This window comes from Methanoregula sp., from assembly GCF_003170075.1.
GTDB lineage: Archaea > Halobacteriota > Methanomicrobia > Methanomicrobiales > Methanospirillaceae > Methanoregula.
Map to the genome: position 1 here is coordinate 1 of NZ_PMZU01000026.1, position 55,773 is coordinate 55,773.

The 55,773-nt window shown below is 56.0% G+C and carries 61 protein-coding genes and 2 tRNA genes (1 of these 63 only partly in view); 54 read left to right on the forward strand and 9 right to left on the reverse strand.

Features of this window, described 5'->3' with window-relative positions:
- Positions 1–241 precede the first annotated feature (241 nt).
- The gene (locus QZN75_RS02535) at positions 242–1,207 is read right to left on the reverse strand and encodes a phosphoribulokinase (protein ID WP_292424323.1); all 966 of its coding nucleotides are present in this window, start codon (positions 1,205–1,207) and stop codon (positions 242–244) included.
- Between the two features lie 154 nt (positions 1,208–1,361).
- Here QZN75_RS02535 and QZN75_RS02540 point away from each other — a divergent pair, with 154 nt between their 5' ends.
- On the forward strand, positions 1,362–1,595 hold the full coding sequence (locus QZN75_RS02540) for a helix-turn-helix transcriptional regulator (protein ID WP_292424325.1): 234 nt from the start codon (positions 1,362–1,364) through the stop codon (positions 1,593–1,595).
- A 12-nt stretch (positions 1,596–1,607) separates the two neighbouring features.
- Here QZN75_RS02540 and QZN75_RS02545 read toward each other — a convergent pair whose 3' ends face one another.
- Together QZN75_RS02545 and QZN75_RS02550 are read right to left on the reverse strand one after the other, a co-directional pair.
- Positions 1,608–3,917, reverse strand: a complete 2,310-nt coding sequence (locus tag QZN75_RS02545; protein ID WP_292424327.1) for a DEAD/DEAH box helicase — start codon at positions 3,915–3,917, stop codon at positions 1,608–1,610.
- Entirely contained in the window at positions 3,904–4,989 is a 1,086-nt protein-coding gene (locus tag QZN75_RS02550; protein ID WP_292424329.1) for a ribonuclease H-like domain-containing protein, read from the reverse strand. Before QZN75_RS02550 ends, QZN75_RS02545 begins: the two co-directional genes overlap by 14 nt.
- 212 nt (positions 4,990–5,201) lie before the next feature.
- On the opposite strand from QZN75_RS02550, the gene QZN75_RS02555 reads away from it, so the two are divergent.
- Complete coding sequence (locus QZN75_RS02555; protein WP_292424331.1) at positions 5,202–5,978, forward strand: TIGR01458 family HAD-type hydrolase; 777 nt, start codon at positions 5,202–5,204, stop codon at positions 5,976–5,978.
- Between the two features lie 12 nt (positions 5,979–5,990).
- Positions 5,991–7,097: a hypothetical protein gene (locus QZN75_RS02560; RefSeq protein WP_292424334.1), complete on the forward strand. Its 1,107-nt coding sequence runs from the start codon at positions 5,991–5,993 to the stop codon at positions 7,095–7,097.
- A 32-nt stretch (positions 7,098–7,129) separates the two neighbouring features.
- Here the strand turns inward: QZN75_RS02560 and QZN75_RS02565 are convergent, their stop codons facing one another.
- Positions 7,130–8,146: a site-specific DNA-methyltransferase gene (locus tag QZN75_RS02565; RefSeq protein ID WP_292424336.1), complete on the reverse strand. Its 1,017-nt coding sequence runs from the start codon at positions 8,144–8,146 to the stop codon at positions 7,130–7,132.
- Between the two features lie 74 nt (positions 8,147–8,220).
- Between QZN75_RS02565 and QZN75_RS02570 the strand changes: the two genes are divergently transcribed.
- The 22 genes from QZN75_RS02570 to QZN75_RS02675 all read left to right on the forward strand — a co-directional run bounded on the left by QZN75_RS02570 (position 8,221) and on the right by QZN75_RS02675 (position 28,411).
- Positions 8,221–8,952: an ABC transporter ATP-binding protein gene (locus QZN75_RS02570; RefSeq protein ID WP_292424338.1), complete on the forward strand. Its 732-nt coding sequence runs from the start codon at positions 8,221–8,223 to the stop codon at positions 8,950–8,952.
- Positions 8,937–10,052, forward strand: a complete 1,116-nt coding sequence (locus tag QZN75_RS02575; RefSeq protein ID WP_292424341.1) for a SufD family Fe-S cluster assembly protein — start codon at positions 8,937–8,939, stop codon at positions 10,050–10,052. The genes QZN75_RS02570 and QZN75_RS02575 overlap by 16 nt, the downstream gene beginning before the upstream one ends.
- Positions 10,053–10,067: 15 nt before the next feature.
- Positions 10,068–10,721, forward strand: a complete 654-nt coding sequence (locus QZN75_RS02580) for a protein-L-isoaspartate(D-aspartate) O-methyltransferase (protein ID WP_292424344.1) — start codon at positions 10,068–10,070, stop codon at positions 10,719–10,721.
- The gene (locus QZN75_RS02585) at positions 10,669–11,343 is read left to right on the forward strand and encodes a cyclase family protein (RefSeq protein WP_366652789.1); all 675 of its coding nucleotides are present in this window, start codon (positions 10,669–10,671) and stop codon (positions 11,341–11,343) included. Before QZN75_RS02580 ends, QZN75_RS02585 begins: the two co-directional genes overlap by 53 nt.
- Positions 11,343–11,981: a hypothetical protein gene (locus QZN75_RS02590; RefSeq protein WP_292424347.1), complete on the forward strand. Its 639-nt coding sequence runs from the start codon at positions 11,343–11,345 to the stop codon at positions 11,979–11,981. The genes QZN75_RS02585 and QZN75_RS02590 overlap by 1 nt, the downstream gene beginning before the upstream one ends.
- Before the next feature lie 44 nt (positions 11,982–12,025).
- Positions 12,026–13,276: a phosphopentomutase/phosphoglucosamine mutase gene (locus QZN75_RS02595; protein WP_292424351.1), complete on the forward strand. Its 1,251-nt coding sequence runs from the start codon at positions 12,026–12,028 to the stop codon at positions 13,274–13,276.
- 23 nt (positions 13,277–13,299) lie between these two features.
- A complete protein-coding gene (gene glmU / locus QZN75_RS02600) occupies positions 13,300–14,499 on the forward strand; it encodes a bifunctional sugar-1-phosphate nucleotidylyltransferase/acetyltransferase (RefSeq protein ID WP_292424354.1) in 1,200 nt (399 codons plus the stop codon).
- An 11-nt stretch (positions 14,500–14,510) separates the two neighbouring features.
- Complete coding sequence (glmU, locus tag QZN75_RS02605) at positions 14,511–15,665, forward strand: bifunctional sugar-1-phosphate nucleotidylyltransferase/acetyltransferase (protein ID WP_292424357.1); 1,155 nt, start codon at positions 14,511–14,513, stop codon at positions 15,663–15,665.
- 1 nt (position 15,666) lies between these two features.
- Entirely contained in the window at positions 15,667–17,409 is a 1,743-nt protein-coding gene (gene glmS / locus QZN75_RS02610; protein ID WP_292424360.1) for a glutamine--fructose-6-phosphate transaminase (isomerizing), read from the forward strand.
- A gap of 250 nt (positions 17,410–17,659) precedes the next feature.
- Positions 17,660–18,772, forward strand: coding sequence for a glycosyltransferase (locus QZN75_RS02615; protein ID WP_292424364.1), 1,113 nt, complete (start codon positions 17,660–17,662; stop codon positions 18,770–18,772).
- Between the two features lie 437 nt (positions 18,773–19,209).
- Positions 19,210–21,807: an oligosaccharyl transferase, archaeosortase A system-associated gene (locus tag QZN75_RS02620; protein WP_292424367.1), complete on the forward strand. Its 2,598-nt coding sequence runs from the start codon at positions 19,210–19,212 to the stop codon at positions 21,805–21,807.
- Between the two features lie 249 nt (positions 21,808–22,056).
- On the forward strand, positions 22,057–22,350 hold the full coding sequence (locus tag QZN75_RS02625) for a DUF2098 domain-containing protein (RefSeq protein ID WP_292424370.1): 294 nt from the start codon (positions 22,057–22,059) through the stop codon (positions 22,348–22,350).
- 152 nt (positions 22,351–22,502) lie between these two features.
- The gene (locus QZN75_RS02630) at positions 22,503–23,738 is read left to right on the forward strand and encodes a translation initiation factor IF-2 subunit gamma (RefSeq protein ID WP_292424374.1); all 1,236 of its coding nucleotides are present in this window, start codon (positions 22,503–22,505) and stop codon (positions 23,736–23,738) included.
- A gap of 8 nt (positions 23,739–23,746) precedes the next feature.
- The gene (locus QZN75_RS02635; protein ID WP_292424524.1) at positions 23,747–24,115 is read left to right on the forward strand and encodes a PIN domain-containing protein; all 369 of its coding nucleotides are present in this window, start codon (positions 23,747–23,749) and stop codon (positions 24,113–24,115) included.
- Positions 24,116–24,122: 7 nt separating this feature from the next.
- Positions 24,123–24,764: a DNA-directed RNA polymerase gene (locus QZN75_RS02640; RefSeq protein WP_292424376.1), complete on the forward strand. Its 642-nt coding sequence runs from the start codon at positions 24,123–24,125 to the stop codon at positions 24,762–24,764.
- The gene (gene spt4, locus QZN75_RS02645; RefSeq protein WP_292424378.1) at positions 24,748–24,954 is read left to right on the forward strand and encodes a transcription elongation factor subunit Spt4; all 207 of its coding nucleotides are present in this window, start codon (positions 24,748–24,750) and stop codon (positions 24,952–24,954) included. The genes QZN75_RS02640 and spt4 overlap by 17 nt, the downstream gene beginning before the upstream one ends.
- 1 nt (position 24,955) lies before the next feature.
- A complete protein-coding gene (locus QZN75_RS02650; protein WP_292424381.1) occupies positions 24,956–25,447 on the forward strand; it encodes a GTP-dependent dephospho-CoA kinase family protein in 492 nt (163 codons plus the stop codon).
- A 115-nt stretch (positions 25,448–25,562) separates the two neighbouring features.
- Positions 25,563–25,862 carry a 30S ribosomal protein S24e gene (locus tag QZN75_RS02655; RefSeq protein WP_292424384.1) on the forward strand — a complete coding sequence of 100 codons (300 nt, stop codon included), beginning with the start codon at positions 25,563–25,565 and terminating at the stop codon, positions 25,860–25,862.
- 2 nt (positions 25,863–25,864) lie between these two features.
- A complete protein-coding gene (locus QZN75_RS02660) occupies positions 25,865–26,047 on the forward strand; it encodes a 30S ribosomal protein S27ae (RefSeq protein ID WP_292424386.1) in 183 nt (60 codons plus the stop codon).
- A gap of 6 nt (positions 26,048–26,053) precedes the next feature.
- On the forward strand, positions 26,054–27,637 hold the full coding sequence (locus QZN75_RS02665; RefSeq protein WP_292424387.1) for a bifunctional N(6)-L-threonylcarbamoyladenine synthase/serine/threonine protein kinase: 1,584 nt from the start codon (positions 26,054–26,056) through the stop codon (positions 27,635–27,637).
- Positions 27,634–28,242, forward strand: a complete 609-nt coding sequence (rdgB, locus tag QZN75_RS02670) for an RdgB/HAM1 family non-canonical purine NTP pyrophosphatase (RefSeq protein ID WP_292424389.1) — start codon at positions 27,634–27,636, stop codon at positions 28,240–28,242. The genes QZN75_RS02665 and rdgB overlap by 4 nt, the downstream gene beginning before the upstream one ends.
- A 22-nt stretch (positions 28,243–28,264) precedes the next feature.
- Positions 28,265–28,411 (forward strand): 50S ribosomal protein L40e, encoded by a 147-nt coding sequence (locus QZN75_RS02675; protein WP_292424392.1) that lies wholly within the window; start codon positions 28,265–28,267, stop codon positions 28,409–28,411.
- A gap of 51 nt (positions 28,412–28,462) precedes the next feature.
- Here QZN75_RS02675 and QZN75_RS02680 read toward each other — a convergent pair whose 3' ends face one another.
- The gene (locus QZN75_RS02680) at positions 28,463–29,113 is read right to left on the reverse strand and encodes a putative phosphothreonine lyase domain-containg protein (RefSeq protein ID WP_292424394.1); all 651 of its coding nucleotides are present in this window, start codon (positions 29,111–29,113) and stop codon (positions 28,463–28,465) included.
- A 187-nt stretch (positions 29,114–29,300) separates the two neighbouring features.
- Here QZN75_RS02680 and htpX point away from each other — a divergent pair, with 187 nt between their 5' ends.
- The 3 genes from htpX (at position 29,301) to QZN75_RS02695 (ending at position 30,450) form a co-directional block, all read left to right on the forward strand.
- The gene (gene htpX / locus QZN75_RS02685; protein ID WP_292424396.1) at positions 29,301–30,191 is read left to right on the forward strand and encodes a zinc metalloprotease HtpX; all 891 of its coding nucleotides are present in this window, start codon (positions 29,301–29,303) and stop codon (positions 30,189–30,191) included.
- Positions 30,192–30,302: 111 nt separating this feature from the next.
- Positions 30,303–30,373 (forward strand) — tRNA-Gly (locus tag QZN75_RS02690).
- Positions 30,374–30,376: 3 nt separating this feature from the next.
- Positions 30,377–30,450 (forward strand) — tRNA-Val (locus QZN75_RS02695).
- A gap of 860 nt (positions 30,451–31,310) precedes the next feature.
- Here the strand turns inward: QZN75_RS02695 and QZN75_RS02700 are convergent.
- Together QZN75_RS02700 and QZN75_RS02705 are read right to left on the reverse strand one after the other, a co-directional pair.
- Positions 31,311–31,526, reverse strand: coding sequence for a hypothetical protein (locus QZN75_RS02700; RefSeq protein ID WP_292424398.1), 216 nt, complete (start codon positions 31,524–31,526; stop codon positions 31,311–31,313).
- Positions 31,527–32,146: 620 nt separating this feature from the next.
- Positions 32,147–32,959, reverse strand: a complete 813-nt coding sequence (locus tag QZN75_RS02705; RefSeq protein ID WP_292424399.1) for a methyltransferase domain-containing protein — start codon at positions 32,957–32,959, stop codon at positions 32,147–32,149.
- 135 nt (positions 32,960–33,094) lie between these two features.
- Between QZN75_RS02705 and QZN75_RS02710 the strand changes: the two genes are divergently transcribed.
- The 3 genes from QZN75_RS02710 to QZN75_RS02720 all read left to right on the forward strand — a co-directional run bounded on the left by QZN75_RS02710 (position 33,095) and on the right by QZN75_RS02720 (position 34,833).
- Entirely contained in the window at positions 33,095–34,222 is a 1,128-nt protein-coding gene (locus tag QZN75_RS02710) for a TIGR04084 family radical SAM/SPASM domain-containing protein (protein ID WP_292424402.1), read from the forward strand.
- A gap of 102 nt (positions 34,223–34,324) precedes the next feature.
- Positions 34,325–34,492 (forward strand): CxxC-x17-CxxC domain-containing protein, encoded by a 168-nt coding sequence (locus QZN75_RS02715; protein WP_292424405.1) that lies wholly within the window; start codon positions 34,325–34,327, stop codon positions 34,490–34,492.
- Positions 34,493–34,599: 107 nt separating this feature from the next.
- Positions 34,600–34,833, forward strand: coding sequence for a hypothetical protein (locus QZN75_RS02720; protein ID WP_292424408.1), 234 nt, complete (start codon positions 34,600–34,602; stop codon positions 34,831–34,833).
- Between the two features lie 21 nt (positions 34,834–34,854).
- Here the strand turns inward: QZN75_RS02720 and QZN75_RS02725 are convergent, their stop codons facing one another.
- Positions 34,855–35,463, reverse strand: a complete 609-nt coding sequence (locus QZN75_RS02725) for a hypothetical protein (RefSeq protein WP_292424410.1) — start codon at positions 35,461–35,463, stop codon at positions 34,855–34,857.
- Positions 35,464–35,579: 116 nt separating this feature from the next.
- Between QZN75_RS02725 and QZN75_RS02730 the strand changes: the two genes are divergently transcribed.
- The 23 genes from QZN75_RS02730 (at position 35,580) to QZN75_RS02840 (ending at position 55,367) form a co-directional block, all read left to right on the forward strand.
- Positions 35,580–35,951, forward strand: a complete 372-nt coding sequence (locus QZN75_RS02730; RefSeq protein WP_292424412.1) for a hypothetical protein — start codon at positions 35,580–35,582, stop codon at positions 35,949–35,951.
- A 367-nt stretch (positions 35,952–36,318) separates the two neighbouring features.
- Positions 36,319–37,857, forward strand: coding sequence for an anthranilate synthase component I (trpE, locus tag QZN75_RS02735; RefSeq protein ID WP_292424414.1), 1,539 nt, complete (start codon positions 36,319–36,321; stop codon positions 37,855–37,857).
- Positions 37,854–38,447 (forward strand): aminodeoxychorismate/anthranilate synthase component II, encoded by a 594-nt coding sequence (locus tag QZN75_RS02740; protein ID WP_292424416.1) that lies wholly within the window; start codon positions 37,854–37,856, stop codon positions 38,445–38,447. Before trpE ends, QZN75_RS02740 begins: the two co-directional genes overlap by 4 nt.
- A complete protein-coding gene (trpD, locus tag QZN75_RS02745) occupies positions 38,444–39,463 on the forward strand; it encodes an anthranilate phosphoribosyltransferase (RefSeq protein ID WP_292424419.1) in 1,020 nt (339 codons plus the stop codon). Before QZN75_RS02740 ends, trpD begins: the two co-directional genes overlap by 4 nt.
- Complete coding sequence (locus QZN75_RS02750) at positions 39,460–40,215, forward strand: indole-3-glycerol-phosphate synthase (RefSeq protein WP_292424422.1); 756 nt, start codon at positions 39,460–39,462, stop codon at positions 40,213–40,215. Before trpD ends, QZN75_RS02750 begins: the two co-directional genes overlap by 4 nt.
- The gene (locus QZN75_RS02755; protein WP_292424424.1) at positions 40,206–40,784 is read left to right on the forward strand and encodes a phosphoribosylanthranilate isomerase; all 579 of its coding nucleotides are present in this window, start codon (positions 40,206–40,208) and stop codon (positions 40,782–40,784) included. Before QZN75_RS02750 ends, QZN75_RS02755 begins: the two co-directional genes overlap by 10 nt.
- Position 40,785: 1 nt before the next feature.
- On the forward strand, positions 40,786–41,958 hold the full coding sequence (trpB, locus tag QZN75_RS02760; RefSeq protein ID WP_292424426.1) for a tryptophan synthase subunit beta: 1,173 nt from the start codon (positions 40,786–40,788) through the stop codon (positions 41,956–41,958).
- On the forward strand, positions 41,958–42,752 hold the full coding sequence (trpA, locus tag QZN75_RS02765) for a tryptophan synthase subunit alpha (RefSeq protein WP_292424429.1): 795 nt from the start codon (positions 41,958–41,960) through the stop codon (positions 42,750–42,752). The genes trpB and trpA overlap by 1 nt, the downstream gene beginning before the upstream one ends.
- An 86-nt stretch (positions 42,753–42,838) precedes the next feature.
- The gene (locus QZN75_RS02770) at positions 42,839–43,354 is read left to right on the forward strand and encodes a DUF333 domain-containing protein (RefSeq protein WP_292424432.1); all 516 of its coding nucleotides are present in this window, start codon (positions 42,839–42,841) and stop codon (positions 43,352–43,354) included.
- Between the two features lie 160 nt (positions 43,355–43,514).
- A complete protein-coding gene (locus tag QZN75_RS02775) occupies positions 43,515–44,231 on the forward strand; it encodes an energy-coupling factor ABC transporter permease (protein ID WP_292424435.1) in 717 nt (238 codons plus the stop codon).
- Between the two features lie 2 nt (positions 44,232–44,233).
- Positions 44,234–44,542 carry an energy-coupling factor ABC transporter substrate-binding protein gene (locus QZN75_RS02780; RefSeq protein ID WP_292424438.1) on the forward strand — a complete coding sequence of 103 codons (309 nt, stop codon included), beginning with the start codon at positions 44,234–44,236 and terminating at the stop codon, positions 44,540–44,542.
- Positions 44,543–44,548: 6 nt separating this feature from the next.
- The gene (gene cbiQ, locus QZN75_RS02785; protein ID WP_292424439.1) at positions 44,549–45,343 is read left to right on the forward strand and encodes a cobalt ECF transporter T component CbiQ; all 795 of its coding nucleotides are present in this window, start codon (positions 44,549–44,551) and stop codon (positions 45,341–45,343) included.
- Positions 45,340–46,572, forward strand: coding sequence for an energy-coupling factor ABC transporter ATP-binding protein (locus QZN75_RS02790; RefSeq protein WP_292424442.1), 1,233 nt, complete (start codon positions 45,340–45,342; stop codon positions 46,570–46,572). Before cbiQ ends, QZN75_RS02790 begins: the two co-directional genes overlap by 4 nt.
- Positions 46,573–47,003: 431 nt before the next feature.
- The gene (locus tag QZN75_RS02795) at positions 47,004–47,546 is read left to right on the forward strand and encodes a methyltransferase domain-containing protein (RefSeq protein WP_292424444.1); all 543 of its coding nucleotides are present in this window, start codon (positions 47,004–47,006) and stop codon (positions 47,544–47,546) included.
- On the forward strand, positions 47,537–48,142 hold the full coding sequence (locus QZN75_RS02800) for a cobalt-factor II C(20)-methyltransferase (RefSeq protein WP_292424446.1): 606 nt from the start codon (positions 47,537–47,539) through the stop codon (positions 48,140–48,142). Before QZN75_RS02795 ends, QZN75_RS02800 begins: the two co-directional genes overlap by 10 nt.
- A gap of 1 nt (position 48,143) precedes the next feature.
- On the forward strand, positions 48,144–48,887 hold the full coding sequence (locus QZN75_RS02805) for a cobalt-precorrin-4/precorrin-4 C(11)-methyltransferase (protein WP_292424447.1): 744 nt from the start codon (positions 48,144–48,146) through the stop codon (positions 48,885–48,887).
- On the forward strand, positions 48,884–49,756 hold the full coding sequence (cbiG, locus tag QZN75_RS02810) for a cobalt-precorrin 5A hydrolase (protein WP_292424448.1): 873 nt from the start codon (positions 48,884–48,886) through the stop codon (positions 49,754–49,756). The genes QZN75_RS02805 and cbiG overlap by 4 nt, the downstream gene beginning before the upstream one ends.
- Positions 49,740–50,528 carry a precorrin-3B C(17)-methyltransferase gene (gene cobJ / locus QZN75_RS02815; RefSeq protein WP_292424449.1) on the forward strand — a complete coding sequence of 263 codons (789 nt, stop codon included), beginning with the start codon at positions 49,740–49,742 and terminating at the stop codon, positions 50,526–50,528. The genes cbiG and cobJ overlap by 17 nt, the downstream gene beginning before the upstream one ends.
- Entirely contained in the window at positions 50,476–51,141 is a 666-nt protein-coding gene (locus tag QZN75_RS02820; protein ID WP_292424450.1) for a precorrin-8X methylmutase, read from the forward strand. Before cobJ ends, QZN75_RS02820 begins: the two co-directional genes overlap by 53 nt.
- Entirely contained in the window at positions 51,138–52,142 is a 1,005-nt protein-coding gene (locus QZN75_RS02825; RefSeq protein ID WP_292424451.1) for a cobalt-precorrin-5B (C(1))-methyltransferase, read from the forward strand. The genes QZN75_RS02820 and QZN75_RS02825 overlap by 4 nt, the downstream gene beginning before the upstream one ends.
- Positions 52,139–52,348, forward strand: a complete 210-nt coding sequence (locus tag QZN75_RS02830; RefSeq protein WP_292424452.1) for a hypothetical protein — start codon at positions 52,139–52,141, stop codon at positions 52,346–52,348. Before QZN75_RS02825 ends, QZN75_RS02830 begins: the two co-directional genes overlap by 4 nt.
- Positions 52,349–52,367: 19 nt before the next feature.
- Positions 52,368–53,708 (forward strand): cobyrinate a,c-diamide synthase, encoded by a 1,341-nt coding sequence (locus tag QZN75_RS02835; RefSeq protein ID WP_292424455.1) that lies wholly within the window; start codon positions 52,368–52,370, stop codon positions 53,706–53,708.
- A gap of 369 nt (positions 53,709–54,077) precedes the next feature.
- On the forward strand, positions 54,078–55,367 hold the full coding sequence (locus QZN75_RS02840) for a GntP family permease (protein ID WP_292424458.1): 1,290 nt from the start codon (positions 54,078–54,080) through the stop codon (positions 55,365–55,367).
- Between the two features lie 26 nt (positions 55,368–55,393).
- Here the strand turns inward: QZN75_RS02840 and QZN75_RS02845 are convergent, their stop codons facing one another.
- Positions 55,394–55,773, reverse strand: partial view of a helix-turn-helix transcriptional regulator gene (locus QZN75_RS02845; protein WP_292424461.1) — the 3' portion only. Its footprint extends 7 nt past the window's final position; only the last 380 of its 387 coding nucleotides appear in the window; its start codon lies off the right edge, out of view — the gene reads right to left on this strand; it ends in the stop codon at positions 55,394–55,396.

Sequence of the window (55,773 nt, forward strand, 5' to 3'; positions counted from 1 at the left end):
TCCGGGCCCCTTCGGGGCACGGCAGGGCAAGGTAGTTTTTCATGTCTGTTTTAGTCACTGACCCGCCGCGGGGGCGCCCCTTCGGGGGCGGCGGAACTCATCGTTATATGATAGGAATAACCTCATTCTCATATTTTCTGAACGATTTTTTTTGATAAACCATTGTTAGAAGATCCGGGTATAAGGGGAAAACCGAATCTTTTAGGGTAAATCGCAAGGGACAAAACAGAGACGGGGATTATTAACTGCGATCCTGCAAAAAAATCCGCCGGTGGATGATCCGCCACGAGAGGATGAGCTGGACAAGATCGGTCGCGGTGACCGTGGTGCGGTTTTCGAAGATCGCAATCGGGTGGACACTGGTCTGCTGCTCGATGCTTTTTTCCAGTTTCCGTACGGTTTCGTAGTTCATCTCGCCGTCAAAGGTGAGCGCCCGCATCCGGGCACAGGCCACGTTCTCTGTCGAGAACTCGATCATAAAGTCGTGGTCGTGGAATGAGAGGAGCGAGTACAGGTCGATATTGAGATCGACGTCTGCTACCACCTGGTTCATCCGGTGTTGGAGGAGGGAGATCCGGTAAACATTTTCAGATTCTCCCTTCTCTTTCCCGTACCGGGAATACCCGATGCGGATGACCGCATCCGCGAGGCACCGCTGCGGGGCGATAAACGTCTCGTAGTCCTTCTCGCGCCGGGCGATCTCCCCGGTGACTTCGGCTGATGAATATCCGCGCCGCCCGGTATCCCGCTGCCGCTTCCACGCGTACTTGACTTCAGGATCCGGGTCGACAAAGACGGAGAAGTCAAGGAGTTCCCGGAGCTTTGGCGTATAGAGGGTGTGGAGCCCTTCGAGAATTATAATCTTCTTCGATGCAAACGGCACCGGAGGATCGAACGTACCGGTCGCGTGGTTGTAAACCGGTTTTTGGATCGCGTAACCACCTTTGAGCCGCTCCACGTCCGTTTCAAGCTGCGCGAGGTTGTTCGCATCCGGGTGGAGCGGGGTAATATCGAGGCGCTTTCGCTCCTCCCGGTCGTACCGGTGGTAATCGTCGAGCGTGATGGTGGCGACAAGGTCAGGACCGAAGATCTGACGGATGGCGTTCGTGAATGTCGTCTTCCCGGACCCGCTGTCACCGGCGACGCCGATCACAAAGACGAGCGGCGACCGGGCGATGATCTCCTTGAAATGGGGAATACGCGGCATGCGTAACGGTACCTGCGACGCCATCTGTCTTTAAGATCGCGTGCAGGATATACCCCGGTTCTGGTATTGGGCCACTTCTTTTATGTTAGAAATAAGTAACATTAATACAGGGTTAATGTTAGAAATAGATAACATACGTGGAGCGTGAACCTGTATGCAGACAGAGATCAAAGAATACCGGGCCCGCTATTCCCTGACGCAGGACGACCTCGCAAAAAAAGTGGGCGTGCGGCGCGAGACGATCGTCTTTCTCGAACAGGGAAAGTATAACCCTTCGCTCCGGCTCGCCCACGACATTGCAAAGGCCCTGCACGCAACGATCGGCGACCTGTTCATCTTCGGGGACGATGAGCCGGAACCGGAGAGACGGGTCGTGCTCGTGGACTAAGCCGGTACGGTGTTACGGGGCGGCAGGTTCCGGCCCGGCCATGCTCCCGATACTATCGCATTTTTCCGGCACCCGGGACAGTTCGCAGAGAATTTTTATGGTCGCTTCCTTGTCGAGCGGGACGTTGTCGTTGCCGCACTTCGGGGAATAGATGCAGGACGGGCAGCCTTTTTTGCATGGGCAGTCGCGCACCAGTTCGTACGCGCTCAAAAAGAGTGCGGGAAGAAGTCCGAACGCCTTCTCCGCAAGGCCGATACCCCCTTCGTACCCGTCGTACACGAAAATTGTCGGTTCGCCATTTTCACCAAATGCCGGCGTGGAGAGTCCTCCGATATCCCACCGGTCGCACATGACATGGAGGGGCATGAGCGCGATAAGCGCATGCTCAGCGCCGTGCAGCCCGCCGGCAAGATCGAGACCGGCAGCGGAGACAGCTGCTGCGACAGGGTCCGGCAGGATGAGCCAGAAGGCTTTTGTCCGGAAGGTAAGCGGCGGGAGCGAGAGCGGTTCGACACCGAGGATCGTATCGCCCTTCTTGATCTTGTAACCGGTAAACTGCTCGGTCACTTCGACATCCCCAAACGCGCATTTCACGCGGTTTACGTCCCGGATCTCCAGCGTTTCGATGACGCGGAGGTCCACCTCTTTTAACGGCTGCGTGTAATAATCAACGTCCGTCTCGGTCACACGGACCGTGTGAGTTTCAAGGTCCATCTCGTTTACCACGTACGTCTCACCCTGGTGGAGCATGATCGCCCCCTTGTGCGCCTCGCGGTAGGCCTGCGCCCGATCCATCGTCTCAAGCAACCGGCCGTGGCACATGATCCGGAAACTCTCGGCCGCCATGCCATCGAGCCTCACCGCATCGGCAGCCCGGCCCCGTCCGGCGTACACCCACCCACGCGGCGTCTTTGTAATCAGGTTGCTTGCGGCCAGCTCCGCAAGCAGGGGCGCAAACGATTCGCCGAAAAACCCGGCATCGGCCTCTTCGCGTATTGGCAGCTCCGCCGCGGCGCAGAGCAGGTGCCCCGAGACGATGTAGGGGTTTTCGGTATCGATGATCGCGTGCTCGTGCGAGCGGGAGAAGAACGCATCCGGGTGGTGCATGAAGTACTGGTCAAGGGGGTTTGCCTGCGCCACGAGCACCGCGAGTGACTCCCCGCCTTTCCGCCCGGCACGCCCGGCCTGCTGCCGGGTCGACATCATCGTGCCCGGATAACCATCGATGATCACCGCATCGAGCGAGCCGATATCGATCCCAAGTTCGAGCGCGTTTGTCGAGACCACGCCCCGGATCTCCCCGTTTTTGAGCTGCCGCTCGATCGTGCGCCGCTCCTCGGGCAGGTAGCCGGCCCGGTACGCGGAGATGCTCTCTGCAAGCCGTGAGGAACTGCGCCGGGCATCCTCCCGGGTCCAGATGGTGACAAGCTCTGCCATCTTCCGCGAGCCGGTAAAGCACAGCGTCTGGAGGTCCCCTTTCACGCAGGAGAGCAGGAGATCTTTTGTCTCCTGGTGGGCGGAGCGTTCACCGATCCCGTCGTAGAAGGGATTGTAGAGGACAAAGTGCCGGGTCCCGTGCGGGGAGCCATCGGTGTCGACCAGAATAAAGGGACGACCCACAAGCCGCCCGGCAAATTCCTCCGGGTTTGCAAGGGTCGCAGTCGAGAGGACGAACTGCGGGTCGGAGCCATAGGAGTGTGCGACCCGCAGGAGACGCCGGATCAACAGCGCGATCTGGGAGCCGAAGACCCCCCGGTACCGGTGGGCCTCGTCAATCACGATAAATTTCAGGTGTGAAAAAAACGGGCTCCACTTCGCGTGCCACGAGAGGACCTGGTGGAGCTCGTGGGGGTTGGAGATGACGATCCGGGCGTTCTCCCGAATGGCTGCCCGTTTCGACTGCGGCGTGTCGCCATCGTAGATCGCCGGTTTTGCCGGGATGCCGGTGAACTTTTCCATCGCCTTGAGGGTGGCGAACTGGTCGTTTGAAAGGGCTTTTGTGGGATACAGGTAGAGCGCCCGGGCGTCGGGGACCGCAGCGAGGCCGGCAAACACGGGGATGTTGAACGCGAGGGTCTTGCCGCTTGCCGTGGGCGTGGTGATGATCACGTTTTTTCCGGAACGGAGAGCATTGATCGCCTCGCACTGGTGGGAGTACAGCCGGATGCCGCTGTGAGTGAGATATGCGTCAAGAGCCCCGGGAAGCGGCTTGTCCAGCGTGCCGTACCGGGCCGGCTCCGGGTCCGAGACCTGGTGGCAGGTGACCCGGCTGCGGTATACCGGGTTTGTCTCCAGAAGCCGGACCACGTCAGCGACAGCCACAGGTCTCCCCCAGCAGGTAGAAGAAGAGAAGCGCAAGCGAGACCACGTCCTGCCGGTTGTGGTCGACGATCGGGACAAGGGGGCCGCAGTTCTTTGTTTTCAGGTAGGTCTCGTAGAACTCCGGCACCATCTGGCCGGGGACATCATCGGTCCGGGCGACCCCAAGGACCTCTGATTCAAGCGCGGAGAGCCGGCATGAGGGAACCTGCCCTTTCCACCGGCGCCTCGAGAAGTGCAGCACATCGAAATGCGGGATCCGGGAGATCGTGCCAAGACCGTAGTAGGCCAGCCGGTCCTGCACATAGGGGAGATCGAATGCCTTCCCGTTGAAGGTCACGAGTGCCGGGCTGCGGCCTGAGAACTGCTCCACGGTTGCGGTGAGGGCAGCCGCCTCCTCGCAGATATCGCGCAACAGGTACTGGCGGACGACAAGATGTCCCACTTCTATGGTGCCGACGCCAAAGAGGATGATCGGCCGGGAAAAGAGCCCGAGCGTCTCGATATCGAGAAATACGTAATCTTCCGGCTCAAACGAACCGGCCGTCCCGAGGGCAAACGGATGGGACTTTGCATGCCGGCTGCCGACAAGGTCCATGACATCGTTTGGATCCGCACGGGTCAGCCGTTCGAGCACCTGCCGGGCCGCAGACCGGAACTTCGGGTGCTCTGCAAGATCCGCAATCGTCCGGTAGCCCCGGGCTTTAAGGCGCCGCTCCGACAGATCGCCCACCCCGTGCACGAGCGTGAGATCACAAAACATTTCCTGTGCAAGACGTGCCGTATCGATGGTGGTTGCGGGCAGGGTGTGGCGGCTCTCAAGCGCGACGCAGGAACCGCCTCCATTCAGGATTTCCTTTCCGGGGAAAAGGGTATCAAATTCAACACCGTCGTACCGGGAGACAAGCTCGCCAAGCAGGGCACGGGCCCTGTCGTATTCCGATGAGAAGACGCAGCTGCCGGCAAGACCCGCTCCAAAGACGTTCCCGTCGCGGACAACGTCGTACTCCCGCAGGGCGTCCATCCGCTGCTGCCAGAGCGCCCCGATCCTGCTTTCTGCCTGCATGGCGGCCATCTGTAATAAGGAAATCCGGGGACCGGACGGTTAAAGGCCGGCCGTGGAGGGTGAAAGTAATGCGAACCCTCATCATGCTGCCACGCGCACCATTTTTTAATGATCACGATCCCCCGGCACGGGGAACACGAACCGGCGGAGAACCGGCAGCGCTGCAGCGCGATGATGAACGCGTTCTGCACCGGCTGGAAGATCTAAACGGAGGAAACCGGATGGACATGAGGGACGTAAAAGGATTTCTTATTGACCTTGACGGCGTGCTCTACACCGGCGACATCCCCCTTCCCGGAGCCCGGAAAGCAATGGAATTCCTCACAGAGCGAGGCTACCCGTTCCGGTGCGTATCCAACTCGACGCGGAAGTGCCGGGCGACCATCGCAGCGAGGCTCAAAAAACTGGGGTTCGGCATTCCCAAACGCGCGATCTTCACCCCGACGCTTGCGGCAGTCCGGTACATGCAGGAGACCGGGAAACACCGGGCATACCTCCTTACGACCGGGGATGTGGACCGGGACTTTGCCGGAACCTGCACCGATGACGGTTCGACAAACGTGGACTACGTAATTGTGGGGGACGCAGGTGACAAGATGACCTACGCCAGTATGAACCACGCCTTCCGCTGCCTGATGGAAGGGGCTGACCTCATCGCACTCGAAAAAGACCGGTACTGGATGGCCCCCGATGGCATCTCGCTCTCGGCAGGGCCGTTTGTTGCGGCACTGGAGTCTGCAACCGGCAAGACCGCAACGGTCGTGGGAAAACCCTCAAAGGCATTCTTCGATCTCGCCCTCCGGGATATGGGGCTTGCCGCTGACGGGGTTGTGATGATCGGGGACGACATCCTGGCTGACATCGGAGGGGCACAGGCCGCCGGGATGCGGGGCATCCTCGTCCGGACCGGTAAATTCCGGGAGGAAGCGCTGGAAGCAGCCTTGATAAAACCCGCCGCAGTTATAAACTCTGTTGGAGATATCGGCACTATCCTGTAACAGGAAAGGACCATGTACCGCGCCGTAAAACCCCTTGCCGTCATTATTATCGTGCTGCTGGCCGTAGCCCTCGCAACCGGTTACCTGTACACCAGACAATCGATGGTTGTTCCGCATATTGTCCCTGGAGCGGAGCAGTCTGCCCCGATCATGGCCACCCATACGTTCTCCTTTGAGAAGAGCCGGATCACTATCTCGGTGCCGGTCGATGCCGCGGTATACAACGGTGCAAAATCGACCGATAAGTCGGTCTCGATCTATGGGAATGTCTCGGAGAGCATATGGGTTGCAGCGAGTTACCTCGAGATGGTCAACGATTCCGCACAGGATCCGATGTACGCAGACCTTACCGCCCAGTTTCGGAAGATCCGGGACGACCAGGGGCTTACGAGCGACGAATACCTTGAACTGATGGCGGCATACACTCAGTCACTCACCTACGAGACCACGCCCGACAACCCGGCGAAATACCCGGTCGAGACCGTGGTTGACGGGGCCGGTGATTGCGATGACAAGAGCCTGCTCCTTGCCGGGCTCCTCTCCCGCGAGGGATACAAGGTCGCGCTTCTCTTATTTTCCCCGGAGGCGCACATGGCGCTTGGCATCGGTTCTGTCGATTCGCTGTACAGGGACACCGGGTATGCCTTCCTTGAGACGACCAATCTCTCCTACGTGGGTGTACCGCCCGATGAATTTGAAGGAGGAAAGGTTCTCACATCAGAACCGCTGATCATCCCGGTCGGGAGCGGCACCACCATATACAGCAGCGGCGCGGAGACCTCGTACATCCACGATATTTCCATCCTGTCAGAGCAGGAGGCGCTGGGGATGGAAACGCAGATCAAACCGCTCGCTGCCGATCTGACCACAAAGGAAGATCAGATCGCCCTGCTTGAATCGCAGATGCAGGCCCTGCGGAGTTCAGGAAACATCGGAGCCTACAACGCGCAGGTCTCGTCCCACAACACACTCGTCGCGACCTATAACGCCGAACTTGCCACATACCGGCAGCATGTCGCCCACTACGACACTTATGCAAATGTCCACAATTATATCATCTCGCACGCGTACGACCGGAAAGGCACGTATGACTGGGTGAAAGCAAATGCGCCAGCGTGAATGGGATTTGCCGGCATCTTAAAAATCAGACTTCACTCGTCCCGTTCAGGAAGAGAGCGCGGGCGATAATCCCCCACTGCCTGCAACCGCCGGGTCGCCGTATCGCAGTACTGCCGGGAGATATCAATCCCGATAAACCGGCGCCCGAGTTTTGCGGCGACAAGCGTGGTCGTTCCCGCACCGTTGAACGGGTCGAGCACGATATCGTTTTTGTACGAGAAAAGTTTCATGAGCCGGCGGGGCAGTTCCTCGGGAAACATCGCGGGGTGATCGAACTCTTTCATGTGATGCTCGGGAGGGATCTTCCAGCGACCGATCACCCATTCCTTGAACTCGTCTGAGGTGATGTCGATGTCCTCGCGACGGCCAGTCTTCTTGTGGGTTTCCTTGTCAAAGACCTCGACAAACTCCCACGTGTACTTGATGTAGGGCATGGACGGCGATTTCCAGCTCCCCCACGAGGTGTACTTCGCATTGTAGTTGTTCTTCTCCCACAGGAACTCCGCCTTCCAGAGCAGGCCAAGGCCGGCCAGCTGCCGGGAGATGATATGGTGGGTCGGGACGTAGTCGGAGAAGAGCGGCTGGACATTGACGGCTATCCTGCCCCCGGGTCTGAGCACCCGGAAACACTCCCTCCAGACGGCGTTGAGAGTGGCGAAATATTCGTTCCACTCGTGGGTGTCGTCGTGCGGGTCCTGTGCGTATGCGTGGCCGAAGTTGTACGGTGGCGAGGTGATGACAAGGTCGACACTTTCTGAGGAAAGTCCGGCAAGGACCTTTACCGCGTCACCGCAGATGATTTGGTTGACGTACGGTTCGATCTCCGGGGTTTCCCGGGAATCCAATGACGCTTTTGCATCCTTTGAGCCCTTCCGGATACGGGCCTTTCCCGCCTTATCCCTGACTTTTTCCTGCCGCACCAGACCACGCTGCCTCAGGATACCGGTGTGCCGGCTAAGATAAAGAACACGTACGTCGTTTATCCGGGTCTCCTGCCGCGTCAGTTCATCCGTTCCTTCCAGACCCGGATGACAAGGGGGTAATCCCACACCTCCCCCCTTATTCATGGTACGGTGAAAAGCGTTTAATGCAGACATCGACATACACTGATGCGGTTAATCGTATGCTGGACATCGAAGACCTTCATGTGAATATCGGTGATAAGGAGGTGCTGCACGACATCAACCTCCACATCGATGCCGGGGAGACCCACGTGCTCATGGGCCCCAACGGCTCCGGAAAGACCACGCTCTTAATGACGCTGATGGGATTTTCAAACTATACGATCACCAGAGGGAAGATCACCTACAACGGAGTGGACGTGACCGCGATGCATGCCGATGAACGGTCCAAGCGCGGGATGGGGATGCTCTTCCAGCGCCCGCCCACCATATCGGGGCTCAAACTGGGCAAGCTCCTTACCGCTATTTCGCACGATAAGACCGTGGATATCCCGGAACTGGCCAAATCGGTGCATATGGGCGGATTCCTTGAACGGGATATCAACAAGGGATTCTCGGGCGGGGAGATCAAAAGGAGCGAAGTGCTCCAGCTGATGATCCAGAACCCGGACTTCGTGATGCTCGATGAACCGGAGAGCGGGGTCGATCTCGAGAACATCTCGCTCATCGGAACCGTCATCGGATCACTGCTCGAAAAGGAGAAACGGATCGGAAAGAGATCAAAAAGTGGCCTTGTGATCACCCACACGGGGTTCATCCTTGATTATATCGACGCGGACAAAGGGCACGTGATGTGCGACGGTATGATCAAGTGCCACGGGAATCCCCGCGAGATCTTAAAGGACATCAAGCAACGCGGCTATAAGGAGTGTCTGGAATGTCGCCAGAGCTGAGTGCGCCGGGCATATCAAAGGAGGACCAGGAACGACTCGTCCAGTCGGGGATCAACCTCTCCATGGAGAACCGCTGCGGCAGTTACCTCCAGATGAACCAGGATGTCGTCCATGCCGAGTGCCATCAGGAAGGCATCGAGGTCCTCTCATACAAGAAAGCGATGGAAAAATATAACTGGCTCAAGGAATACAACTGGAAGGCCGTCGACAAGGATAAAGACGAGATTACGAAGTACGTGGCGGCCCAAAACGATCCCAAAGGTTATGTAATTATCGCCCACAAAGGCTCGAACAATATCCTCCCGATCCAGGCCTGCCTCTATCTCGGGCGGGAGACGATCCAGCATGTCCACAATATTATCATCGCCGAGGAGGGCGCTGAGCTCCATATTATTTCGGGATGCACAAGTGGCGGACATGTTGGCCAAGGCGCGGCACATTACGGTGTTTCAGAGTTTTACATCAAGAAAAACGCGAAGATCAGTTTCACTATGATCCACACGTGGACAGAGAATATCGAGGTCTTCCCACGCAGTGCGTCTATCGTGGAGGAGAACGGGGTGTTCCTGTCAAACTATGTCTGTATGCAGCCAGTCAAGAAGGTCCAGATGTACCCCACGGCAACCCTGAAAGGCGAGAACTCGGTCGCACGGTTCTCCACGATCACTATCGCGTCCCCTACGTCATACATCGATACCGGGTCGAGGGCGATCCTTGAGGGGAAAGGCTCAAGTGCGGAACTTATCACCCGTGCGATCACAAAAGGCGGGACCATCATCTCGCGGGGCCAGATCATCGGGAAAACCGCTGGGACGCGGGGACATCTCGAATGTAAAGGGCTGATCCTCAAAGACGGAATCATCTACGCGATCCCCGAAATTGACGGAAGGGTGGTCGGTACCGAGCTCTCCCATGAAGCAGCCGTGGGCAAGCTTGCGCAGGAAGAGATCGAGTACCTGATGGCCCGTGGGCTCTCCGAGGACGAAGCGACCGCGACGATCATCCGGGGGTTCCTTGACATCAAGATCGCCGGTCTACCCGACGCACTCCAGAAACAGATCGATGCCACTATCGATGTTGCAGAAAAAGCAGGGTTCTAGATTTAAGAATAACCCATGACTCCGCCGTACCAGAGATCGGACGAGCGCCGCAGGATGGTGGATCAGCAGATCGAGGCCCGGGGCCTCCGTGACCCCTTCGTCCTTGCCGCGATGCGGGATGTGCCCCGACACCTTTTTGTCCCCCAACCCTATGACCGGGATGCGTACGCGGATGCCCCCCTGCCCATCGGCAACGGGCAGACCATCTCCCAGCCGTATATCGTGGCACTCATGACCGTCCTGATCCGCCCGGCGTCCACGGACACCGTGCTCGAAATCGGGGCGGGGAGCGGGTACCAGGCGGCGATACTCTCGGAGCTTGTACGAAAGGTGATAACGATCGAACGTATCGAAGAGGTGGCGGCGCTTGCACGGGCCAACCTTGCGGCAGTCCGTGCAGACAACGTGGAGATCGTTCTCGGGGACGGGACACTCGGGTATCCTCCGGGCGCACCGTACAACGGCATTATTATCACTGCCGCAACACCGGAAATACCCGGCCCTCTCAAGGAGCAGCTCGCAGAAGGGGGCAGGCTGGTCGCCCCGGTAGGAGATCGCATCCTCCAGGAACTGGTCGCGCTCGAACGGCACGGGAACCGGTTCACAGAGGAGCACCATGGCGGCGTCCGGTTTGTACCGCTCATCGGCAGACACGGTTGGGAGGATTGATTATGCCATGAAAATTATCGACATCACACGCACGCTTTCGGATAAAACCGTCTCGTACCCCGGCGATACACCCCCGCAGTTTTCCCAGAGGGATGCGGGGATGTACCTGATCAGCGACCTGCATATGAACAGCCATTCCGGGACCCACATTGATGCTCCGGTCCATTACTTAAAAACCGGGGATACCGTCGACACCATCCCGCTCGATCACCTGATCGGCCCGTGCCGGGTGCTGGATGTGAGCCGTGCCGGCAGTACGATCACGGCAGCAGACCTCATCGGCAGGCTCGGTAGCTCGAAGCGTATCCTCTTAAAAACGATGTTTTCTGGGGAAGACCGGTTCCGGGAGAATTACCCGCACCTGTCCCTTGATGCGGCAGAGCTGCTCAGCACAAACGGCATTCTCTCTATCGGGATCGACTCGTTCTCGATCGAGGCGTTTGTCTGCGACGGATCGGTACACCGGGAATTGCTCGGCAACGGGTGTATTATCATCGAACTCCTTGACCTTTCCGGGGTAAACGAAGGGGAGTACGAGATGGCGGCGTTGCCGCTGCGACTGGCCGGACTTGACGGTGCACCCGCCCGGGTCGTGCTCATGCAAAAGGAGGAGATAGCATAATGGATATCATCACGGATTCGGTAACCAGGCTCGAAGAGATCATCCACCACAGCGGCTGCGAGGAGACGGGGGTCCATCTCGATGTCGATCCCACTGCAAAAACCTGCGAGTACGAGCGGGGCGCCTGCATGGTCGCCTCGTTCGGGGGGCGCAGCGCGGAATTTGTCACGGACGATCCGATCCGGGCAATGACAAAGATCTCCTTTATGTTCGGGGCGTCACTTGAAACTCCGAGAGTCCGCAGTGCCGCGTGCGCCATCATCAATGTCGCCACCGGGTTTTTCTGCCTCTCCCGGGTGCTGCATGCCTGTCCGAAGGCCTCACACGCTCCCTGCCTGCGTGAACTGACGGAAAAACTCGAACGGCACCGTGTATTTTGTATCGGAAAGATACCGGTACTGGAACGGGCACAGGGTTTGGAAGTGACCACGAATATTGATAAAGCGGATATCATCCTTGTCAACAACGAAGGAATTATTGCACCGGAGACCGGGGACTTGGTGGCAGCATGGGGCAAGAGAAAACAGATTATCTTCCTCGGGCCATCCACCGCCGGGGTCTCCCGCATCCAGCAGCAGGAACACTGGTGCCCGTACGGGAAGCAGACGCCGGATTTCATCCCGGCTCCGTCACAGTAAAAAAAGGCTATAACTCTTTTTATACAAAACGCCCACCATGATTCATGCTTTTTGGATCATCGGGCATCCGTCAGCGGTTTGACCGGTCGCTGGTGGAGACCGCGCTTGCGGTCGGTGCTGTCATGGGGGAACGGTTCCCTGATTGCATTGTAGGAACCGACACACGGACCACAAGCCCGGTGCTTGCCCGGACCATACTTGCAGGAATACTCGGGGCTGGAGGACACGCACGCTTCACCGGGATCGCCCCCACACCCTCCGTCGCATACAGCGCCCGCACCGTGACGGCCGGGTGCATGATCACCGCCTCCCACAACCCCGAGGAGTACAACGGGATCAAACTGTTCAACCCGGATGGCTCCTCGTTCACGCAGGCCCAGCAGAAAGAGATAGAGGAATCCTTGAAAGAACCGCACTGGGCAGACTGGCGCCACCAGGGGAAAGAATGTTCCTTTGACGCGCTCACGCCCCATAAAAAAGCGATCCTGGACGCAGTCTCCATCGATCCCGGCCTTTCGGTCGTCGTTGACTGCGGGAACGGCGCCGGTTCCGTGCTGACGCCCGGCCTTTTAACAGATGCCGGGGTAAAACCGGTCTGCCTCAACTGCAATCCAGCCGGGCATTTTGCCCGTCCCTCGGAGCCTCTCAAAGAATATATGGGATACGTGGGAGAGATGGTAAAAAAGACGGGAGCAGGCTGTGCTGTCGTCCACGATGGCGATGCCGACCGCATGATGGCGTTTGACAATAAGGGCCGGTATATTGACGGCGATCACCTGCTCATGCTCTTTGCCGAACATCTTAGCGCAAAAAAGGTGGTCACAACCAGTGACGCCTCTATGATCATCGAGGAGATTGCAGAGGTTCACCGCACTCCCGTGGGAGACGCATTTGTGTCCGAAGAACTGCTTTCGTGGGGAGATTTCGGGGGAGAGCCGAGCGGTGCCTGGATATTCCCGCACCACTCGTACTGCCCCGACGGTCCCTTTGCCGCAGCCCTGTTCTGCGAGATCGCGTCGGGCTGTGATGTCGCTCGCAGGCTGGATGCCATGCCGGCCTACCCGATCCTCCGCGAATCGATCCAGAACGAGAGGGCACGCGAGGTAGTCACCGGTCTTGGCGCAGCAAACCCGACCGACGGCATCCGCGTTGCACGGGAAAACGGGTGGTATCTCATACGGGCGAGCGGGACCGAACCCAAGATCCGGATTACCGCTGAAGGCACCACGCTCCCGGGAGCAAAGGAGATGCTGGAACAGGCAAAAACCCTCATACGGCAGGGGAAAACTGCTTAAATATTGCAGGATGAGCTGTATCTATGGAATGCGTTGTGCTGGCGGCCGGTGAGGGAAAACGCATGCGTCCCCTCACCGCCCGGCGCCCGAAAGTGATGCTCCCGGTTGCAAACCGCCCGATGATGGAGCATCTCGTGCTGGCGGCCCGGGATGCCGGCATAACGGAATTTGTCTTTGTGGTCGGGTACGGGGAGCGTGAAGTCCGGGGTCACTTCGGGAACGGGTCGCGCTTCGGGATCCATATCTCGTATGCCCCGCAGCGCCAGCAGATAGGCACTGCCGATGCGCTCCGTTCCGCACAGGATCTCGTTACCGGGCCGTTCCTTGCCATGAACGGGGACATGATCCTCACGGGTGCCGATATTGCCCGTATGATCCGGACCCCGGCACCCTGCATGAGCACGAGTACGACTGATCATCCGGGGGATTTCGGCGTTGTCCTCGTGGAGAACGGTCTGGTCATGGCCCTTGAGGAGAAGTCAAAACAGCTCAAATCCAACATCATAAACGCCGGTGCGTACCTGTTTACCCAGGAGATTTTTGACCTGCTGGCACGGGTCGGACTCTCGTCACGCGGTGAACTCGAACTGACTGATGCCCTCAATATCCTTATTGGCGAACACCGGCTTCGGGCCGTTCCTCTCTCGACATGGATGGACCTTGGCTATCCCTGGGATTTACTCGATGCTAACGCGGCCCTCATGACATCGCTTGTATCGGAAAATCACGGAACCGTGGAGGAGGGGGTGCACCTTTCCGGTCCGGTAGTTATCGGCAAGGATACGGTGGTAAAATCGGGAACCTGCATCGAGGGTCCCTGCATCATCGGGAACAACTGCCGGATCGGTCCCCACGCGTACATCCGGGGAGCAACCAGCATCGGCGACGATTGCCATATAGGACACTGCACGGAACTCAAAAATTCCATCGTGATGGCAGGGACAAAGATCCCCCACTTCAACTATGTAGGGGATTCGGTCATCGGGAGCGGGTGCAACTTCGGTGCCGGGACAAAGATTGCAAACCTCCGGCACGACCATGCCCCGGTCAGGGTCAGCGGAAAGGATACCCGGCACACCAAATTTGGTGCTGTTATCGGGGACGACGTGAAGTTTGGGATCAACTGTTCGGTCAACGTCGGTTCGGTGATCGGCAGTAATGCGGCTTTCGCGCCCGGTTCGTACATTAAAGGGAATTTTGGAGAGAACTCAACTATCCAGTAGGGAGAGAAATCATGCAGGCAGTCATTCTGGCAGCAGGAGAGGGAAAACGGGTCCGCCCGCTCACGTGGAGCCGGCCAAAAGCAATGATCCCGGTGGCAAACCGCCCCATCATCGCGTATACGATCGATGCGCTCGTAAAAAACGGCATCCGCAACATTATCGTTGTTGTCGGGTACCGTAAGGAGCAGGTGACACGGTTCTTAAACCAGCTCGACCTGCCCATTGAGGTCGTCGTCCAGGAAAAGCAACTCGGGACAGCCCATGCACTCCAGCAGGCAGAATCCCGTATCTCCGGGGATTTCCTGCTCCTGCCCGGAGACAATTATATCGACGCACAATCGGTGGCAAAGATCAAGGATGTCAAAAATGCCATTCTCATAAAAGAACACCCCAGCCCCTCCAATTTCGGCGTAGTGACCATTCGGGATGGACTGGTGGACAGTATCGTGGAAAAACCAGACCATGCGCCCAGTTTCCTCGTAAGTACCGGGATATACTCGTTAAACAAAGACTTTTTCCGGTACGTCCGGGGGGATAAGATCACAGATGCCATTTCGTGCATGATAAAAGCCGGTATCAGCATCAACGCCGTCACCGCTGACGACTGGCAGAACGCGATCTACCCGTGGGATCTGCTCATGATGAACCAGCGTCTTCTCAAACATCTCCCTGCGGCTCGGGAAGGTACCTCCAGCCGCCATGCCACGATCCACGGGCCGGTCCACATCGGGACAGGCACGACCATTGGTCCGAATACGGTGATCTCAGGCCCGGTCATCATCGGGAGCGACTGCATGATCGGGCCGAACTGCTGTATCCAGCCCAACACAAGTATCGGGTCCCGGGTAAGTATAGAACCGCTGAGCCTGATCGGGAACGCGATCGTTATGGATGACTCAACAATATCCTCGCACTCCCGCATTGTGGACTCCGTTATTGGAGAACGCTGCACGCTTGCCGATCATACCTCAACAGGTACGGCAGGTGGTATTCTGGAGATTGAGGGGGTTCCGACCCGCGCTGAGTTCGGCGCTATTCTGGGAGACAATGTAAAAAGCGGTTCGTTTGCCCGGTTCCGGAACTGCATCATCGGGAACAATGTCACCCTGGAAGGAAACCGGGATGTGTGCTCCCGGATCATCCCGGACAGTTCCCTGGTGATATGACGTGTGCGGGATTATCGGTTACATTGGCAGGCGGCAGGCGGAACCCCTGATCCTCGAAGGGTTAAAAAAACTCGAATACCGGGGGTATGACTCGTTCGGGATTGCGACACTGGGAAGCCACATCGAGATCGAAAAGCACAAAGGCCGGATCTCCGAATACGCCGGTGGGATCCAGCTGCACGGCACCACCGGCATCGGTCACACCCGGTGGGCAACGCATGGTATTCCAAATGACGTAAATGCACATCCGCACACGGACTGCAACAACCAGATCGCTATAGTCCACAACGGGATCATTGAAAATTATGCAGAACTAAAAAAAGAGCTGGCTGCAAAGGGACACATCTTCCGGTCAGAGACCGATACGGAAGTCGTGGTTCATCTTATCGAGGAACAGTACGCAAAAACACCGGATCTGCTGTCTGCAGTCCGGGGCGCACTCCCATATCTTGTAGGTTCGTACGCCCTCCTGGTTATTGCATCCGGGGCAGACTGCCTGATCGCGGCACGGAACGGCAGTCCGCTGGTGCTGGGGATTGGCGATAAAGAATATTTCGCCGCATCGGATATGACACCCGTATTGGAGTACACGGAGCGTGCCATCTTCCTCGAAGACGGGGATATTGCCTGCATGACCAGGAACAGTGTGGACATTTATCAGGGTGCCAGACCGGTGAGCCGCCCGGTGGAACTGATCGACTGGTCACCCGAAGAAGTCAAGAAAGGCGGGTTTGCCCACTACATGCTCAAGGAGATCTATGAACAACCTCAGGCATTCTTCAACACCCTGCGGGCAATCGACAAAAGTTCCCTCCCGGAATTTGTCTGTCAGTCTCCTTTTGTAACCATTGTTGCCTGTGGTTCATCGTACCATGCTGGCCTTATCTTCAAGTACCTGCTCGAACAGTCCTGCGGGGTACCTGCACGCGTGGATTTTGCCTCGGAATTCAGGTATTTCCTACCGCCCGCGGACGGTCTCGTGATCGGGATTACCCAGTCGGGAGAGACCGCGGATACGCTGACTGCACTCAGGAAGGCACGGATACATAACTGCCGGACCCTTGCCATAACTAATGTGCTCGGCAGTTCTGCAAGCAGGGTTGCTGACGCTACGCTCTTTATGCGTGCAGGCCCTGAGATCAGCGTCGCCGCCACCAAATCGTTTGTCGCCCAGCTGGCAGTTCTCATGCAGATCATTGATGCACGCTCGGAGGGCATGTACGAGGATATTCTCCTGCATGCGCACCAGGCAATCGAAGAGATCCTCCTGATGGATCTCTCGGCTGCTGTTGAGAACTGCAAAGGTGCACAGAGTATCTTTTACATAGGGCGGGGGCCATTTTATCCCGTCGCGCTGGAAGGTGCCCTCAAGATGAAGGAGATCTCCTACATCCATGCAGAAGGGTATGCGGCAGGGGAGTTAAAACACGGACCCTTTGCTCTCCTTTCACCGGAAACACCGGTCATTGCCATCTGCATGCCCGGAGAGACGTACGGGGTGATGGTCTCCAATATCAAGGAGATAAAGGCCCGGGGGGCGCCGGTCATCGCGCTTGGGAGCGAAGGAGATCAGGAACTGCCAGATATCGTCGACCGGTTCATCCCCCTGCCAAAGACACACCCCTTCGTCGAGGTGCTCACGAGCCTCGTGGTACTCCAGATTCTTGCATACCGGACCGCAGTGGCGCTGGAGAGGGACATTGACAAACCAAGAAATCTTGCAAAGAGCGTGACGGTAGAATGATCGAATACGGGATCAACAAAACGGGAGAAGGCCTGCAGGTATTTGAACCGGGACGCTGCACTTTAGATCTTCCGGTCACGTACTCTTCTCTAAAAAATTGGATTTCCATACCACAAAATATTAGATTTTTAGAAAAAAATTCGCTCAGGTCGGGCTGTTCGAGGCAAGAATAATGAAGGATACCTGCAGATCGAAACAGGGCTTAACCCAGGCTAACGTATAAATTCATACCGAAAAAAACTCTATGAGAATGTTCTTAATAGTCGGATTCATACTTCTTATCGTCGCACTTATCCCCTATATCATTTATTTATCCGGTATCTCGTTTGGTAAAAAACCCACCGACGCTGGTTTTCCCAAAGAATACCCCCATATCAGTATGATAATGTCAGCTTACAACGAAGAACGGGTAATCGGGGATCGGGTTGTGAATCTGATGCAGTGCCACTACCCTCGGGATTCCTATGAAATTCTATTTATTGATGACTGTTCGAGCGATAACACTCTTTCCCGCGCAAAAACCTGTTTGGAAGAATCAGGACTAGAGTTCAGGATCATTGCAAATACCCAGCGATTAGGAACCAACCGCTCATATAACCATGCGATAAAACTTGCGCAATACCCGATTATTATTACAACAGATGCTGATGTTTTTTTTGAGCCGGATGCGCTCAATTATCTCATAGGAAGACTTGTAAGTGATCCAAACATTGCCGCAGTTACCGGTGAACTCCGCCCATTCTTAAACGAGGATAATACCACAAAACTTGAATGTGCTTACCGATCTTATTATGGCCGCATGTGTGACTGGGAAAGTGCTGTAGATTCAACCTATAATTTCAATGGTGCTCTCGTGGCATTTCGCACGAATCTGATCCGGAGAATTGATGATAAACGGGGATCTGATGATGCCAACACAGCATTCGAAGCAATCCGGAAAGGGTATCGGGCGGTTTATGAAAGGCGGGCGGTGGTTTTTGAGGATATACCTCATAGTTTCGGGATACAGTACCGTCAGAAAATCCGACGGGCCAAACGATTGATCGAAGCCACTCAGGCAAACCTGGACCTCCTGGGCATGAACCGGCCATTCACTCGGTTTTTCTATCCGTTGCGCCTTTTCATGTATCTTTTCACCCCGATTCTCTTTTTTATATCCCTTTTCCTGATAACTATGGGGCTCTATTATGCAAGTCCGGTTATCCTGCTCGGATTGATTAGTCTTACTTTGATAATAGGAGGGGTCTGGAGGCAAAATCTTTTTAATGCGTTTATAGTGAACCAGTTTTATCTTGTAGTTGGCCTGTTGAATATGGGGAAAGATACACGGATATGGGATAGTACTTCAAAAAAAGGGAATTAATCTGCGGTTCTCTTTCTTGAAATAGTATCTCGATCCTTCATCTATGGACGAAATGGGATCGACCCTCATTTATCCGGGGTCGGTCTTGTCCGCAAGGGAATCGACCCATTGCGACAAAAACGGACGTGCAATTGTGGTGGAACATTCACAATTTCCGTCTGATAGGATGAAGGATGATTATGTACTGCCCGGTACCCGATGTCTCCCGCATCGGGGGCCCGAACCTCTTTGTCTACAGGACACGGGACGAGTTTATCGCACAGGTCAAAACCCTGATGGATAACCCTGCAACATTCCATATCACCCTTGAAAATTACGTTGGAAAGAGAATCCCGTCAGTTCGCGAATACTCTCGGGAATCTGCGGTAGTTTTTTTGCACATCCAAATTTATTAATGCTCCCGAAAACGACCTAATAATCAAGGAAAGATTGGTTATATGGTACATCTGGATTTTATGAATCGCCGGAACCTATTCATTGCCGGCATAGTTGCATTCTTTGTCATTGTTTCCCTGTGGATTCGACTGCTTCCCATGCTTCTTTCGGGGGGTCATACCGACATCCTCCTGATGGTGGGCAGCGACGACCCGCTCTACAACCTGCGCCAGGTCGAGCAGCTTCTTGCCAATCATTTCACGTACACCTGGTTTGACCCGATGACCCTGTATCCTGTTGGAAGTACGGTCTACTGGGGCCCGCTCTTTATCTATATCTCCGGGTTTGCCTGCCTGATCGCAGGTGCAGTAACCCGCCCCGAGATCATCGGTATCTGTCTTCTTGTACCGCCGATCATGGCAGCCGTAACAGTCGTTCTGATGTATTATGTCGGCAAAATCTGCGGGGACTGGAAGACCGGCCTTCTGGCATCCGGTTTTACCGCGGTGGTATCAGGTCAGTTTTTTTACCGGTCGCTGTACGGCTATTTCGATCATCATATCGGAGAAGTACTTTTTTCAACACTCTTCTGCCTGATCTATATATATATCCTGTTTTCAGAAAGAGAGGCTAAAATCGATCTGAAAAACTTCTCAACCTGGAAAAAGACCGCACTTTTGTCGGGTCTTGCCGGCATTGCATACCTCCTCGGCCTGTTTCTGATGCCGACGATAATCGTGTTTGCCCTTATTGTTGTAATTTTTACCGTCATCCAGTTTATCATCAGCGTGTACCGCAACGCTTCGGGAGAATACCTGCTTGTGGCAAATACTATTATTTTTGCCATCGCGATCATCGGGCTCCTCATCTTCGGGTTCAAAAGCCCGACCATTGATCTCTCCACGTATTCCATCGGCCATGTTTACGCTTACATCGCTCTAATAGCAGGAACCGCAGTTCTGTACCTGCTCGCCCGGTACCTCAAGGGAAAAGAAAAATATTACTACCCGTTGTCGCTGGTCGGACTCGCGGTAATTTTTGCCGGGGTTCTGTTTGTGGTAAGCCCACAGTTCTTCAACCAGCTTATCAGCGCAGCCTTCCAGTTTTTCGGGCAGGCGCCGGTGACCGATACTGTTCAGGAAGCCCGCGGCTGGTCCATGGCAAGCGCATGGTCAGCCTTCAACTATGGGCTCATTCTCATGCTCGGGGGGATACTGGTTATCCTGTATAACGCTTTCCGTGAAGACCGCCCCCACGAAATCTTTGCGCTGGTCTGGTCAGCAGTCATACTTTACTCAACCTGGCAGCACGTCCGGTACGAGTATTATCTGGCAATCAATATCGCGCTGCTCTCAGCGATATGTATAAGTTTTGTCATCGGGCTGGGATGGCGCGACATTTCCCGTCTTGCTCGTAATATCAAACCTGAGTCAAAAGCAGAGGGCTCAAAGGAGGGTGCGGACGACAGGGCATCAAAAGGCAGGAAACAGAGAAAAGCGCAGAAGAAAAGTACTGCTTCAGCCACCACCAGTTATCTCGTTCTCGCACTGCTTGTTATTACTGCCGGTCTTGGCATCCTGTTTGTGTATACGTCCGTATCATACAGTTATGTCAATGCATCCGGCAATGCCATCTCCATGAACCCGGACTGGAGGGATTCCCTGGTGTGGATGGAAAACAATACACCAGCGACAGGGGTCAACTATTACACGATCTATGATAAAAATAGTTTTACCTACCCCAATTCATCCTATGGGGTCATGTCCTGGTGGGACTATGGCCATATGATCACCTACATCGCACAACGAATCCCGAACGCCAACCCGTTCCAGGCAGGAGTTTCTGGTCCCGATGGCTCTGCGGCCTACTTCATGGCAACAAATGAGTCGACTGCCAACACGATTCTCGATCATGACGGCACAAGGTATGTGATCACCGATATCGAGATGGACACCGGAAAATTCTGGGCAATGGCAACCTGGTTCAATACCACGGCAGCGGCTGCACCGTACCAGATGACCATTCTCGTCCCCGGCCAGACGGATTCCAGCAGTTATCAATCCGCGCTCTTGAACGAAAATGCGTACTATGACACGATGATCTCACGGCTCCATAACTTCGACGGGTCCATGGCAACAGCTACTGCGGCATACTATGTTGAGTATTCAGACCAGAGTGTCACGCATGTCTCATATCCGGTTCTCACCAATGCCGTGGCGATGAACGTATCTGCCGCCGCAGCCCGGGCAGCACAGTACAACCAGAATGCCCCGGCCGGCTACCATGCGGACGTACTCAGTTCCTCCATCGTGCTGCCAATTACGGATGTTCCTGCCCTGCAGCATTACCGTCTTGTCCACGAATCCTCGACCAGCGTACTCACCTCGAACAAGACCGATGTGAAGTACGTGAAGATCTTTGAATACGTCAAAGGTGCCCATATAAAGGGATCCGGTATCATCGAAGTCCCGCTGGTCACAAACACCGGCAGGAACTTCATCTACCGCCAGCAGAGCACCAACGGGGAATTTGTCGTACCCTATTCCACGACCGGCAATCCCTACGATGTGAAGGCCACCGGGAAATACCAGATTGAGGGAGCCGGGACGACGTTTGACGTGCCCGAATCTGCCGTCATGCAGGGCCTGACCATCAATTAATCCTTTTTTTTAGTGCGGTTCCGTGGGCTCTGTTGAAATCCTCAAAATATTTCTCTTAACGCTCCTTGGGGCTGCGGCATTTTTATGGCCCCGCACGCTAGAGGCATCCCCCATAGAGCGATAACCCCGGGGAAGGTAATACAACATCATCGCAAAAGCAGGGGTGGTTCGGGAGGACAGGCACAACTGCCCACATCGTGCCATCACGGACATAATCTTTCTATACTAGGAATGAACTCATTTTCATGTATGCTCGCTGAAGAGATCGCACTTGGCATGCGGGTGAGGTATCCCCGTACCGGAACCACCGGTGCCGTGGTCCGGCTTGAGCAGGTGGCGGGAAACCAGTTTGCCGAACTGGACAGCACGCACCTTCTCTATCGTACCGACCAGTTGATCCAGGCAGAACACGCAAAACGTTCAGCCACCACCATTGAGGAGGATGCAAAAGAGGTGATCCGGCGTGAACGGGAATTCGCTGCAGGAAGTGAACTCCAGGATGCCTTGAAAAATATCGACCAGAGCTGCGAAGGTGGGGGATAACCAATCCCGGGATTTCATTATCCCCACCCGGGAACTTTTTTCTTTTGCATAATCAGATTCAAGTAAAAAACCGTGGAACCGGTAAAAACCGGCCGTTACAGGTTATGTATAAGTATTCCTATTAGATATACGATAAGGAGGTTCGATTTCATTTGCATGATGTGACAATACCCAGTGTTAATATCGGGGTGGTGGGCCATGTGGACCATGGGAAAACCACGCTCGTTAATGCGCTCACCGGTACCTGGACGGACCGGCACAGTGAAGAGGTGCGGCGTGGTATTTCCATCCGGCTGGGCTACGCGGATGCAACTTTCTATAAGTGCGGACATTGCGAAGGCCCGGACGCATACTCGACAAAGCCGGTCTGCCCGGTCTGCGGCGGGACCGGAACACCGTTCCGGTCCGTCTCTTTTGTGGATGCACCCGGGCACGAGACCCTGATGGCGACGATGCTCTCCGGCTCGGCACTGATGGACGGGGCGATGCTTGTCATCTCCACCACAGAGAAATGCCCACAACCGCAAACAAAGGAGCACCTCATGGCACTGGGGCTTGTCGGCATCAGGAAGATCGTGATCGTCCAGAACAAGATTGATGTTGTCTCCCAGAAAGAGGCAATGGACAATTACCAGCAGATCAAAGCCTTCGTAAAAGGAACCATAGCAGAGAATGCACCCATCATTCCGGTCTCAGCCCAGAAAGGCATCAATATGGGAGCGCTGGTGCAGGCACTGGACCAGACTATCCCCGAGCCGGTCCGCGATCCTGCCGCCGAACCGGTGATGCTTGTTGCCCGTTCTTTTGACATTAACAAACCCGGCTGCAACTGGAAAGAGGTAAAAGGCGGCGTGGTCGGAGGGTCTCTTATCCGGGGCATCCTCCGCGAAGGCGACGCTATTGAGATCCGGCCCGGCAGGCAGACGCAGGTCGAGAACCGGATCAAGTGGATACCGATCACCACAGAGATTACCTCTATCAACGCCGGCACAGATACCGTAAAAGAGGCGACACCGGGCGGGCTTCTCGGTGTCGGTACGAAACTTGACCCGGCGCTCACCAAAAGCGACGCGTTGGCCGGTCAGGTCGTCGGCCATGTCGGTAAACTACCCCCGGTATGGGATAAGATCAAGTGTCAGGTCACCCTGATGGAGCGGGTCGTAGGAGCAACAAGCGAACTTATCATCGAACCCTTAAAATACAACGAACCGCTCATGCTTTCTGTCGGCACCGCGGTCACGGTGGGTGTGGTCACAAGCACCAAGAAAGAAGCAGTCGAAGTGCAGCTGAAACGTCCGGTCTGCGCAGAGCAGGGTGCCCGGATCGCTATCAGCCGGCAGGTGGGAGCACGCTGGCGGTTAATCGGGATGGGTGTTCTCAGCGAGTAAGAGTCCTGCTGGACGCTAACGCGCTCATGATGCCGGCACAGTTTAAGATCGATCTCTTCAGTGAGATCTCTGAACTGCTCGGCAGTTTTGAACCGGTAGTGCTTCCCGGCGTGGTGCAGGAACTGGCCGGGCTGTCCCGGGCAAAAGGTAATGATGGCGCCGCGGCCCGGCTTGGCCTTGCGCTAGCGGGGCAGTGCACGGTTGCGGAAAGCACTGGTTCATCCATTCCGGTGGATGATCAGGTTATCGCCTGGGCCACAGAAAACGATGGCCTGGTGGTGACCAACGATCGCCGGGTCAGGGATGCGTTGCTCGAACAGGGTATCGGGGTTATATCCATGAGAAAACAGAAAAAACTTGAGATATTGCGTAGGTAGGCGGGTTATGTATTACAAGATGATGCTGGAAGACAAAGTCAGGGTGCCCCCCACCCGGCTTGGCGAAAAACTGGAAAAAGTCCTTCTGGATGTCCTTCAGGAGCAGCTCGAAGGGAGTATAGATAAGGAACTCGGGATCTTTATTGCTGTCACAAAAGTTGAAGACGTCGGTGAGGGCGAGATCGTACCCGGTGACGGCGGCGTGTATTACGATGTGAAATTTGAGGGGCTCGTACTCCGGCTCTCCCTGCAGGAAGTTATTGAGGGGCTCGTTGTGGAGACCACGAGTTTCGGGGCATTTATCAGCCTTGGGCCCATCGATGCCATGCTGCACGTGAGCCAGATCTCGGACGAGTACATCAACTTCGATGAGAAGAACGCCCGGCTCATCTGCCAGGAATCCAAACGCTTCATCGGAGTCGGCGATATTGTCAGGGTCCGCGTGGTAACGCTCTCCTTAAACGAACGCGAGCCGCGGGACAGCAAAATAGGGCTCACCATGCGGCAGGCCGGCCTTGGCACAGCGCTCTGGCTCGAAGAGGAGATCGAAAAGGAGAAAGAGAAAGCAGCCGCCGGTGTTACGAGCACCCCAAAGGAGAAGCCCGTGAAGGCCAAAGGCAAGAGGAAAGAACATGCCGCCGATGAATAAGAAAAAACAGGGCAAAGTCTGCCGGGAATGCCACCGGGTGGTTGAAGGCGAGAACTGCGTGATCTGCGGAACGGCAAATTTAAGCGATGACTGGTCGGGCTATCTTGTCATCATCGACCCGGAAAATTCCGACGTGGCAAAACGGATGAATATCAAGCTTCCCGGACGTTATGCGTTAAAGGTCCGCTAAAATGCTCGTGCTTCCCAAAGAGTCGCGCAAACTCTTCAAGGGCCCCTTCGGAATACTCCACCGGGATATCAGCACGGTGCTCCCGGAACTTGCCGGGCGTACGGTCTATACGGTGGGGGATGTTGTTACCCACACCCTGCAGAAAAACGGGATCACCCCCTCAATCGCCGTTGTTGACGGCCAGACAATGCGTTCACCGTGCAGCCGTATGCCGGAATTCTCCGGTGAATGTATCCGTGTAGAAAACCCGGCCGGCACCATCACCGATGATCTGGTCAAAGCGCTTACCTACGCGATTAACCATACTCCTGTTACCATCATGGTCAATGGAGAGGAAGACCTTGCCGTGATCCCACTGGTGATCGCCGCACCGGAAGCAGCAGTCGTGCTCTATGGCCAGCCGCACAAAGGGATCGTGCTCCGCACAATCGATGCCGGAGCAAAAGCCGCTGCACAAGAACTTCTCGGGCTGTTTGTCCAAGTCGGCGCATAATCTTAAAAAAACAGGATATTTTCCCCTTTTTTGATTTTTGAGACGGATTCTGTTCTTTTCTAAAAGCAGGGTTCTGGTTTTAAATAACACGGTTTCCAATAATTACAGGATATCGATGGACTTTAAAATCGAGAGCGATAAAAGGAATGAACTTTTATCACGGAGAGAGATTCAGTTTACTCTCACATACGATGGTGCTACACCTTCCCGCATGCAGATCATCGGCAAACTGTGCGCATTGCTCAATACAAAAGAGCCACAGGTTGTTCTTGACAGTCTGAAAAGCAATTTTGGCAAGACGGTAGTCACCGGAAAGGCACGCGTGTACGATACTGAAGATGCAAAGAAGAAGACCGAGCGCCCGTACCTGTCAGCACGCGGCATGCCCAAACCCAAAGAGGAAGGAGCGGCATAAGCATGGCAGCGGCAAAGAAAGCAGCAGCAAAAGGGCCGTCACGCAGTGCGTTCTTCAAGGTTGAGGGTGAAAAGGTCACCACCACCAAGAAGTACTGCCCCCGCTGTGGCCCCGGCGTCATGATGGCCGACCACAAGGATCGTGTTGCCTGCGGAAAGTGCGGATACACCGAATTCAAGAAATAAACGCTGATGCCTGCATTTGGGCAGATACTTGGCATTGAGGGGACAGCCTGGAACCTCAGTGCTGCTCTTTTTGACCGTAATCTTCTTGCGTTGTGCTCCCGCCCGTATTCCCCCGCCCACGGTGGCATTCACCCGCGCGAGGCGGCACAGCACCACGCGTCGGTGATGAAAGAAGTCATCTCCTCGGTTCTCGAAGATCCGGAGAAAGTTACCGGGATTGCCTTCTCGCAGGGGCCGGGGCTTGGACCCTGCCTGCGGACCGTGGCGACGGCAGCGCGATCGCTTGCGCTGGCCCTTGACGTCCCTCTTGTCGGAGTAAACCACTGCGTTGCCCACGTGGAGATCGGGTGCTGGGCAACCGGTTGCCGGGACCCGGTCGTGCTGTACGCAAGCGGGGCAAATACACAGGTGATCGGGTATCTCAACGGGCGATACCGCATCTTTGGCGAGACGCTGGACATCGGCATAGGAAACGCGCTTGACAAGCTTGCCCGTGCAAAGGATTTCCCGCACCCCGGGGGACCCCTGATCGAGGCGCAGGCAAAAACCGGGAATTATTTTGAACTTCCCTACACGGTCAAGGGAATGGACCTTGCATTCTCGGGACTGGTCTCTGCGGCAAAGGATGCAAAAGAACCGCTGCCCGATGTCTGTTGCAGCCTGCAGGAGACGGCGTTTGCGATGTGCGTGGAGGTGACAGAACGGGCGCTCTCTCTCACCGGCAAAGATGAGGTGCTCCTTGTCGGCGGCGTGGGGGCAAACGCCCGGCTGCAGGAGATGCTCCGGATCATGTGCGATGAACGCGGGGCACGGTTCTTTGTCCCCGAGCGAAAGTATCTCGGGGACAACGGTGCGATGATTGCCTATACGGGAAAACTGATGCTCGAGAGCGGCCAGTCGCTTGCCATCGAAAGTTCGCAGGTCAACCCGTCTTTCCGTTCAGATGAGGTTGCGGTCACCTGGAAACACGAAGTCACGCACGCGCCGGACCGAGGGCAGTATGACAGTACCGGCCAGAAACGGGGGGCGGAGGCTGTTGTCAGTTTCAGGGACGGGAACGCGATCAAGCAGCGGGTATCCAAACGGTACAGGGCACCGGCGCTTGACAAAAAGCTCATCACGGAACGGACCCGGGCAGAGGCCCGGCTCATCCACACGGCACGCAAAGGAGGCGTCCCCACACCCGTCATGAGCGATATCACCCATGACTCCATCGTGATGGAAGAGGTAAAGGGTACGCTTCTCACCGGGTCACTCACGGCAGCGCACTGCGGAGAGGCAGGACGGATGGTCGGCCGGCTGCACACGGCCGGCATCATGCACGGGGATCTCACAACGAGTAATATGATCCTGCGCGAAAGTGATGGCAAATGCGTGCTGATCGATTTCGGCCTGGCGCAGGTCACCTCGGAGATCGAGCAGAGGGGCGTTGACATTCACGTCATGTTCCAGACGCTCAAAAGTACCAATCCGGAAGAGGCCGGCGTGTTCAGCGCGGCATTTGCCCGGGGGTACGCAGAGACGTTTGCCGGTGCAGAAGAGGTGCTCGCCCGGGAGCAGGAGATTGAACTCCGGGGGAGGTACCTGTGAGCCGGAACCTGACCATCGTCACCAGCAATACTAACAAGGCCAAGGAGGTTGCTGCTTTTTTTGGCGGAACTCTCGAGGTCAGGCATGTGGCGCTCGATATCCCGGAACTCCGCTCGGATGACGTAACGGAGATCGCGCGGGAGAAAGCGCGGTACGCGTACCATCACCTGCATGTGCCGCTTATCGTTGACGATACAGCCTTCTCCATCGATGCGCTCAACGGTTTTCCGGGGCCGTACGCGGCGTACGTACTCAAATCGATCGGAAACACCGGCATTCTCAGACTGATGGACGGCGTCAAGGATCGCAACGCCCGGTTCACCACCGCGATCGCGTTTGCCGATGAAACCGGCATTGAGATCTTCACCGGCACAATTGAAGGCAGGATCATAACGGCACCCCGGGGCACCGGTGGATTCGGGTATGATCCGATCTTCGAGGTCCAAGGGCAGACTCTTGCCGAGATCCCGCTTGAGGAGAAGAGCGCCATCTCCCACCGTGCACGCGCACTCACGGCGTTCCGTGACTGGTTTGTTAAAAAGGCAGGCCTGAAACGATCACCGGCTGACGCGAAACGGTTAAAAGATCAAAGAACATTGTTATAAGGGCATACAGGAGTGTATATCCATGGCAAAGTTCCCTGAAGCCGAAGCCCGTTTACTCAACGTGAAGATATGTATGCATTGCAATGCACGCAATGCCATCCACGCAACCGCATGCCGCAAGTGCGGGTACAAGAACCTGCGGCCGAAAAACAAGGAACGAAAAGCGTAATTGAATTTTTCAATACTGTTTTTCTTTTTTTGGTTTTTTGTAATTGAGAGATCAGGATGAATAGTACGTGACACGTTTGCCTTTCTGTGCGTATTCACCGGCAAACGTCTCGAGATTGCGCTTGTACCCGATCCGGTCAACAAACCCTAAGGCGCGGAGGTTCTCGCGCACCCGCATCACATCCGGCTCGTCTGCCCAGTCCTTTGTATAGACATAAATGACCCTGCGGCTGTCCCGGGAGTCAGGATTAGGCTTTGCCGTACTGACCTTGGCCGAGATCCCCAGATCGAGCGCCACCGTTGCGTCCCGCACCTTCTTCCATGCGGCATCAGCCGCTTCGGGGTCCTGGAAGAGCAGCCACTTGCCGGCATGCTCGTCCTCGATTGCCTCGGGTGCGCTGCCCGGTGCATCCTGCACGATCCAGTACATCTGCGTCGTCTTTGAGGGAAGAACCCCTTCCCCCCCGCAGAGCATCCGGTAGATCGTATCAACCGAGCTGAACCGTGCAAGGAGCGATTCGGCAAGCTGGGGGTATTCCTCGGTGAGCTTCCCGAAGGTCTCAGTCAGGTCTGCGGTGAAGTCAATGCCTCCTTCAACGAGCGCGGAAAGATATTTGCCCTGCGTCTGGAGTCTTCTGGTAAGAAGGTGATCGAAGATGCCGTATGCCACATCAGCCAGAGCCTCGGAATCGACTTCGTCCATAGTGTACCAGTCCGGTGTTCTGCCGAAAAATAGTTTCTGATTTGGTGAAGAGACTCTTGCGGGCACTTCCTGCCACGCATTGAGAAACGCCCCGGGTCATTCGGAACGCGAAACAGGCTCGGTTTATGCGCAGACCCCTGCCATTTTCGAATGATTTAAGTGAGACAGCAACAAAAAGGTACTAATTATGGAATGGAAAAGAGACTGGGGTCTGACCAGCCGAGTGTTGCTGACAGGATTTTTGCTGTTTATCCTCTACCTTGTGTTCATGACTGTACTGGTGGTCTTTTTCCCGGGGGCCAGTATCGTGCTGATCATCGGTTTGGCAGTGGTAATGGCTTTTATCCAGTACTTCTTCTCGGACAAGCTGGTGCTCTGGAGCACGCATGCACGAATTATTTCCGAAGACGAAGAACCGGCTCTTCACCGCACTGTCGAAAAACTATGCCATGAGGCCGATCTGCCGATGCCGAAGATCGCGATCATGCAGAGCCCGGTACCCAATGCATTCGCTACGGGAAGAAGCCCCAAGCATGCGGTGGTTTGCTGCACCGATTCAATCATGCGCCTTCTGACTAAAGACGAACTCGAAGCCGTGCTTGCACACGAACTCTCTCATGTAAAGAACCGGGATATCCTCACGATGACCATGGCAAGCTTCGTTGCAATGATCGCCTCGATGATCATGCAGAGCGTCTTCTTCTCGGCACTTTTCGGCGGCAACAACCGGGAAAACGGGGCTGCATGGATCGTTGTCTGGATTGTCTCGATCATTGTCTATGCGCTAAGCACGCTGCTGATGCTCGCGCTCTCCCGGTACCGCGAATTTGCCGCCGACCGGGGCAGTGCGCTCATCACAAGAAACCCGCAGGCGCTTATTTCTGCCTTAAGCAAGATCAGCGGCAGGATGGAGGTCGTCCCGCCTCAGGCAAAAGCCAAGGTTGAAGCCGGAAATGCGTTCTTTATTATTCCGGCACTCTCGGGAAACACTATCATGGAACTCTTCTCCACCCACCCGCCCCTGGAGAAACGGATCGCAGCGCTTGAAAAAATTGAGAACGAACTTCGCGGATACTAATCCCCGGTTTCCTTTTTTTTTACGAAGACTGTCCCGGTTCTCTCAAATACGGGATCAGCGCGGGATAAGTAAGCATTAATACACCTCCCCGCCAAAATTGTAGAGCGCAGTGCATCGATGGTCTAGTGGTATGACTTAGGCCTTCCAAGCCTATAGCCCGGGTTCAATTCCCGGTCGATGCATGAGGGCTCGTGGTCTAGCTGGCTATGACGTCGCCTTCACACGGCGAAGATCTCGTGTTCGAATCACGACGGGCCCATCAGAATTCTCTTTTTTTTGCATACCCGTTCTCTGCTCTTTTTTGTTTTTTTGGCTTCTGTTGAAACCGACATGAATCGATAAACTTCACATCAGAACCATGAAAATTAATAAAAAATGTGCGAGAGTTCCCCGCATCAGGGCCTCTCCGAGGCAGGGCGGGGCAAGTGAGATTTTATTGATATTATGGTATTAATCCGCCGCGGGGGCGTCCCTTCGGGGGCGGCGACGTTCATCGCACCGTACAGGGTCGGTTTGGGGGGACTGGTACTGTCCCCTCCGTCACTATGTGCTTTCGCAATTTGTACAAAAAATCAGGGTTTTTTCAGAGCCTGTTTTTTATGATCTTATCCAGGGTCACGAGAGAAAAATGCGGATATGAGCCTCACCGGGTCAAGCGAAGGGCGCTATTTCCTGTTCCCACTCCTGCATATCATCAGATCAGACGCAGGTGTCCTGTGAGCCCGCGAAATTTTTCCCGAAATTTTATCCGGATCTGCTCCAATCATCCTGAATTCTGTGGCTTTCCAGTGGAAACAAGGGGGTATAAATATAGACCTCGGATTTCACAATAGATTGCACGGGCATTGCACAAGTAGAAATGTACACTGTGAGGAAAGACCCCGGGGTAAATGAAAATAAAGCGGTGACCTAGGAATGTCTGGCACATAGTTGTCCGCACTATAGCCACAACCAGATCTTGCGGATACTCTTTTCCCACATAATGCCCCCCTCACAGGTTCAGATGATCGGCTATCGTGAGAGAAACGATCCCGTCAGGAGAGAAAACTATGTGCAGTCAGGCAGTACCGGATTGCTCCGGTACCGCAGCGGACTGCAATGAACAAAAAGATTTTTGGATTATGCGTTTTTCATCTTGGCTTTTGCGACGAACCCGTCTTTGCCAATGTAATACATGTAGCCCTTTTCCTTGGCAATCTTTTCAGTACCGACTTTCTTCTTCTTGCCGGTCTTGTTGTGCTTCATCGGGGCTGCCCAGACATACCCGTCCTTCCCAATGAAGTACAGGAATCCCTTTTCGCGCTGGATTTTTTCCTTTCCAATTTTCTGTCCCATTTAAACACCTCAAAACCCCGTTTGGGTTTTGATAATGAGAGTTGACGCCTGATAATATAAAAGGTTTCCGTCGAAAGCACGTCGAAATAACAAATTTGGCCATATTTTCACTGGTATTTTCGGTATTGTGCCACACAATTACCCCCGATTAAAAACGAGATATTATTGCCCAGTTTGCGCGAATCTGCCCGAATACGGGCGCATTAACCATTACACCATCGGAGGTTCTGCCTGGCGAAAAAACATGCCAGCGCACCGCCCTGCCTGCCCAAAATCACCGGCGGTACATGAGGCTGGATGTCAGTACTTAAAATCCCCAATACCGGGACCGCGGGCGGTGGGTTCACCCGTATAATCTTCCCGAAGATAATGGGGTGGCTCGGCAGGTCCTCCTGCGTCCGGATCTCTTCGGGATGGATGTTGTTCTTTTTGAACCACTGCCGGTAAAACGCCGGGTGTTTTGCTGCATATGATAAAGTGTAACAAACGCGCTCATCGATCAGGGCGTCGAGGTCGTCGCGTTCCAGGGTTCCGGCATCCGGTGTAAAATACTCCCCCGCGGCAATAAGAAAGAATTACAGGAAGACTGCTTACACGTTGCGACATCTACCGTGCAACGATCAGTGTTTTTTCGCCTCGACTTCGAGCCGCATCATCTTCACATGAACGGCGCCATCCGGGCCAAGGGGGCATACAGCAAGGAGCCGATCGGCAAGGGCATCGACAAATTCTCCCCGCCGGGCCTCCGGTACCCGTTCCAGGTACGGGAGCCAGGTAGTACGGAGCCAGCCGCAGAACCCGTCGCGGGCCGGATACACCATCTCTTTTGGGATCAGCTCGACCCGGACCGGAAGAAGGCCGGCCGTTTCGAGCCAGGGTTGATACTCTGATGGTGAGAAGAACCCGTAGCGAAAGGAAAAGCCACAAAAGTACTGGCCCCAGCCAGGATCCGCAAGCAGGGCATCAAGAGCGATAAAGACCTGTGCTGCGTTGCCTTTTCCGCCCATCTGGACAATCATCCGCCCGCCGCCACGGAGTGCCCGGGCGATCCCGGTAAGAACCGGGCCCTGATCGTACACCCAGTGGAGTGCGGCATTTGAAAAGACGATATCAAATTCCCCGGAAAACCCGAGATTTTGAGCGTCCCCTTCTGCAAACGACAGGTTGGGATACGCATCATGCGGGAACTGTTCACGTGCAAACCGGATCATCCCCGGAGAACGATCGATACCAATGACGGATCCTTCCGGCACGCACTCCGCGATTGCGGCAGTCACCGTACCATCGCCGCACCCGATATCAAGCACCCTCTCGTGGCCGGACAGGTTAATCTTTTGGATCAGCTCCCGCGCCCACTGTTTCTGTGCCGGGGAACTTTTGGCATAATCCGCGGCATCCCACCGGAATCCTGGTACTATATCACGCGCCGGCATCCGGCATCGCCACCATGATCTGATCTATTGGATACAGGAATGATTAATGAAGACGCTGCAATCAAAACAAGTTCCCGCACAGGAGTGCCCGCAAATTTATCGTCTGTCGCTTCCCATGATAACAGGACTTTACCCATGTACTTCCACCTCATCCTCACTGACGACTGCAACCTCTGCTGCCGGTACTGCCGGGCAAAGGCATTTGAGGAGGAGGAGGCGGAGGGCCCTGATGCGGTGCCGGTGGAGATCGATGAGGATCTCGCACCAGACCTGAACTACGATCCGGAACTGCTCTACCGTTTCCTTGCACGGGACCCCTCGCCCACCGTGACATTCTATGGTGGCGAACCGCTTATGCGGCCGGACCTTGTGGAGCGGATCGTCCGCGAGGCACCGGTGCAACGGTTCATGATCCAGACAAACGGCCTCCTGCTCGACCGGCTCGCCCCTGATATCGTCAACCGTTTCTCCACGATCCTTGTCTCGCTGGACGGGCGCGAAGCCCTCACCGATGAAAACCGGGGGGCCGGTGTTTTTTCCCGGGTGATGGCAAACGTGAAAAAGATCCGGGCAAATGGCTATCGCGGCGAACTGATTGCGCGGATGACCGTGACCGAGCGCACCGATATTGTTGATGCAGTCCGGTACCTCGCGGAGAACCCGGATTACTCGTTTACTTCCATCCACTGGCAGATGGATGCAAACTTCTCACGCGATCTCTCCCACCGCCAGTTTGCAGAATGGGTAGACAAAAGGTATAATCCCGGCATCCGTGCACTTGTGAAGGCATGGGTCGATGACATGGAACAGAACGGGAAGATCCGCCGCTGGTACCCCTTTGTCGATCCCATGGAAGATCTCCTGTACGGGAGGGCGAGTCTCCTGCGGTGTGGGGCAGGGCACGCGAACTACGCGATCATGACCGACGGTCACATCGCACCCTGCCCGGTTATGATCGGCATGAAGCAGTACTATCTTGGCCACATCGCGGATGCGGACCCGCAGTACCTGCCCCGGATCCCGGTCGGGGGCGAGTGTCCGGCGTGCCGCATCCGTACATTCTGCGGAGGCCGGTGCCTGTACTCAAGCATCATGCAGCCCTGGAACCAGACCGGCCGGCAGCTCGTGTGCGGTACCGTGGAAAACCTGCGCGACGCCCTCATGGACGAACTCCCCCGCGTCCGGGCCCTGATTGCTTCCGGGCGTATCCATCTTCCGGACTTTGCCCACGAGAAGTTCAACGGGTGCGAGATCATTCCCTGACCCCGTGGGAGAGATTGGCCGACGGGCCCGGTCTTATGCAGATGTATTTATACCCGATGGTAAGATGAATATATGCAGATCTAAAACTGCATGAGTAATACAATGGAAAGAAAAGGATTTGGTGGCCCGAGAAACTTCGGTCCCAGAGAAATGACAAAGACAGTCTGTTCAGACTGCGGAAAAGAGTGCGAAGTACCGTTCAAGCCAACTGAGTCAAGGCCCGTCTATTGCCGGGACTGCCTCCCGAAACACCGGAAACCCCGGTTCTGATTTAATCATTTTTTCCTTTTTTAATAAACTCTGCCACAGAGTGAATTCTTTGGCGAAAGGTTTTCCCTGAGAGGAAGTATTTTTTAAATTTGATCTACACTTGCTTTATGGCAATATCATGGAAAGCGGCAAAGGACTGTGCAGCACGCGAAGGTCTTCCCCATGTCTGTCATGACTGCGATGCTGATGTTTACGGGGCTTGCAGACCTGGAGATAAACAGGGGTCGTTTAAAAATGGTGTCTTTATAGAGCACCGGTGTATCTGTATGCCTGCACACCTGACACCTGAAGAACTCGAAGCAAAAGAAAAGACGTTCCTCCGGGAAAACCCGGAATGGTGATTGTTCCCACGTTTATCGTTTTTATTCCTTTTTTCGTATCTCTTCGCGGAACCGGTGGATGATATCAAAGAGCATCAGCCTGAATTCACTCCCAATTTCCTCCCATGATTTCGCATCAGAGGTCGTTTTTGATGACTGAACGGGAGGTTCTTCATGGAAAACAAGAGTGTTACTTCCCGTTTCATGTTCCAGCTTTGGTTGCCACCAGAGCTGCCGCATGATTTCGTAATAACCACTCGCGAGTACAATAAGAAAAACAAGCGGACCAAGAAGGAATGAGATCAACCAGAAGAAATGGTAGAGTGTCATGCCAGTAATCCCATCCACCCATTGAAAGATGATCAGCATCACTGCAATGCAAAACACGCTGCCAAATGCCCTGATGATTGGTGCTGGCAGGTTGAGGGGAAACGGGAACGCCCCGAACAGATCGGCAACCAGAAAAATGATGGCGATGAGAATGAACAGCCAGAAATTTTCATTTAAGAACACGACGCCAGACTGGTAGACCGGGCTTGACACATAAAATTTCAGGATGTTTGCAAGGACGACGGCTATTAAAAAACAGATGATCCCGATCATCCGCGAGACAAAAATCCACCCGAGCGAGGGCTGCTTGTTTGGCCACATAGATACTCACGTCAAGTGTACTTTCTAGTATTTGTCCGGCAGGGTATAAAGGCCTCATGCATGCAATGCATCGCCCGGGCAGAAATCCCTTTAACGTTCTTGCACGATGATCAGGCATGCGGATCAATTTCAAGCGGTACGCACTTTACCTGCTCCGGTGGCAGGCAAGCACCCCGATCCTGGCCGGGGTCGGTATCCTCCTTGCCGCAATGGGACAGATCGTGGCTGCCATTGTTGCAAACCTGATCGGTGGGCTGATCTTCTTCTGGGTCGACCAGTACATCTTCACCGCCCAGTCGCTTGCGGCACAGTGGGAGGTCAAAGAGAACATCAGCTGCGTGGACTGCGGTAAAGTTGCGAGGGGATACCGGCTTGTCCGGTCCGGGGACTACGACAAGAGCGAGGATGCAGCGCCCGAGTTCCGGTGCGAAGAGTGTTCGAAGAATAAGACGGAAGCACTCCGCAACAGGGGCATAAAAGTGGAGTGAACGGGGCACGGGGGCAATCCGGGTACACCCGGTTCACCGCATAGTCTGCACCGGTTTCGAACCTTCAGGTACCACGGTATCTTTTTTATCGCCTTCGCCTTTCCCGGAGCATCAGACTCTTTTGTCAATGCCAGGTACCGGGATATTGTTTTTATATATACACCGGTTTACACAAAATAACAGTAATGTATAAATATGTACAATAACAACCAAAACTAAGCATTGCAGCGGGAAGTCAACGGGATCCTCCCGGATCCTCGCGAAAGTTTCCCGTACCGATGCTGCTCGCCGGGGCAGGAACCTTCACACACCTCGTTCCTGCCCGGGACACATTTTACAAAATCCGGTAGCTGGTGATGCCGATGGGATGGAGACAGATATTATTCAAAACGCACTGAACCTGAATCTTGGACCCGATGAATTCCTTACTGCAGTAAGCGACCAGCCAAAACCGCTGGTGATCCCGCTCTGCACCGAACTTCCGCTCCCGCGCTGCTCCCCACTGGACGTGTTCTTGAACACCCGGAAGGGAAACGGGTTCCTCTTAGAATCCATGGAAGGAAGTGAGAAGATCGCACGGTACTCGTACGTCGGGATCGATCCCGCGTGCGTGATCACGCTCGGCCGTGACGTGACCGTGACGGGCAGCGATGCCTTTGTCGCCATCGCTTGCGAACCTGAAGGGGAGAACCCGGTCGACCGGATCCGTTCTATTCTTTCACGGTTCAACTACGTGAACCTCAGGGCCCCGCGGTTTTTCGGCGGAATGGTCGGGTACTTTGCCTATGATATTGTCCATTCGCTTTTTTGCCAGGTGGACAACAACAGGAACGGCACGGCCGTTGAGACACCCGATGCACGCTTCATGCTTACAAAAGACTGCATTGTCTTCGATCACCGGGACAGGAAGTTCTTCATCTTCTCAAGCCCGTTCCTGACCTACGAGTCGGACCCGGCTGCCGAGTACCGGCGCTGTGTCGCACATATCGCGGCATTGGAGAAGCAGATCACAGCAATCGCAGAAAAACCACCGGCATCACCTATCCCCCGGGGGATGCGACCCGGAAAGCCGCTGGAAATTTCGGACAACACCGGCAAGGAGGCGTTCTCGCACGCGGTCGAAGGGATAAAAGAGCATATCGTGGCCGGGGATATCTTCCAGGCCGTGCTCTCCCGGAGAATGGAATGTGCGGTGGGCGCCGACCCCTTCCCGATCTACGCTGCACTGCGGGCGATCAACCCGAGCCCGTACATGTACTTCCTCGATTTCGGGGACGAACAGGTAATCGGGGCAAGCCCCGAGATGCTTGTCCGGGTGGAGAAACGGCGCGTGACGACCATCCCGATCGCCGGCACCCGGCCCCGGGGCCAGGACAAGGGCGAGGACAAACGGCTCGCACAGGAACTCCTGCTCGACAAAAAAGAGCGGGCCGAGCACACGATGTTGGTCGATCTCGCACGAAACGATGTCGGGAGAGTCTGCAAGTTCGGGTCGGTCGATGTCACCGAGTTCATGGGTATCGAGAAGTTCTCCCACGTCCAGCACATGGTCTCGACTGTCACCGGGACGCTCATGGACCATCTCGACTGCTATGATGCACTCAAGTCCTGTTTCCCGGCCGGGACGGTCTCGGGTGCTCCGAAGATCCGGGCGATGCAGATCATCAGCGAGACCGAGTCGGACGCACGCGGGCTCTACGCGGGTGCTGTCGGGTATATCGGCTTTGACCGGAACCTTGAGTTTGCGATTGCGATCCGCACCGTGAGCGTGAAGAATGGCAGGGCGAGCATCCAGGTCGGGGCGGGTATCGTCGCGGACTCGGTGCCCGAAAACGAATGGACCGAGACGGAAAATAAGGCGGCAGCAATGATGCGTGCGATCGAACGGGCGGGGGTCTCGCCATGAGCGCTCCGAGCGTCCTTATCGTGGACTGTTACGACAGTTTCACCTTCAACCTGTACCAGCAGGTGGGAAAACTCGGGGCAAAACCCGTGGTCTTCACCTGCGACACTCCGCTCTCGCAGCTCGAAAAAACCGGCTGCGACCGGATTATCCTCTCGCCCGGTCCCGGCACACCGGAGGATTCCGGTGTCTGCCTTGAGGTTTTGGAGACCATGAGCAAAACAATCCCGACACTCGGCGTCTGTCTCGGCCACCAGGCCATCTGCACCGCGTTTGGCGGCCGGGTCGTACGCTCCGGCCATCTCATGCACGGCAAGACCTCGGAGATCATGAGCGACGGAAAAGGCATTTATGCTGGTCTGCCTTCGCCATTTACGGCCACCCGCTACCATTCGCTCGTGGCACAACGGGACACGCTGCCACCGGAACTGTCGGTTGTGGCCGAGAGCCTTGATGACGGTTTTGTGATGGGTGTCCGGCACGCAGAATATCCCATTGAAGGTGTGCAGTTCCACCCGGAGAGCATCCTCTCGCATGACGGTGACGCCCTCATGAAAAACTTCCTCTTCGATCCGCGGCGGGTGGGTGCATGACTATGAAAGAGGCCATCGCACATGTGGTGGAGGGGCGTAATCTCGCGCCAACGGAAGCAGTTGCGGTTATGAATACAATCATGGACGGTCAGGCGACACCGGCGCAGATCGGCGGTTTTCTGACCGCGCTGCGCATAAAAGGCGAGACCCCGGAGGAGATCGCGGCATTTGCCCGGGTGATGCGGGACCATGCGGTCAACATAAAACCAGAGGTCACAGGGACACTGGTCGATACCTGCGGTACCGGGGGCGATGGCGCACAGACCTTCAACATCAGTACCACCGCCGCGTTTGTTGCCGCAGGAGCCGGCGTCCCGGTTGTCAAGCACGGCAACCGGGGCGTGAGCAGCCGGTGCGGATCGGCCGATGTGCTCGCGGCACTTGGTGTCACTATCGCAGTAGATCCGGCGGTGCAGGCAAAAATCGTACAGGAAATCGGGATTGCATTTCTCTTTGCACCGAGCCATCACCCGGCGATGAAGTATGTGATGGCAACACGGCAGGACCTCGGGTGCCGGACGGTCTTCAACCTCCTTGGCCCGCTTGCAAACCCGGCAGGGGCGGAGGCACAGGTGCTCGGGGTCTACGCTGAAAATCTCACCGGGACAGTTGCCGAAGTGCTGCGCCTGCTCGGTGTTTCCCGTGCGATGGTAGTACATGGCAGCGGACTTGACGAGATCACGACCACCGGGGAGACGATCGTAACTGAACTTGCCGGAAACCGGATACGGAAATACACCATTTCGCCGGAGATGTTCGGGTTTGCCCGGGCTGCACCGGCCGATCTTTCCGGCGGAAGCCCGAAGAAGAACGCACGCATCCTCCGTGACATCCTTGCCGGGAAAAAAGGGGCCGGACGCGATATCGTTCTCATGAATGCGGGAGCCGCAATCTGCATGGGAGGCCGGGCCGGAACACTCGCAGAGGGGATCCGGCTCGCCGCTGCATCCATCGATTCCGGGAAAGCACAGGAAAAACTGGATGCACTCATCTGTGCGACGCAGGGTGCGGCATGATCCTTGATGAGATCATCCGGCGCACCCAAAAGAGGGTTGAGAGACTGCCCGCGACGTTCCCGGAGCAGATGGGCTGCACGCATGCAAGCCTCGCGGATGCGATCTGTTCGGCGCGGCAAAAGAACCCCGTGATCGCCGAGATCAAATGCGCATCCCCGTCAGGAGGCATCATACGGCGCAACGTGGACATGGCGATGATGGCCGGTGTTCTCGTCGATGGCGGCTGCGTCGGGCTCTCTGTGCTCACCGAGCCGTACTTCTTTGGCGGCTCGGGTGCGGATATTGCGCGGGTCAAGGCCGCCGTCAGCGTGCCGGTCCTGCGAAAGGATTTTGTCGTTGACATGCGCCAGATCGATGAAACCCGGGCGCTCGGGGCGGACGCGGTGCTCCTCATCGCGGCTGTCCTTGGCGACCGGCTCCCCGAGTTTGTCGATGCCGCCTACGGGGCCGGCCTCGAGCCGCTCGTGGAAGTCCATAACACGGGTGAAGTCGACTGCGCCCTTGCCACCCGGGCGCACCTGATCGGGATCAACAACCGCAACCTTGCAACGATGAGTGTCGACCGGTCAACCACCCGGATCCTCTCGGAAAAGGTACGGGCAGACCACCGGATCATCGTCTCGGAGAGCGGGATGCGATCCGCAGATGATGTAAGAGAGATGCGCCCGTATTGCGATGCGTTCCTGATCGGATCGTCCCTCATGGCCCATCAGGCGCCAGGGAAAAAACTGGAGGAATTCGTATGCGCGTGAAGATCTGCGGGATCACCCGTGTGGAGGATGCGCGGTTTGCTGAAAAAGCCGGGGCCGATGCAATTGGCGTTGTTGTCTATTCCGGGGGCGTATCGCGCCGGGTCGTACCTCTGGAACAGGCACGGGAAATCTTTGACGCGGTCGGGCCATTTACGGCGACTGTTGCAGTAAGCCATACCAAATCCGAAGAGGAACTTGCACAGATAATTGCCCTTCATCCCACAGCCATCCAGATATCGCACCCGTTCAAATTCGAAAAAGATCCGGGTGTGAAGGTAATCCGGGTGATCGGAAGGAGCGACCCGCTGCCGGAAGACTGTGATGCGGTTATTGTCGATGACAGCCATGGAAAGGGAAAGGCATATAATCCATCGTATGCCCTCGCTGCGGTGAAGCACTCAACCATCCCGGTCATCCTTGCCGGGGGACTGACCCCGGGGAATGTCGGGGACGCGATCCGTAGGATCCATCCCTATGCAGTCGACGTTGCAAGCGGCGTTGAAGAACGTCCCGGAATAAAAGATCACAAAAAAATAGCGGCATTTATCACCGCAGCACAGGAGGCATAACATGGGAAATAAAGGACGGTTCGGGAAGTACGGGGGACAGTACGTGCCCGAAACCCTGATGAACGCATTGATCGAACTCGAAGACGCTTACCAGCACACGGCACACGACCCGGCATTCGAACGGGAACTTGCCGCGTACCAGTCTGAATATGCAGGACGCCCGACACCGCTCACGTTCTGCGCGAATATGTCACGGGATCTCGGATTTAAGGTGTACCTGAAGCGCGAGGATCTCGTGCACGGCGGTTCGCACAAGCTCAACAATACGCTCGGGCAGGCACTCCTGGCAAAACGCATGGGCAAAAAACGGCTGATCGCCGAGACCGGTGCCGGCCAGCACGGGGTCGCGACCGCAATTGTCGGGGCGGCACTCGGCTTTAAGGTCGAGGTCTTCATGGGCGAAGTCGATATACAGCGCCAGGCGCTCAATGTGTTCCGCATGGAACTGATGGGTGCAACCGTGCATCCGGTACCATCCGGGACACGGACACTCAAGGACGCCACCAACGAAGCGCTCCGCGACTGGGTGGCAAACGTGCACGACACGCACTACCTGATCGGGTCGGTTGTCGGCCCGCACCCGTTCCCCACCATCGTGCGCGATTTCCAGTCCGTGATCGGGCGCGAGGCGCGGGAACAGATCTTAAGAAAAGAGGGGAAGACACCTGACGCCATCGTTGCCTGTGTCGGTGGCGGATCGAATGCGATCGGTATCTTCCACCCGTTCCTTGCCGATAACGTGGACCTGATCGGAGTCGAAGCGGGGGGAAACGGTGTTGAAACGGGCGAGCACTCCGCAACACTCTGTGCCGGGGACCCCGGCGTGCTGCACGGCACGCTCTCGTACCTGTTGCAGGATAAAGACGGGCAGGTGCTCCCCACGCACAGCGTTGCGGCAGGTCTCGATTACCCGGGCGTTGGCCCCGAACACGCGATGCTCAAGGATTCGCACCGGGTTTCCTACCATGCGGTACAGGACCCTGACGTGCTGGACGCGTTCCGCTATCTCTCAAAGAAGGAGGGGATCATCCCGGCGCTTGAATCCGCCCATGCGGTCGCCTACGTCCTCAAAAACGCCGACCGGTTCGACAGGGGAGATGTTGTGATTATCAATCTCTCCGGCCGGGGCGACAAGGATGTTGCCGAAATCGCGGCGGAACAGGAGGCGAAATAATGGGACGGATCGATGCCGTGTTCAGGAAAAAAGGCATAACCGCATTCATCGGCTTTGCAGTAGCCGGAGATCCGGACCAGAAAACGTCCGTCCGCATCGCACGGGCGCTCATTGACGGCGGGGCGGACATCCTCGAACTGGGAGTTCCGTTCTCGGACCCGGTCGCGGACGGACCGACTATCCAGCGTGCAGACGACCGGGCGCTTGCTGCCGGTACCACGCCCGATACGATCTTTGCAATTGTCCGGGAAGTCCGTGCCCATTCCACCGTGCCGATCGTCTTACTCTCGTATTATAATACGATCTACCGGAGGGGGATCGAACGGTTTTACCGCGAAGCACACGAAGCCGGCGTTGACGGTATCCTCGTGGCCGATATGCCGGTCGAGGAATCAAAGGAAGTGGTTGAGATCGCCGGAAAATACAAGATCGACCCGATCTTCCTTATCACGCAGACCACGTCCGATGAACGCATGGACGCAATCGTGCGCCAAGCACGCGGGTACCTCTACCTTGTCTCGGTACTCGGTGTCACGGGCGCACGAAAGACCGTATCGCCCGAGGCTCTCGCTCTCCTGAACCGGGTCCGCACGCACACGACGCTCCCGCTTGCCCTCGGGTTTGGGATCTCGACACCGGCCCACGTAACGACATGCACGAAAGCAGGCGCCGATGGCGTGATAGTTGGAAGTGCCATTGTGGATATCGTGGAAAAACATCTCGGTGACCTGAATGCGATGGAATCTGCGCTCAGGCAGTACGTCGCCCGCATGAAAATGGCGGCAGGGACCTGACCGGCGGCATGTTCGCGGATGGAACCGGGATAACTAATCCGATCTTTTTTTAACACGTGCCGGTAAACGTCTATCCGGTCAGGATTATGGCTAGAACCTATGTATTTCTTATTCTGGGCCTCTGCCTCGTCGCCGGCATCATCAGTGCCGGCTGTACCCAGCAGTCCACACAGGCATCGGCAACAACCACAACACCAACATCGCAGGTAACCGTATCTGGACAGGCCGGTCTGGCAAACCCGGCCTCGGTCAACTGCGGAAGTATCGGCGGCACCACTGAGATCAAAAAGAACGCTGACGGCAGCGAGTACGGTATGTGTACCTTTACCAACGGTACAACCTGCGAGGAGTGGGCGCTCTTCCGGGGTGAGGGATGCAAGGCCGGTGCTAAAGTAAACACGACACCAACCGGCGCCCCGTCCAACCAGACCGGCATCGCGAACCCGGCATCTGTCAACTGCGTGAACCTCGGCGGCACCCTTGAGATCAAGGACAGCGCAGCCGGCCAGTACGGCATGTGCACCTTTAAGAACGGTACAACCTGCGAGGAGTGGGCGCTTTTCCGCGGGGAAGGCTGCAAGGCCGCGAACGTGACCGCATAAGCAGGATCAAATTCTTTTTTTTTCTGCACTCTGTTGTACAAGATGCATCCTGCCTCTGCCACTATCCCTGTTTTTATTCTGGTGTGTCGTAAGATTCCAATAAAAATCCAACTTAGCAAATTTTATTTACTTTTGTAAAGTATACTTGAGGAGTGATGTAATGCATATCATGGAAGGATTCTTACCCTGGCAATGGTGCCTCGTGTGGTGGCTTATCGCTATCCCGTTCCTTGTTATGGGAGTTATCGAACTCAAATCTCTGTTGCGCAAAGACCGGGAATATCTCCCGCTGCTTGGCGTGTGCGGGGCGTTCATCTTCATACTGTCCGCACTCAAACTCCCTTCAGTAACCGGTAGTTGTTCCCACCCGACCGGTACCGGGCTTTCGGTCATGTGTTTCAAGCCCTATATCACCGCGGTAATTGGTTTTATTGTGCTGCTGTTCCAGGCGCTCCTGCTCGCTCACGGCGGGTTGTCCACGCTGGGAGCCAACATGGTTTCAATGGCAATCGGCGGCCCCCTTGTCGGCTATGCTGTGTACAAACTCCTGAAAAATACCTCGGTTAATATCTACGTCACCGTGTTCTGCGTAGCGGCAGTGGCGGATATTGTCACGTACATCATCACATCCTTCGAACTTGCCCTCGCGTACCCGGCTGAGGTCGGGGGAGTTATGGCTTCGTTTACCGCATTCTTTGCGATATTTGCGATTACCCAGGTCCCGCTCTCAATTATCGAAGGACTCGTTCTTGCGCTGGTCTTCAAGTATATCATCCAGCTCAAACCGGATCTCATTGAGAAACTGGGCGTATTCTCGAAAGAGCAGATTGAATCCGCGCTCGGGACAAAGACAAATGATCCCCCAGAAAAGGTGTAATTATGTTCGAGAACAGAAAACTTGAGATACTCACGTTGATTGGCCTTTTCACGTTTGTGGTACTCTTTATGATAGTCAGCGGCCAGTCGGGCCATGCATTTTCCGGGTCGGATGATGTCGGATCGGAAAAGATTGCAGAGCTGACCGGCAAACCGGTCGAATCCTTTACACCCCTTATTCCCCAGTATGTGCCGCCAAGCGGCGAGATTGAATCGACCCTCTTTGCGCTCCAGGCAACCTTTGGGGGAGTTGTGGTCGGACTGGTGATCGGGTACTGGTACGGACAGAAAAGACGTCCCCTCAATTCCTGATAACTCATGTTTGAAACGCTGCTGGACAATATCGCACAAAATAGTACATTCCGGCACATCCACCCGGGAACCAAAATCCTCCTTGGTCTTGGTTCCCTTCTTATCTGTCTTGTATCCCCTACACCGGTTGTTCCGCTGATTTCGGGGATTATACTCAGTCTGGTCCTTTTAATTCCTGCACGTATATCCCCGCTCGTGTACGGGGAGCTCCTTATTGCACCGGCCATATTTACAGCCTGTAGTATCATCGTCCTTTTATTCATGCTTGGCGGTGGCGATGTTATCTGGCGTTTTTCCCCGGTTTCGTGGATCAATCTCACGATCACGGACAACGCTGTCAGGCACGCCATCCTCATACTTTTCCGGGTATTCGGGTGTACGATCTCGCTCTTCTTTATTGCGCTGACCACCCCTATGACGGATCTCTTCAATATCATGAAACGGTGCAGGATTCCTGTCGAACTGATCGATCTGATGATGATCATGTACCGGTATATCTTTATCACCTACGAACAGGCCCGCGAGATCTGGCAGGCACAAATCATGCGTCTTGGGTACAGCAGGGTAAAAGAGTCAATCCGTTCATTCTCCATGCTCTGCGGGATGCTCTTCATCTCCAGCTGGATCGCCGGAGAGGGGCTTATTCACGCGATGGACTGCCGGTGCTATGATGGGATCATGCCTTCGCTGGATCCGGCGGAACCTGTGCAGATGCAGTCACTTTTCCCGGCCCTTCTCTACCTTGCCGGGCTGATCGCTGTTCTGCTGATGATAACAACAGGAGTTGTGGTAATACCATGAAAATCATACTTGAAGCACGGGATGTCAGGTACCGGTACCCGGGAAGCCCGGATGCAATCAAAGGGATCAGTTTCCATATCCGCCCCGGAGAGAAAATTGCGCTTGTCGGTCCGAATGGAGCCGGCAAGTCCACGCTCCTGCAGATGTTCAACGGCATGATCCGGCCGGACTCCGGGATCATGCTCATTGACAGCCAGCCGATCCGGTACGACAGATCATCACTACGCCAGCTCCGGAAACGTGTAGGGTACGTGCTACAGAATTCGGATCGCCAGATCATTGCCCCGACCGTATACCAGGATGTTGCGTTTGGCCCGGCAAACCTTGGGTATGATGACCAGGCCATCCGGAACGCGGTTGCGCTTGCACTCCGCCAGGTTGGCCTTGAGGGATTTGAACGGCGCCCGCCCCACCATCTCTCCGGTGGGGAGAAGAAACGGGTTGCAATCGCCGGCGTGCTGGCAATGGATCCGGATGTACTGGTATTCGACGAGCCGACCAGCGGTCTTGATCCTTCCGGTTCGGAAGATCTCATGGAACTGCTTGACGAACTGAACCATGACGGTAAGACCATAATAATCTCCACCCATGATGTCGAACTTGCGTACCCGTGGGCTGAACGGGCAATCCTCCTCTTAAACGGGAGGATCCTTGAGGAGGATGTGCCGGACGTGGCATTCGGGAATCTTGACCATGTCCGTATGGCGCACCTCTCTGTCCCTACTCTCCTCGAACTCTCGCAGGAACTCGGGCGGCGCGGGTTTGCGCAGCCGGAACGAAAACCACGCAGTGTCCTCGACATGATCAACATTATTGAGAGTCTGCTCCATCGTTCCGGCAATAACACCCGGATGGGCACCATCTCGGTCTGCAATGTTGACGAGCAGGAGACGGCACCGCTCTCCGCATGGGTTAAAATCCGCCCGGGCCTCTCTGTCGGGGCGATGGGTACACGTGCGAAGCAGTGCGCCGCACGGGAACAGCTTGCCCTTGAGTTCACCTACGGTGTTATCGATAAGTGTATTCTGCGTGCACTGCGGGGGCAGGATTCCCTGATCCTGACCACCGGCAGCATGGTTAGCCGGGTCGCTGTCCGGGTGGAGGCGTACTGCCGGGAGAGCGGCAACACCATCAGCGTGATCTCTCTGAACACTACGAACCACCCCTCAGTAAAGGGGCTTATAAACGAGGAAGTCCGACAGAATGATCCCTCCTGCCAAAAACCATGAACGTCATGAAGATAACGACCATGATCATGGCCATTTCCATGAACGTGATCAGGGGAAGGCCATGATGACTATCGTGTTCCGGTTAACCTGAAATTTCATAGTACCTTCCTTTTAAAAATCCGGCCATAGCGGCCTTTTGACAGCCGGTCTTCCTGTTTTTGACCTGCAGGATGATGCCATTTTTGCCACTGCAAGAACACCGCTAAAGTGCAAAATTTTTCCTGTTTTGACCAAGAATTTTCCCAAAATACCTACGTCTAACCGGGTTATTTATCGCGGTGGACACCACTCCCCTCCCGGCATGTTCACCAGTCCGGGACTCTTGCAATCAGAGCCTGGATTACGCCCGGATTTGCAGGGATCTGCCGGTATCCTGTAACCTCCCCCACAAAACAAGCCTTAATACCTCAACACAACAAAATTTTCAGAAGATGGTCAACACAATGCCTGCCGGCGGGCCGACACATGACGAAGTGATGGCGATCTCTCTGTTCAAGATGGAACTCAGGAACGGAGATACCATGCTCGATCTCGGGTGCGGGACCGGTAAGGTTTCGATCGCTGCTGCCAGGCTTGCGAAAAAAGTGTATGCAGTCGACCGGCGCCCGGAAGCGATCACCTATGCATCGGATGCGGCAAAACATGCCGGCGTAACAAATATCGAATTTTATTCCGGGGAAGCTGCCGGTTTTCTTGCGACCGCCCCGGTCGTTGACTGTGCATTTGTGGGGGGATCGCAGCAGATCGAAACGATCCTGCCGGTACTTTCCCGCAAAGTCCGTCGGGTCATTGTCGTCAATGCCGTCCTTGTGAGCACCCTTGCGACCGTGACTGCGACCATGCAGCGCCTCGGGATCTTCCGTGAGGCCGTGCACGTGCAGGTTTCCCGCTCGTACCCGCTCGGGCAGAGCATAATGTTCAAGCCGATCGATCCGGTGTATATAATCGTGGGATCAGGTGCTGCATGCTCGTAGGCCTTGGCCTCGGCCCGGGAAACCCGGAACTACTCACGCTCCGGGCAGTCCGGCTCTTAAAAGAGGCCGACACCATTTTTGTCCCGGGCCGGATCGCCGCGGATCTTGTCGCACCGTACGGCGATGCCGTGATGCTCGATTTTCCTATGACCGACAACGAGGAAAAGATCCGGTCGTGTCTCGAAGCGAATGCAGAAAAGATCGCACCGGTCGCACAAAACGGCCTTGCGGTGTTCGGGATCCTCGGTGACCCAAACTTTTTCTCCACGTTCTCGCGGCTCTGCGGGATCATCGCGGAGCGCTATCCGGGTATTGAATACCGGACCGAGCCCGGGATCAGTTCAATCACGGCGTTTGCATCTGCCGCACATGTCCCGCTCACCGGGGGTTTTGTCGTATCCGATGGCGCAGAACCTTCGGCCCTCATCCGGCTCAAGGCCCGGCACCCTCAGGAGATCATCGCCGGTCTCAAGGCAGAAGGATACCGGGAGTTTGTCCTTGTCGAGCGGATGTTTTTCCCCGACATGAAAGTGTACCGCGATGATGAGATTCCAAAAAAGAGCGATTACATGAGCGTGCTGTACGCGAGGCGCTGACATGGTACAAAAACCTGCAAAGAGTACGAGCACAAAAGTCTGGTTCGTAGGCGCCGGCCCCGGAGACCCGGAGCTGATCACGGTCAAAGGGCACAACCTTGTCAAAAATGCCGATGTCCTGATCTATGCCGGATCGCTCGTCAACCCGGCACTGGTTGCGGGATCCGGCGCTGCGGTCAAACTTGACAGCTGGGGCATGCATCTCGATGACATAGTCGACACGATGGTGCAGCATGCGCAGGCCAGTAAAAACGTCGTACGGCTCCACTCGGGCGACCCGTCGCTCTACGGTGCGATTGTCGAACAGATCGAAAAACTTGAAGAGCGGGGCGTCGCGGTTGAAATCGTGCCCGGTGTCTCGTCCCTTTTTGCTGCGGCAGCAGCGCTCAGGACCCAACTCACGCTCCGGGGCGTATCCGAATCGGTTATCGTCACCAGGCCGGCAGGAAAGACACTCAAAGAAGATCAGATCGGGAAATTCTCGCGCCTCAATTCGACAATGGTCGTCTTCCTTGGCACGGAAAAACTCGGGGAGATAACAAAGAAACTTGCCTGCCCCAAGGACACGCCTGCCGCCGTCGTCTACCATGCCTCGTGGCCCGACCAGAAGATCGTCCGTGGCACCGTTGCCGATATCACAGCAAAGGCAAAGGATGCCGGGATCGAACATACGGCGCTCCTTTTAATCGGCGGCGTTGTGGGACAAAAAAAGAAGGGCCACGTACCATCATACCTGTATTCATGACCGACACCGTGGTGATCGCACTGCCCCGGTTTCTCCGGGACGCCAGACGGATTGCAGAATTCCTGGATGCGGATGTGCTGGAATACCGGACCGGGATTTTTGCCGAGGTTTTTCCCAAGGCCCGCCGGATTGTTGCGCTGATGTCCATGGGGATCGTGGTACGCGGCATCGCCCCGCTCATCAGGGACAAGTGGACCGACCCTGCCGTCGTTGTCGTGACCCCGGATTTTTCGTATGCGGTCCCGCTGCTCGGAGGACACCATGGGGCAAACGAGCTCGCAAAGGAACTTGCGGGCCTCGGGCTTGTCCCGGTGATCTCTACGGCAACAGAAGCCACCGGCCTCGATTCGGTGGAAGCAATTGCCGGCCGGGCTGGCTGCGATATTGTCAACCGCGACTCGACCCGTGCGGTCAATGCCGGGATCCTGGACGGCACGACAAAACTCTATTCCGTGCCCGGCCCGGCGATCGTAATCGCCGGCTCGGATGTTTCTCTGCTGGTGCACAAAGGGGATTATGTGGTCGGCATCGGCTGCCGCAAAGGAGTTACGGCAGGAGAAGTTACCGAAGCTGTCCGTGCAGCTCTCGCTGAAGCCGGCATTGCACAAAAAGACGTGCAGCTCTTTGCGACCACGGCAAAAAAATGCGGTGAGACCGGTCTCATTAAAGGGATTGCCTCAATCCCTGCCAACTTAATATTCCTTGATGATGACACTATTAACGCACAGACCACTACCACACCCTCGAAGGCAAAAAAGATCGGCCTCGTCGGGGTCGCCGAACCGTGTGCGCTTGCGGTCGGGAAACACCGGGAACTCGTCATGAAAAAGAAGGTTTTTGGGAAGGTGACCATTGCCATCGCCCGATGAGAGACAGACAAACGGTCTCTGGATCGTCGGGGTCGGGCCGGGACGGATGGATTACATGACCGGCCGTGCAATTGACGCGATCTCCCGTGCCGACTACGTGATCGGAAACGACAGTTACCTTGAACCGCTCCGGCCGTTGCTTGCCGGGAAGCAGGTGATCCGGAGCTCGATGGGGAAAGAGGTCGAGCGGGCCAGAAAGGCGATCGAGCTTGCCCGGTCCCACGTGGTCGCGATCATCTCCGGCGGGGATGCAGGAGTCTACGGGATGGCCGGCATCGTCCTTGAGGTGCTCGAACATTCCGGTGCGACAATCCCGGTGGAGATTGTCCCGGGCGTTACTGCGGCAAATGCCGGCGCATCGCTTGTCGGTTCGCCCCTCTCCGGGGATTTTGCCGTCATCAGCCTCTCGGACCTTCTCACGCCGCTTGAGGTGATCGAGAAACGCCTCGATGCTGTCTTCTCGGTCGGGATCCCGGTCGTGATCTACAATCCCCGGAGCCACGGCCGGCCGCACAATTTTGCGCTCGCGGTCGGGCACGCCCGGAAATACTACCCGGCCACCGTTCCGGTTGCGGTGATAAAAAATGCCCTGCGCGAAGGACAGGCTGACCCGGTGATAACGACACTGGGGGAGATCGAGAGCGTCATCGGAGAGATCGATATGCACACGACCGTTATTATCGGCGGGGACGAGAGCAGGATATGGAGGATGGGAAACGATGTCAAAGGAATCATCACGCCACGCGGATACCACCACAAGTACGTATATTGACCCGGGCGCAACCACAGAGGAAGCCTACAAGATCTCAAAGACCTCGCGTACGCTCGCACGGAAGATTGTCGGGAACGAGACCCCCGAGGACCGGGTGCGCCAGCGCTGCTCAGTCGCGGTCGGCGATTTTGCGATGGCGGACCTGTTGAGGTTCAATGCCGATCCCGTGCCTGCCACAATAGCGGCGCTCAAAGCCGGCGCCCACATCATCACCGATATCCGGATGGTACAGGCAGGCATCCAGAAGAAAGGGCACGCGTCGAAAATTCTCTGTGCGCTTGACTTCGGCGGGGAGATCGCGCGGGAGAAGGGGATCACGAGGAGCTCAGCCGGGTTTATCGCGCTCCGCGACCGGCTGGCCGGCTCCATCATCGTCATCGGCAACGCTCCTTCTGCCCTGCTCACGGTCTGCGGGATAATCCACGAGGGGATCCGCCCGGCAGTCGTGATCGGCGCACCGGTGGGTTTTGTCAACGCGGCTGAGTCAAAATCTGTCCTGCGTGCCCTTAATATCCCCTCGATCTCGACCGAAGGGACACGGGGCGGGACGCCGGTCGCTGTCGCTGCGATAAATGAGTGCATCACGATTCTTATCGAGGAATCCACGTCATGAGGGACCCGGTCACCGGTTTTCTGTACCCGGAGAACTGGCAGGAGAAGGTTTTCGATCCGGCCGGACTTGACCTTGTCGTGCAGGGTTTTGCCGTCCTGACCGCATCGGGAACCATCCTCCGGCGCGGGTACACGACCGGGACCACAGCCGCTGCCGCATGCAAGGCAGCGATCCTTTCGCTGGAACAGGACGTGTCGCAGGTTACGGTCCGCCTCCCCTGCGGCCTTGTTGCCGATGTCCCGGCCGAGGCTCATGCCGGGCACGCGTCGTGCAGGAAATATGCCGGTGATTACCCCTCTGATGTGACGGCGGGTATCGAGTTTGTCGCTGAGGCTGTTGCCGCACCAGACGGGCTTTCACTTATACCAGGGCCAGGTATCGGGCGGTTCGCCCGGGACACGCCCCGGTACAAAAAAGGAGCGCCGGCGATCAGCGACGCCCCGCTTGCCTGCATTCTTGCATCCATGCAGGAGGCCATAGATGACACCGGCATTTCCGGCGCTACGGTCACGCTCTCTATCCCCGAAGGTGCACGCATTGCAAATAAGACACTCAACCCCCGGGTCGGCATTGAGGGGGGATTATCCGTGCTAGGGTCGACCGGGCTTGTCGAGCCCTGGGATGATCACCTTGAGGAGTCAGTCCAGGCCCGGGTAAAAGATGCAAAGAATGTCGTCCTCACGACCGGCCGGGTCGGGCTCCGGTATTCCCGCCTGCTCTTTCCCGATCACGAGGTCGTGCTTGCCGGGGGCCGGCTCGGGGAAGCACTGTCTGCTACGAATGGCGACGTGATCCTCTGCGGCCTTCCAGCGCTGATCCTAAAATATATCGAACCGCATATCCTTGATGGTACAGGATACGCGACCGTGGAAGAACTGTCCGCATCACCGGCATTTTTGCCAATCGCGGCGCCGATCTTAACGGCGTACAAAAAAGAACATCCTTCGGTAAAGGTGATCCTCGTGAACCGGGAAGGTACAATAATCGGAGAGAGCCCATGAAGATTGTCGGTGCCGGGTGCGGGACCGGCACGATCGATTTTACCGCACTCCTCCCGCTCCTGCCGGCATCCGCGTCCCGGATCATTGAGTGCTCGGACCCTGTGGCATACGAGAAGAGCGTGGCTTTCCTGTCATCGGTTGAAGAACGGGCGTGCCAGACGAAGGTGCCCGTGCGTAGGCAGACGCACGACAAATTATACCCATAAAGAGGTAAACGAGATGATCATGCAGGCAGAGATCCCCCGGGTCGTGATCGCCGGTACGCACAGCGGCTGCGGCAAGACGACGATCGCAAGCGGCCTGATGGCGGCACTGGTCACCCGTGGCTGCACGGTCCAGCCGTTCAAGACCGGCCCGGACTTTATCGATCCCTCACACCACACGCTCATCTGCGGCCGGCCGTCACGGAACCTTGATTTCTGCATGATGGGGGAGACCGGGATACGCCGGACGTTTGCCGCTGCTTCGGCAGGCGCTGAAATCGCGGTCATCGAAGGGGCGATGGGCCTCTTTGACGGAAGGGAAGGGTCTGATACCGCGAGTGCCGCACACGTGGCGAGGATCCTCAAGGCGCCGGTCATCCTTGTCGTAGATGTGCACGCGGTCTCGCGCAGCGTCCACGCGGTGGTGAAGGGATTCCGGGACTTCGATCCCCGGGTGAAGATCGCCGGCATTATCTACAATAAAATCGGGAGCGATCGGCACCGGCAGATGATCGCACAGGAGGAGTTTGTCCCGGCGCTCGGCTGGGTGCCAAAGCAGCTGGAGAGCGAGGTAAAAAGCCGGCACCTCGGCCTCGTAATGGCGCACGAGTCGCCGGCGATGAAGACTTACGGCCGGGTGATTGCCGAATCGTGCGACCTTGACCGGATCCTCGACATCGCCCGGGCTGCCCCGCCGCTCAATATTCCGGTGCCTGTCGCACAAAAAACTCCTGCGGCCCGGCACCGACCGGTCATCGGGGTCGCACGCGATGATGCGTTCTGCTTTTACTACCAGGACAACCTTGACCGGCTCGCCCGGGCCGGCGCGGAACTCCGCCCCTTTTCACCGATTGCAGACACGGAGCCGGATGTGGATGCGATCTATATCGGGGGTGGGTATCCCGAACTTCATGCTGAAGCACTCGAACGCTCGCGGTGCCGGCAGTTCATCCGTGACCGGGCAGCAGCGGGCATCCCTATCTACGGTGAATGCGGGGGGCTCATGTACCTCTGCGGCTCGCTCGAAGCGGACCGCGAATATGAGATGGCAGGCGTGCTCCCGGCCCGGGCCGTCATGACGAAAAAACTCCAGGCGCTGGGATATGTGCACGGTGCATTCGGGAGCCGACCCGACCTCTGGACGGGAACAGTGGCATTCAGGGGGCACGAGTTCCATTACTCCCGGGTCGAGTGCGGCCCGGACGCACGCTTTGCAATCCGGCTCGGGCAGGGAGCAGGCATCAGGAGCGGCAATGACGGGCTTACGGAATACAACACCATCGGGACATACACCCACGCGTATTTCACCGACGCGTTCTGCCGGAAATTTGTAGCGGCCGCTGCGGCATTTAAGAAACGGTAGCCAAAAAAGGTGCACACTGGGACAAAACCACGCTCTCACCCTGTGCGGCCGATGCACTCTCCTGGACCCGTCAGCTCACGGTCGCGGGAAAAACAGTTGGGCCCCCACCGGTTTTGACAAGGCCGTTGCAGCCATCGAGGCCCGGGAGCTCATCTCCGATTTAGAGATAGCAGCAGAATTCATGCGCCGGATACAGCAGGATAATTACATCCCACCGGCCTTAGCAAATGAGTATGCTGTTGCCGTGCTCGCTGAATACCACCGGGCCATGGCAAAAAAAAGCAACTGATACCGGGATTGTCAGACCCCCGGATCAAAAGGGGAGTATAGCCCCAAGTCTTTTTCCCTCCACCCGAAATTACATTATTCATGGATCCCCTCCTCGCGTTTGTGATCACACTCGCCCTCATCACTATCGTCAGCCTCCGGTACAGGATCTCCCCGTTCTTCACCCTGATCGGCGGGGCGGTCCTGTTCGGGTTTCTGGCGGGCATGACATTCGATGCGACCATGCTTGGGATCATCGCAGGTGTCGGCAAGGTATTTTCTGCATTCGGCATCATCATTCTCTGCGGGGCAGTCATTGCAAAGCTCCTGCAAGAGCAGCACCAGATCGAAGAGATCGTGGCCGATATCCGTAGGTACGTGAAAAACCCGCCGGTGATCGCCGGGGTATCCGGCTATCTTTTATCCGTACCTATTACCTGCTGCATCACAGCCTATATCATGCTGAACCCGATCCTCGATAGCCTTGAGAAAGACAAAACGAAGCGCAACGTGCTTCTGTACCTTGCTGCGGTCGGTGGAATCATTTCGTATGCGCTCATATTCCCGACACCGGTTGTCATCCCGCTCTACGAAGCGTTCTCCAGGGGAATGAGCCCGGTTCTGTTTGATGCCATATCTATCCCGCTCTCACTTCTGGTACTGGGTGGAATCCTCCTTTATTTCCGGTTCGTCCATCCAGATGTGGTCACCCCAAAAAGAACTGAATCACCAGCAACGCCCCATCAAATCCCCGGGACCGAGACTCCGGTCATGCGTCAGGGAATCCACTGGCGGGCATGGGCTCCCTTTATCGCGATCCTGATCGCCATTCCGGTCGCTCTTCTGCTCCTGCACCTGTCGCAGATGAGTATGATTAACGTAATCATGCTGGTCGGTGCAGTCACGGCCATCGCCCTTGCGTCTCCGTCAATGCGAACTCAGGGATTGTCACAGGGCGCAAAACACGCAGGCATAATTATCTTTGACATCTGCGGGGCGGGAGCGCTTGGTTATGTGATCGTCAGCAGCGGGTTTGCGCAGGATGCCATGGGCCGGATGACCCTGCTCATCCCCATCATCCTCGTGCCGTTCATCCTTGCCGCCTTGATCGAGACTGCGCAGGGCTCACGGGTGGTGACGGCGGTGATTACGGCCGAAGTCCTCGCAGGATCGACCGTGGCCGGTGCAATCCACCCGATCCCCCTCATCCTCCTTATCAGTGCCGGGTCGTGTATCGTGTCCTACGTGACCGATCCCTTCTTCTGGCTTGTCCAGCGGACAACCGGGGACGATATTAAAACCGTGGTGAAGAATTACACGCTGCCCATCGCACTCGCGGGTATCGGGATCTTTATTGTTGCCCTGGCCCTGGAGTACCTGGTCTTCCGGTAAATGATATAAAAGGTTGATCTCTCGGATTATTCTACAAATAATCTGCCCTGTTCGGTCAGCGAGTAGATGATCCAGTTGCCGTGATACTCGCCTTCAATCAGGCCGCTCTCTTTCAAAATATTCAGGTGATAGGAAAGTTTTGAGCCGGCAAGGTGCATGAACCGGTTAATAACGCAGACACAGAGCGGCTGGTCGCGGAGCAGAGAGAGGATAGTGAGCCGCAGCGGGTCGGAGAGTGCATGGTATCTCCTGCTCTGCTCAATGAGATCCTTTTCTTCCGGAATATGCCGGGAGAGAAATTCAACTCCTCCCAGATGTTCAATGGCCTCAAGGCCCACATCGGGATTCATGGCCGCTCTCTTTTTGGGTCTGGGTTTTCGCGGGCCGCAACAGGAACTTTTTGATA

Coding starts and splice junctions, on each gene's coding strand:
- QZN75_RS02535 (WP_292424323.1), bottom strand. CDS start 1,207: ATGCCGCGTATTCCCCATTTCAAGGAGATCATCGCCCGGTCGCCGCTC.
- QZN75_RS02540 (WP_292424325.1), top strand. CDS start 1,362: ATGCAGACAGAGATCAAAGAATACCGGGCCCGCTATTCCCTGACGCAG.
- QZN75_RS02550 (WP_292424329.1), bottom strand. CDS start 4,989: ATGGCCGCCATGCAGGCAGAAAGCAGGATCGGGGCGCTCTGGCAGCAG.
- QZN75_RS02555 (WP_292424331.1), top strand. CDS start 5,202: ATGGACATGAGGGACGTAAAAGGATTTCTTATTGACCTTGACGGCGTG.
- QZN75_RS02560 (WP_292424334.1), top strand. CDS start 5,991: ATGTACCGCGCCGTAAAACCCCTTGCCGTCATTATTATCGTGCTGCTG.
- QZN75_RS02570 (WP_292424338.1), top strand. CDS start 8,221: ATGCTGGACATCGAAGACCTTCATGTGAATATCGGTGATAAGGAGGTG.
- QZN75_RS02575 (WP_292424341.1), top strand. CDS start 8,937: ATGTCGCCAGAGCTGAGTGCGCCGGGCATATCAAAGGAGGACCAGGAA.
- QZN75_RS02580 (WP_292424344.1), top strand. CDS start 10,068: ATGACTCCGCCGTACCAGAGATCGGACGAGCGCCGCAGGATGGTGGAT.
- QZN75_RS02585 (WP_366652789.1), top strand. CDS start 10,669: ATGGCGGCGTCCGGTTTGTACCGCTCATCGGCAGACACGGTTGGGAGG.
- QZN75_RS02590 (WP_292424347.1), top strand. CDS start 11,343: ATGGATATCATCACGGATTCGGTAACCAGGCTCGAAGAGATCATCCAC.
- QZN75_RS02595 (WP_292424351.1), top strand. CDS start 12,026: ATGCTTTTTGGATCATCGGGCATCCGTCAGCGGTTTGACCGGTCGCTG.
- glmU (WP_292424354.1), top strand. CDS start 13,300: ATGGAATGCGTTGTGCTGGCGGCCGGTGAGGGAAAACGCATGCGTCCC.
- glmU (WP_292424357.1), top strand. CDS start 14,511: ATGCAGGCAGTCATTCTGGCAGCAGGAGAGGGAAAACGGGTCCGCCCG.
- QZN75_RS02615 (WP_292424364.1), top strand. CDS start 17,660: ATGTTCTTAATAGTCGGATTCATACTTCTTATCGTCGCACTTATCCCC.
- QZN75_RS02620 (WP_292424367.1), top strand. CDS start 19,210: ATGGTACATCTGGATTTTATGAATCGCCGGAACCTATTCATTGCCGGC.
- QZN75_RS02625 (WP_292424370.1), top strand. CDS start 22,057: ATGCTCGCTGAAGAGATCGCACTTGGCATGCGGGTGAGGTATCCCCGT.
- QZN75_RS02640 (WP_292424376.1), top strand. CDS start 24,123: ATGTATTACAAGATGATGCTGGAAGACAAAGTCAGGGTGCCCCCCACC.
- spt4 (WP_292424378.1), top strand. CDS start 24,748: ATGCCGCCGATGAATAAGAAAAAACAGGGCAAAGTCTGCCGGGAATGC.
- QZN75_RS02650 (WP_292424381.1), top strand. CDS start 24,956: ATGCTCGTGCTTCCCAAAGAGTCGCGCAAACTCTTCAAGGGCCCCTTC.
- QZN75_RS02655 (WP_292424384.1), top strand. CDS start 25,563: ATGGACTTTAAAATCGAGAGCGATAAAAGGAATGAACTTTTATCACGG.
- QZN75_RS02660 (WP_292424386.1), top strand. CDS start 25,865: ATGGCAGCGGCAAAGAAAGCAGCAGCAAAAGGGCCGTCACGCAGTGCG.
- QZN75_RS02665 (WP_292424387.1), top strand. CDS start 26,054: ATGCCTGCATTTGGGCAGATACTTGGCATTGAGGGGACAGCCTGGAAC.
- QZN75_RS02675 (WP_292424392.1), top strand. CDS start 28,265: ATGGCAAAGTTCCCTGAAGCCGAAGCCCGTTTACTCAACGTGAAGATA.
- QZN75_RS02680 (WP_292424394.1), bottom strand. CDS start 29,113: ATGGACGAAGTCGATTCCGAGGCTCTGGCTGATGTGGCATACGGCATC.
- htpX (WP_292424396.1), top strand. CDS start 29,301: ATGGAATGGAAAAGAGACTGGGGTCTGACCAGCCGAGTGTTGCTGACA.
- QZN75_RS02700 (WP_292424398.1), bottom strand. CDS start 31,526: ATGGGACAGAAAATTGGAAAGGAAAAAATCCAGCGCGAAAAGGGATTC.
- QZN75_RS02705 (WP_292424399.1), bottom strand. CDS start 32,959: ATGCCGGCGCGTGATATAGTACCAGGATTCCGGTGGGATGCCGCGGAT.
- QZN75_RS02710 (WP_292424402.1), top strand. CDS start 33,095: ATGTACTTCCACCTCATCCTCACTGACGACTGCAACCTCTGCTGCCGG.
- QZN75_RS02715 (WP_292424405.1), top strand. CDS start 34,325: ATGGAAAGAAAAGGATTTGGTGGCCCGAGAAACTTCGGTCCCAGAGAA.
- QZN75_RS02720 (WP_292424408.1), top strand. CDS start 34,600: ATGGCAATATCATGGAAAGCGGCAAAGGACTGTGCAGCACGCGAAGGT.
- QZN75_RS02725 (WP_292424410.1), bottom strand. CDS start 35,463: ATGTGGCCAAACAAGCAGCCCTCGCTCGGGTGGATTTTTGTCTCGCGG.
- QZN75_RS02730 (WP_292424412.1), top strand. CDS start 35,580: ATGCGGATCAATTTCAAGCGGTACGCACTTTACCTGCTCCGGTGGCAG.
- trpE (WP_292424414.1), top strand. CDS start 36,319: ATGGAGACAGATATTATTCAAAACGCACTGAACCTGAATCTTGGACCC.
- QZN75_RS02740 (WP_292424416.1), top strand. CDS start 37,854: ATGAGCGCTCCGAGCGTCCTTATCGTGGACTGTTACGACAGTTTCACC.
- trpD (WP_292424419.1), top strand. CDS start 38,444: ATGACTATGAAAGAGGCCATCGCACATGTGGTGGAGGGGCGTAATCTC.
- QZN75_RS02750 (WP_292424422.1), top strand. CDS start 39,460: ATGATCCTTGATGAGATCATCCGGCGCACCCAAAAGAGGGTTGAGAGA.
- QZN75_RS02755 (WP_292424424.1), top strand. CDS start 40,206: ATGCGCGTGAAGATCTGCGGGATCACCCGTGTGGAGGATGCGCGGTTT.
- trpB (WP_292424426.1), top strand. CDS start 40,786: ATGGGAAATAAAGGACGGTTCGGGAAGTACGGGGGACAGTACGTGCCC.
- trpA (WP_292424429.1), top strand. CDS start 41,958: ATGGGACGGATCGATGCCGTGTTCAGGAAAAAAGGCATAACCGCATTC.
- QZN75_RS02770 (WP_292424432.1), top strand. CDS start 42,839: ATGGCTAGAACCTATGTATTTCTTATTCTGGGCCTCTGCCTCGTCGCC.
- QZN75_RS02775 (WP_292424435.1), top strand. CDS start 43,515: ATGCATATCATGGAAGGATTCTTACCCTGGCAATGGTGCCTCGTGTGG.
- QZN75_RS02780 (WP_292424438.1), top strand. CDS start 44,234: ATGTTCGAGAACAGAAAACTTGAGATACTCACGTTGATTGGCCTTTTC.
- cbiQ (WP_292424439.1), top strand. CDS start 44,549: ATGTTTGAAACGCTGCTGGACAATATCGCACAAAATAGTACATTCCGG.
- QZN75_RS02790 (WP_292424442.1), top strand. CDS start 45,340: ATGAAAATCATACTTGAAGCACGGGATGTCAGGTACCGGTACCCGGGA.
- QZN75_RS02795 (WP_292424444.1), top strand. CDS start 47,004: ATGGTCAACACAATGCCTGCCGGCGGGCCGACACATGACGAAGTGATG.
- QZN75_RS02800 (WP_292424446.1), top strand. CDS start 47,537: ATGCTCGTAGGCCTTGGCCTCGGCCCGGGAAACCCGGAACTACTCACG.
- QZN75_RS02805 (WP_292424447.1), top strand. CDS start 48,144: ATGGTACAAAAACCTGCAAAGAGTACGAGCACAAAAGTCTGGTTCGTA.
- cbiG (WP_292424448.1), top strand. CDS start 48,884: ATGACCGACACCGTGGTGATCGCACTGCCCCGGTTTCTCCGGGACGCC.
- QZN75_RS02820 (WP_292424450.1), top strand. CDS start 50,476: ATGTCAAAGGAATCATCACGCCACGCGGATACCACCACAAGTACGTAT.
- QZN75_RS02825 (WP_292424451.1), top strand. CDS start 51,138: ATGAGGGACCCGGTCACCGGTTTTCTGTACCCGGAGAACTGGCAGGAG.
- QZN75_RS02830 (WP_292424452.1), top strand. CDS start 52,139: ATGAAGATTGTCGGTGCCGGGTGCGGGACCGGCACGATCGATTTTACC.
- QZN75_RS02835 (WP_292424455.1), top strand. CDS start 52,368: ATGCAGGCAGAGATCCCCCGGGTCGTGATCGCCGGTACGCACAGCGGC.
- QZN75_RS02840 (WP_292424458.1), top strand. CDS start 54,078: ATGGATCCCCTCCTCGCGTTTGTGATCACACTCGCCCTCATCACTATC.